At 72.7% G+C, this 42,705-nt stretch carries 36 protein-coding genes (1 of these 36 running past the window's edge); 20 read left to right on the top strand and 16 right to left on the bottom strand.

Features of this window, described 5'->3' with window-relative positions; genetic code table 11:
• The 3 genes in view from MXD59_RS11760 to era are tightly spaced (at most 1 nt apart) and all read left to right on the top strand, a layout consistent with a single transcriptional unit that may run on beyond the window.
• A protein-coding gene (locus MXD59_RS11760; protein WP_248824698.1) for a hemolysin family protein crosses the window boundary here: on the top strand, positions 1 to 108 show its 3' end. The gene continues 1,290 nt to the left of window position 1, outside the view; only the last 108 of its 1,398 coding nucleotides appear in the window; its start codon lies beyond the left edge, outside the window; its stop codon occupies positions 106 to 108.
• The gene (locus MXD59_RS11765; protein WP_248824699.1) at positions 105 to 533 is read left to right on the top strand and encodes a cytidine deaminase-like protein; all 429 of its coding nucleotides are present in this window, start codon (positions 105 to 107) and stop codon (positions 531 to 533) included. The genes MXD59_RS11760 and MXD59_RS11765 overlap by 4 nt, the downstream gene beginning before the upstream one ends.
• A 1-nt stretch (position 534) precedes the next feature.
• Positions 535 to 1,530, top strand: coding sequence for a GTPase Era (era, locus tag MXD59_RS11770; protein ID WP_248824700.1), 996 nt, complete (start codon positions 535 to 537; stop codon positions 1,528 to 1,530).
• A gap of 11 nt (positions 1,531 to 1,541) precedes the next feature.
• Here era and MXD59_RS11775 read toward each other — a convergent pair whose 3' ends face one another.
• Positions 1,542 to 2,225 (bottom strand): NUDIX domain-containing protein, encoded by a 684-nt coding sequence (locus MXD59_RS11775; protein WP_248824701.1) that lies wholly within the window; start codon positions 2,223 to 2,225, stop codon positions 1,542 to 1,544.
• A 247-nt stretch (positions 2,226 to 2,472) separates the two neighbouring features.
• Between MXD59_RS11775 and recO the strand changes: the two genes are divergently transcribed.
• The 7 genes from recO to MXD59_RS11810 all read left to right on the top strand — a co-directional run bounded on the left by recO (position 2,473) and on the right by MXD59_RS11810 (position 10,986).
• Positions 2,473 to 3,204 (top strand): DNA repair protein RecO, encoded by a 732-nt coding sequence (gene recO / locus MXD59_RS11780; protein ID WP_248824702.1) that lies wholly within the window; start codon positions 2,473 to 2,475, stop codon positions 3,202 to 3,204.
• Positions 3,205 to 3,325: 121 nt separating this feature from the next.
• The gene (locus MXD59_RS11785; protein ID WP_248824703.1) at positions 3,326 to 3,463 is read left to right on the top strand and encodes a hypothetical protein; all 138 of its coding nucleotides are present in this window, start codon (positions 3,326 to 3,328) and stop codon (positions 3,461 to 3,463) included.
• 3 nt (positions 3,464 to 3,466) lie between these two features.
• The gene (locus tag MXD59_RS11790) at positions 3,467 to 4,264 is read left to right on the top strand and encodes an isoprenyl transferase (RefSeq protein WP_248824704.1); all 798 of its coding nucleotides are present in this window, start codon (positions 3,467 to 3,469) and stop codon (positions 4,262 to 4,264) included.
• On the top strand, positions 4,257 to 4,787 hold the full coding sequence (locus MXD59_RS11795) for an antibiotic biosynthesis monooxygenase (protein WP_248824705.1): 531 nt from the start codon (positions 4,257 to 4,259) through the stop codon (positions 4,785 to 4,787). The genes MXD59_RS11790 and MXD59_RS11795 overlap by 8 nt, the downstream gene beginning before the upstream one ends.
• Positions 4,788 to 5,008: 221 nt before the next feature.
• The gene (locus MXD59_RS11800) at positions 5,009 to 8,020 is read left to right on the top strand and encodes a glycine--tRNA ligase (RefSeq protein WP_248824706.1); all 3,012 of its coding nucleotides are present in this window, start codon (positions 5,009 to 5,011) and stop codon (positions 8,018 to 8,020) included.
• Between the two features lie 137 nt (positions 8,021 to 8,157).
• Positions 8,158 to 8,862: a YdcF family protein gene (locus tag MXD59_RS11805; RefSeq protein ID WP_163547850.1), complete on the top strand. Its 705-nt coding sequence runs from the start codon at positions 8,158 to 8,160 to the stop codon at positions 8,860 to 8,862.
• Positions 8,863 to 9,111: 249 nt separating this feature from the next.
• Entirely contained in the window at positions 9,112 to 10,986 is a 1,875-nt protein-coding gene (locus tag MXD59_RS11810) for a transketolase (RefSeq protein WP_248810602.1), read from the top strand.
• A gap of 185 nt (positions 10,987 to 11,171) precedes the next feature.
• On the opposite strand, the gene MXD59_RS11815 is transcribed toward MXD59_RS11810, so the two are convergent.
• Both MXD59_RS11815 and MXD59_RS11820 read right to left on the bottom strand, forming a co-directional pair.
• Positions 11,172 to 11,711, bottom strand: coding sequence for a PH domain-containing protein (locus MXD59_RS11815; RefSeq protein WP_248810601.1), 540 nt, complete (start codon positions 11,709 to 11,711; stop codon positions 11,172 to 11,174).
• A 124-nt stretch (positions 11,712 to 11,835) separates the two neighbouring features.
• A complete protein-coding gene (locus MXD59_RS11820) occupies positions 11,836 to 11,991 on the bottom strand; it encodes a hypothetical protein (protein ID WP_248824707.1) in 156 nt (51 codons plus the stop codon).
• A 95-nt stretch (positions 11,992 to 12,086) separates the two neighbouring features.
• On the opposite strand from MXD59_RS11820, the gene MXD59_RS11825 reads away from it, so the two are divergent.
• The 5 genes from MXD59_RS11825 to MXD59_RS11845 all read left to right on the top strand — a co-directional run bounded on the left by MXD59_RS11825 (position 12,087) and on the right by MXD59_RS11845 (position 18,373).
• Positions 12,087 to 13,349 (top strand): deoxyguanosinetriphosphate triphosphohydrolase, encoded by a 1,263-nt coding sequence (locus tag MXD59_RS11825; protein ID WP_248824708.1) that lies wholly within the window; start codon positions 12,087 to 12,089, stop codon positions 13,347 to 13,349.
• Positions 13,350 to 13,500: 151 nt separating this feature from the next.
• On the top strand, positions 13,501 to 13,677 hold the full coding sequence (locus MXD59_RS11830) for a hypothetical protein (RefSeq protein WP_248824709.1): 177 nt from the start codon (positions 13,501 to 13,503) through the stop codon (positions 13,675 to 13,677).
• 203 nt (positions 13,678 to 13,880) lie between these two features.
• Entirely contained in the window at positions 13,881 to 15,926 is a 2,046-nt protein-coding gene (gene dnaG, locus MXD59_RS11835) for a DNA primase (RefSeq protein WP_248824710.1), read from the top strand.
• Positions 15,927 to 15,966: 40 nt separating this feature from the next.
• Positions 15,967 to 17,145 (top strand): RNA polymerase sigma factor, encoded by a 1,179-nt coding sequence (locus MXD59_RS11840; protein ID WP_101834813.1) that lies wholly within the window; start codon positions 15,967 to 15,969, stop codon positions 17,143 to 17,145.
• A 193-nt stretch (positions 17,146 to 17,338) separates the two neighbouring features.
• Positions 17,339 to 18,373 carry a class I SAM-dependent methyltransferase gene (locus tag MXD59_RS11845; protein ID WP_248824711.1) on the top strand — a complete coding sequence of 345 codons (1,035 nt, stop codon included), beginning with the start codon at positions 17,339 to 17,341 and terminating at the stop codon, positions 18,371 to 18,373.
• Positions 18,374 to 18,578: 205 nt separating this feature from the next.
• On the opposite strand, the gene MXD59_RS11850 is transcribed toward MXD59_RS11845, so the two are convergent.
• The 3 genes from MXD59_RS11850 to MXD59_RS11860 are packed head-to-tail and all read right to left on the bottom strand — an operon-like array spanning position 18,579 to position 22,360.
• Positions 18,579 to 19,658 carry a glycosyltransferase gene (locus tag MXD59_RS11850; protein ID WP_248824712.1) on the bottom strand — a complete coding sequence of 360 codons (1,080 nt, stop codon included), beginning with the start codon at positions 19,656 to 19,658 and terminating at the stop codon, positions 18,579 to 18,581.
• Positions 19,655 to 20,956, bottom strand: a complete 1,302-nt coding sequence (locus MXD59_RS11855) for a glycosyltransferase family 4 protein (protein ID WP_248824713.1) — start codon at positions 20,954 to 20,956, stop codon at positions 19,655 to 19,657. The genes MXD59_RS11850 and MXD59_RS11855 overlap by 4 nt, the downstream gene beginning before the upstream one ends.
• A gap of 15 nt (positions 20,957 to 20,971) precedes the next feature.
• Positions 20,972 to 22,360 (bottom strand): acyltransferase family protein, encoded by a 1,389-nt coding sequence (locus MXD59_RS11860; RefSeq protein ID WP_248824714.1) that lies wholly within the window; start codon positions 22,358 to 22,360, stop codon positions 20,972 to 20,974.
• A 164-nt stretch (positions 22,361 to 22,524) separates the two neighbouring features.
• Between MXD59_RS11860 and MXD59_RS11865 the strand changes: the two genes are divergently transcribed.
• Positions 22,525 to 23,376, top strand: a complete 852-nt coding sequence (locus MXD59_RS11865) for a class I SAM-dependent methyltransferase (protein ID WP_248824715.1) — start codon at positions 22,525 to 22,527, stop codon at positions 23,374 to 23,376.
• Positions 23,377 to 23,431: 55 nt separating this feature from the next.
• Here MXD59_RS11865 and MXD59_RS11870 read toward each other — a convergent pair whose 3' ends face one another.
• Positions 23,432 to 24,310: a glycosyltransferase family 2 protein gene (locus MXD59_RS11870; RefSeq protein WP_248824716.1), complete on the bottom strand. Its 879-nt coding sequence runs from the start codon at positions 24,308 to 24,310 to the stop codon at positions 23,432 to 23,434.
• A gap of 217 nt (positions 24,311 to 24,527) precedes the next feature.
• Here MXD59_RS11870 and MXD59_RS11875 point away from each other — a divergent pair, with 217 nt between their 5' ends.
• The 3 genes from MXD59_RS11875 to MXD59_RS11885 all read left to right on the top strand — a co-directional run bounded on the left by MXD59_RS11875 (position 24,528) and on the right by MXD59_RS11885 (position 28,198).
• Entirely contained in the window at positions 24,528 to 25,421 is an 894-nt protein-coding gene (locus MXD59_RS11875; protein WP_283096778.1) for a class E sortase, read from the top strand.
• Positions 25,422 to 25,442: 21 nt separating this feature from the next.
• Positions 25,443 to 25,601: a hypothetical protein gene (locus MXD59_RS11880; protein WP_248824717.1), complete on the top strand. Its 159-nt coding sequence runs from the start codon at positions 25,443 to 25,445 to the stop codon at positions 25,599 to 25,601.
• Positions 25,602 to 26,182: 581 nt separating this feature from the next.
• A complete protein-coding gene (locus tag MXD59_RS11885) occupies positions 26,183 to 28,198 on the top strand; it encodes an EAL domain-containing protein (RefSeq protein WP_248824718.1) in 2,016 nt (671 codons plus the stop codon).
• A gap of 36 nt (positions 28,199 to 28,234) precedes the next feature.
• On the opposite strand, the gene MXD59_RS11890 is transcribed toward MXD59_RS11885, so the two are convergent.
• The 9 genes from MXD59_RS11890 to MXD59_RS11930 all read right to left on the bottom strand — a co-directional run bounded on the left by MXD59_RS11890 (position 28,235) and on the right by MXD59_RS11930 (position 40,133).
• The gene (locus MXD59_RS11890) at positions 28,235 to 28,984 is read right to left on the bottom strand and encodes a Gfo/Idh/MocA family oxidoreductase (protein ID WP_248824732.1); all 750 of its coding nucleotides are present in this window, start codon (positions 28,982 to 28,984) and stop codon (positions 28,235 to 28,237) included.
• Between the two features lie 280 nt (positions 28,985 to 29,264).
• Positions 29,265 to 30,005 (bottom strand): hypothetical protein, encoded by a 741-nt coding sequence (locus tag MXD59_RS11895; RefSeq protein ID WP_248824733.1) that lies wholly within the window; start codon positions 30,003 to 30,005, stop codon positions 29,265 to 29,267.
• The gene (locus MXD59_RS11900) at positions 30,002 to 30,727 is read right to left on the bottom strand and encodes an arsenate reductase/protein-tyrosine-phosphatase family protein (protein WP_248824719.1); all 726 of its coding nucleotides are present in this window, start codon (positions 30,725 to 30,727) and stop codon (positions 30,002 to 30,004) included. The genes MXD59_RS11895 and MXD59_RS11900 overlap by 4 nt, the downstream gene beginning before the upstream one ends.
• Positions 30,724 to 33,195 (bottom strand): TylF/MycF/NovP-related O-methyltransferase, encoded by a 2,472-nt coding sequence (locus tag MXD59_RS27770; RefSeq protein ID WP_504858351.1) that lies wholly within the window; start codon positions 33,193 to 33,195, stop codon positions 30,724 to 30,726. The genes MXD59_RS11900 and MXD59_RS27770 overlap by 4 nt, the downstream gene beginning before the upstream one ends.
• Before the next feature lie 229 nt (positions 33,196 to 33,424).
• Positions 33,425 to 35,398, bottom strand: coding sequence for a heparinase II/III domain-containing protein (locus MXD59_RS11910; RefSeq protein ID WP_248824720.1), 1,974 nt, complete (start codon positions 35,396 to 35,398; stop codon positions 33,425 to 33,427).
• Positions 35,395 to 36,498, bottom strand: a complete 1,104-nt coding sequence (locus MXD59_RS11915; protein ID WP_248824721.1) for an NAD-dependent epimerase/dehydratase family protein — start codon at positions 36,496 to 36,498, stop codon at positions 35,395 to 35,397. Before MXD59_RS11915 ends, MXD59_RS11910 begins: the two co-directional genes overlap by 4 nt.
• On the bottom strand, positions 36,495 to 37,862 hold the full coding sequence (locus tag MXD59_RS11920; RefSeq protein ID WP_248824722.1) for a glycosyltransferase family 4 protein: 1,368 nt from the start codon (positions 37,860 to 37,862) through the stop codon (positions 36,495 to 36,497). Before MXD59_RS11920 ends, MXD59_RS11915 begins: the two co-directional genes overlap by 4 nt.
• Before the next feature lie 22 nt (positions 37,863 to 37,884).
• Positions 37,885 to 38,850, bottom strand: a complete 966-nt coding sequence (locus MXD59_RS11925; RefSeq protein WP_248824723.1) for an NAD-dependent epimerase/dehydratase family protein — start codon at positions 38,848 to 38,850, stop codon at positions 37,885 to 37,887.
• Positions 38,847 to 40,133 carry an MraY family glycosyltransferase gene (locus MXD59_RS11930; protein ID WP_248824724.1) on the bottom strand — a complete coding sequence of 429 codons (1,287 nt, stop codon included), beginning with the start codon at positions 40,131 to 40,133 and terminating at the stop codon, positions 38,847 to 38,849. Before MXD59_RS11930 ends, MXD59_RS11925 begins: the two co-directional genes overlap by 4 nt.
• A gap of 138 nt (positions 40,134 to 40,271) precedes the next feature.
• On the opposite strand from MXD59_RS11930, the gene MXD59_RS11935 reads away from it, so the two are divergent.
• Positions 40,272 to 42,593 (top strand): bi-domain-containing oxidoreductase, encoded by a 2,322-nt coding sequence (locus MXD59_RS11935; RefSeq protein ID WP_248824725.1) that lies wholly within the window; start codon positions 40,272 to 40,274, stop codon positions 42,591 to 42,593.
• Positions 42,594 to 42,705: the final 112 nt, after the last annotated feature.

Raw genomic sequence — 42,705 nt, forward strand, 5'->3', positions numbered from 1 at the left:
GGCACGATCGTCGTCGCCCGGCGACCCGCCCCGGCGCCCGGCGAGGCACCCGCCACCAACGGTTCGTCGAAGCAGAGCGCGGCAGAGCAGCGAAAGGTGATCTCGTGACGACCGATCCGTCCGTGTCCGGCCCGGTTGCGGCTGTCGGCGGGCCTGGCCCGGAGCTTGCCGCCGAGGACGCGAAACTGCTCGTGCTGGCTCGCTCCGCCCGCCTGCGCGCCTATGTCCCCGCCGGAGCCGTCCCCCAGGGCGCGGCGTTGCGGGACACCGACGGCCGCACCTACAACGCCGCCACCCTCGGCCTCGCCCGCCCGGAGCTCGCCATCTCGGCGTTGCGTGCGGCGATCGCCGCGGCCGTGTCCAGCGGTGCCCGGCGTTTCGAGGCCGCCGCCGTCGTCACCGGCGAGTCCACCGCCGACCTGGCGGCCGGCCCGAGCGCCGACGACCTGGCCACCCTGGCCGAGTTCGGCACCGGCGTTCCCGTGTTCGTGGCCGGACCCGACGGCATTCTGCGCGCAAGGACCACCAGCTGACATGGCCGCCTCCCGCTCCACCCGCTCATCGGGCGGTTCCCGGCCGCTGGCCGCCGCGTCGTCCAACCTGGTGCCAGTGGGCGAGAGCCCGCCCGGCTACCGGGCCGGGTTCGCCTGCTTCGTGGGCCGGCCCAACGCCGGCAAGTCCACGCTCACCAACGCTCTCGTCGGGTCCAAGGTGGCCATCACCAGCGGCCGGCCGCAGACCACCCGGCACGCCATCCGCGGCATCGTGCACCGCGACGACGCCCAGCTCATCCTCGTCGACACCCCCGGCCTGCACCGGCCGCGGACCCTGCTCGGCCAACGGCTCAACGACGTCGTGCGGGCCACGCTCTCCGAGGTGGATCTCGTCGGGTTCTGCATGCCCGCCGACGAGCCGCTGGGCCGCGGCGACCGGTTCATCGCCGAGGAACTGGCCCGGCTGCCCAAGCGCACCCCGATCATCGCGATCCTCACCAAGACCGACAAGGTCGCCGACCACGACCGGGTCGGCGCGCGCCTGCTGGAGGTCGCCAAACTCGGCGACTTCCATGACATCGTCCCCGTCAGCGCCGTGCGCTCCTTCCAGGTGGACGTGCTCGCCGACGTGCTCGTCTCGCACCTGCCCACCGGCCCCGCGCTCTACCCCGACGGTGAACTCACCGACGAGCCGGAGCAGGTCATGGTCGCCGAACTCGTCCGGGAAGCCGCGTTGGAGGGTGTTCGCGACGAGCTGCCGCACTCCCTGGCCGTCGTCGTCGAGGAGATGATTCCCCGCGAGGACCGCCCCGCCGATCGTCCGCTGCTGGACGTGCGGGTCCATGTCTTCGTGGAACGTCCCAGCCAGAAGGCGATCGTCATCGGCGCCGGCGGCTCCCGGCTCAAGGACGTCGGTTCCCGGGCCCGCTCGCAGATCGAGGCGCTGCTCGGCACCCCCGTCTTCCTCGACCTGCACGTCAAGGTGGCCAAGGACTGGCAACGCGACCCCCGCCAGCTGCGTCGTCTGGGCTTCTGACCCGACCGCCGTTACGCGTCACCTTGTCCCGTCCGGCGCCACCAGCCTCGTCGAGGCCGCTGTGGGCTCGTGCTGGTCGACGTGTCGGCGTCCTGCGGTGCCGCTGGTCCTGATCCGCCCCCTGGCGGAGCAGGGGCCTCTGGTGGCGCCGCGGGCTCGTCCGAAAGCGTGGTGGGGGCGGTCGGGGGAAGCGGTGCGGTCGGGGGAAGCGGGGCGGGTGGGGTGTGCAGGGCGGGGGCGGTGTCGTCGAGGGCGGCGAGGATGAGGGCCTGGCGGTTGGTGAGGATGAAGGTCTTGAGCTCGGAGGGTTGCAGGGCGTAGCGAGCCAGCTTCTTGCTGTACAGGTCGATGCGCTCAACGTCGTAACGGCCTTTGGCGGGGTTGGAGAACTCCTCCCCGGTGCGTAGCGAGAGGTCCATCGAGACCAGTCGGCAGACGAAGAAGTGGGACACGGCGAGACCACCGTTGCGGGGTGGGCTCATGAAGAACACCGGTTGGACGCGGTCGACGACCGCACCGAGCTCCTCGGCGAGCTCGCGGTGCAGAGCAGCCTCCACCGAGGCGTCCTCGGGGTCCACCCCGCCGCCCGGGGTTGACCAGTACGGCTTGCGCTTGGGCAGGGTCCGGCGGAACAGGATCAGCTGTCCGCTGTCGTCGATCAGAATCGCCCGCGCCGCCCGCCGCACCACCCGCACCCAGCCATCATCCGCAATGACCGGGGTGTCGTGCGGGGATGTCCCGGCTCGCCGCGGGGGCGGCCACGACGGGTGAGCCCGTCCATACCGGCAGTTCTCGGATGCGGGAGGGTCGGATACGGGCGGTCGCAGGGCGGGCCGGGCACCAGGCAACGGGGAGCCACCGGACGTCCTGTCGACGCGGGCGCGGAGACGTCGGGCTACCTCGCTTTACCCTGCCACCGGGGGCTCGTGCAACCATGGGCGGGTGCCGGTGTATCGCGATGAAGGGGTGGTGCTGCGTACGACCCCGCTCGCCGAGGCCGATCGCATCATCACAGTGCTGACCCGGCGCACCGGGCGGGTGCGGGCCGTGGCCAAGGGAGTGCGCAGGACATCCTCCCGCTTCGGCTCCCGCCTGGAGCCGGGGACGTACGTCGACCTGCTGCTGCACGAGGGGCGGGCGCTGGACACGGTCACCCAGGCCGACATCATCGCGCCCTACGGCACGACGATCGCCATCGACTACGCCCGGCACACAGCGGCCGCGGTGATGCTGGAGACCGCCGAACGGCTCACCAGTGAGGAGCGTCAACCGGCGCTGCGACTGTTCCTGCTGCTCGTCGGCGGCCTGCGCACGCTCGCGGCCGGGGAGCGCCCCCCGCCGCTGGTGCTGGACGCCTTCGTGCTGCGTGCGCTGGCGGTCTCCGGGTACGGGATGGCGCTCGACGACTGCGCCCGGTGCGGGGAGCCGGGTGAGCATCTGTCGCTGTCCGTCGCGGGCGGCGGAATGGTGTGTGCCCGGTGTCGTCCGCACGGCGCGGCGTCGGTGTCGGCCGGGGCGGTGGCGTTGCTGACCGATCTGCTGCGCGGCGAGTGGGACGGCGCACTGCGCAGCGACCTGCGGGCCCGGCGGGAGGCCGGTGGCATCGTCGCGGCCTACCTCCAGTGGCACCTCGAGCGAGGGCTGCGCGCGCTGCCGCATCTGGAACGGGCGTGAGGAGATGGCCGGGGTGGGGGGATGCGCTGCAGGGGAGCGAAGGCGGACATGGTGAGGTGTACGGCGACAACGGCGGCGACGGCGGTCAGCCGGAGGGCGCCGGCAGGGGGACGGTGTGGCGATGGCAGGTGACGGCGTGGCGGACAACGGCGTGGCGGACAGTGGCGTGGCGGACAGTGGCGTGACGGGCGACGGTGTGCGGGCCGCCGGTGTGACGGATGACGGCTCGGCGCTGCCCCGGCCGGATCTCGGGAGGTAGGCAGTGACTGTTCGAAATGATCTGGCGACTCGCTTTCGGGAGCCGCACCCGCACCCGTCCGGAGCCCGGCCCCCGACGCTGCCGGCGAATCTGATCCCCAAGCACGTGGGCATCGTGATGGACGGCAACGGCCGATGGGCGAAGGTGCGCGGGCTCGCCCGGACCAAGGGCCACGAGGCCGGCGAGGACGCGCTGTTCGACTGCGTCGAGGGCGCGATCGAACTCGGTGTCCGCTGGTTGTCGGTGTACGCGTTCTCGACGGAGAACTGGAAGCGCTCCCCGGAGGAGGTCGCCTTCCTGATGCGTTTCACCGACCGCGTGTTCGGCCGCCGCATCGACGACATGGACGCCCTCGGCGTTCGGGTCCGCTGGGCGGGACGGCGACCGCGGCTGTGGGGCAACGTGATTCGCCGCCTGGAGGCGTCCGAGGAACTCACCCGGGACAACGACCGGCTCACCCTGGTGATGTGCGTCAACTACGGCGGTCGTGCGGAGATCGCCGACGCGGCCGCCGCGATCGCCCGGGACGTCCGGGAGGGCCGGCTGCGCCCGGACCGGATCGACGAGGCCACGGTTGGCCGCTACCTGGACGAGCCCGACATGCCCGATCTGGACCTGGTCATCCGCACCTCCGGGGAGAAGCGTCTGAGCAACTTCCTGCTCTGGCAGGCCGCCTACGCCGAGCTCTCCTTCGTCGACACCCTGTGGCCCGATTTCGACCGTCGCCACCTGTGGTCCGCCTGCGAGGAGTTCGCCCGCCGGGACCGTCGCTACGGCGGTACCGTCGCCCATCGTGCCTGACCCCGCGCCTCCGGTGCTCGCGCAGATCGCCTTCCAGCTCCCCGCCGCCCCCGACCCGACGCTGGACGGGCCCGGATTGGGCGGGTCCGGGTCGGACGGGCCCGGGCTGGCCGAGTCGGTGCCGGATGTCGCGGGGGCTGGATTCGCCGTCTCGGCACGCGCGGCACTGGCAGCGCTGGCGCGGTGCGCCGGGTTTCGTAGCGGACGACTGGCCCGCGCCCTGGACGCACCCGGGACCTGGCTGCTCACCACCGAATGGGACGGCCCCGGCGCCTGGCGGAGGGCGCTGTCCTCGTTCGACGTGCGGTGCACGCTGACGCCCCTGCTCGTCCATGCCGTGGACGCCCCGGGCTCCTTCGAGGTGCTCGCCGAGGTCACGGTGCTCGCCGAGGTCACGGTGCCCGCCGAGGTCACGGTGCCCGGGGCGGCCGGACTCGAGCCGGGAAGGTCGTCGCGGGTCTACCGCTCCGACCGGGCCGCCGATGCCGACGTCGCGGCGCCCGGGCTCGGCCTCGACCGGTAGGCCTGGGCGGTCCTTCCTGGATCAGGGGGCCGGGGCGGCCAGAACCGCGATGTGGTCGCTGGGCACGGTGAGGACAGGAGAGTCCTCACGGCGTCGAAGTGTCGGTGCCGACCGGTAGCCTCAAGGCGATCGTGCACGGTCGGCACGCGCGGAGGGTCGCGCGGGGGTGAGGCCGTGCGCGCGTGGTGACCGTGCAGAGCCGAGGAGCCGAGGCCAGACCGATGTTGACCATGCAGGACGCTTTGCTGGCGCTGACCCGCTACTGGACCGACCGGGGCTGCATGATCATGCAGCCGTTCAACACCGAGGTCGGCGCCGGTACGCTCAACCCGGCGACGGTGCTGCGGGTACTTGGTCCCGAGCCGTGGCGGGTGGCGTATGTGGAGCCCTCGGTGCGTCCGGATGACTCACGCTACGGGCAGAACCCCAACCGGTTGCAGACGCACACCCAGTTCCAGGTGATCCTCAAGCCCGACCCCGGCAACGCCCAGGAGCTCTACCTGGGTAGCCTCGCGGCGATCGGGGTGGATACCGCCGCCCACGACGTCCGGTTCGTGGAGGACAACTGGGCGTCCCCGGCGCTTGGCGCGTGGGGCCTGGGCTGGGAGGTCTGGCTCGACGGGTTGGAGATCACCCAGTTCACCTACTTCCAGCAGGCCGGTGGGCAGAGTCTGGACGCGATCAGCGTCGAGATCACCTACGGCATGGAGCGCATCCTCATGGCACTGCAGGGGGTGCGTCACTTCAGTGAGCTCACGTATGCCCCGGGAGTGTCGTACGGGGAGGTGTTCGGCCAGTCGGAATACGAGATGTCGCGGTACTACCTCGACGACGCCGACATCGACACCGTCCGGCGGATGTACGCGGACTACGCCGGCGAGGCCCGCCGGCTGATCGACGCACGGCTTCCCGTGCCGGCGCACTCCTATGTCCTGAAGTGCTCGCACGCGTTCAACATCCTCGACTCCCGGGGGGCGGTGTCCACGACCGAGCGGGCGACCTCGTTCGCGCAGATGCGCGGGCTGTCCCGTGAGGTCGCGGCGCTGTGGCGGGAACGGCGCGAGGAACTCGGTCATCCGCTGGGCATCGCCGAGCCGCCGGCACCGGCCGTCGCGGCCACGGGGGGCGCGCCGGTGGTGGCACCCTCGACGCTGCTGTTCGAGATCGGCACCGAGGAGCTGCCGGCCGTCGAGGTGACCCGGACGATCGCGGCCGTGCGCGCGGGGCTGGTCGAGCGGCTGGCCGCGACCCGCCTCACCCATGGCGAGGTGCGGGTGACGGGCACCCCGCGGCGCATCGTCGCCGTCGTCGACGAGGTCGCCCCGCGCGAGCCCGACGTCGAACGCGTGGTGCGTGGGCCGCGGGCGTCGGCCGCCTACGACGCGGCCGGTGCTCCCACGAAGGCCGCCCTCGGTTTCGCCCGCGGCCAGGGCGCCGACGCGGCGGACCTGCGGACCGTCGACCATCGCGGGGTCGAGCACGTCGCGCTGGTGCGGACCGACACCGGCCGCGACGCCCTTGAGGTGCTGGCCGGGCTGCTCGGTGACGTGGTGGCGGGGCTGCGCGGCGAGCGCAACATGCGGTGGAACGACCCGGCCCTGTCGTTCAGCCGGCCGGTGCGCTGGCTGGTCGCGCTGCTCGGCGAGACGGTGGTGCCGGTGGCGGTGGCGAGCCTCGCCGCCGGGCGGACCACCCGCGGCCACCGGCGAGCGGGCTCCCCGCTGATCGAGGTGGGCCAGGCCGCCGGGTATCCCGAGCTGCTCGCGGCGCACGGCATCCTGCTCGACCCGGCGGAGCGCCGCGAGGTGATCGTCGAGCGGGCCGCGAAGCTCACCGCCAACCAGGGCGGGCACATCGACCCGGTCGCCGACGCCGGCACACTCGCGGAGGTGACGAACCTGGTGGAGTATCCGCGGCCACTGCTCGGCGCCTTCGAGGCCCGCTTCCTCGAGCTGCCCGCCGAGATCCTCACCACCGTCATGCGCAAGCACCAGCGTTACCTGCCGGTGCGGGACTCCTCCGGCCAGCTGCTGCCCGCGTTCGTCGCGGTACCCGACGGGCAGGTCGACGAGGCGCTGGTGCGCGCCGGCAACGAGGACGTGATCCGCGCGCGGTTCGCCGACGCCGCGTTCTTCTACGACGCCGACGTCACGGTCGGGCTGGAGACGTTCCGGGCGAATCTGGCCCGACTCACCTTCGAGCAGCGCCTCGGTTCGGTCGCCGACCGGGCCGACCGGATCGGCGCGCTCGCCCGCGCACTCGCCGACGAGATCGGCCTCGTCGACGACGAGCGGGTCACCCTCGACCGGGCCGCGGCCCTGGCCAAGTTCGACCTGGCCACCCAGATGGTGATCGAGCTGTCCAGCCTGGCCGGCACGATGGCCCGCGAGTACGCCCGGCGCGCCGGGGAGACCGAGGCGGTCGCCCTCGCCCTGTTCGAGATGGAACTGCCCCGACGCGCCGGCGATGAGCTGCCCGCGTCGACGCCCGGCGCCCTGCTGGCCCTCGCCGACCGGCTTGACCTGCTCGTCGGCCTGTTCGCCCTGGACGCGGCCCCCACCGGAAGCTCCGATCCGTTCGGGCTGCGCCGCGCTGCCCTCGGCGCGGCGGCGATCCTCGCCGGCCAGCCGCGCCTGGCCGGCCTCTCGGTGGCCGACCTGCTCGCCCGCGCCGCCCAGCGCACCCCCGTGCCGGTCAGCGCCGAAGCACTCCAGGCCGCCGAGGTGTTCGTCCGCGGGCGGTACGCCCAGCAGCTGCTCGACAGCGGTGTCGACCACCGGCTGGTGACGGCCGTCGGGCCGCTCACCGGCACGCCCGTGCGGGCCGCCGACACCCTGGCGACCCTGCGCACCCTGCTCGAACAGCCCGGTTTCGCGGTCCTCACCGCCGCGCTGCAACGAGTCCGCAGGATCGTCCCCGCCGGCACCCCCGCCACGGTCGATGCCGCCCGGCTCACCGAACCCGCCGCCGCCCGCCTGCTGGGCGCGGTCACCGACCTGGCCGCCCGCCTCACCACCGGCACCGCGCCAGCCGGTACCGCGCCCGGGGCTGTCCCGCTGGCCGAGCTCGTGGCGGCGGCCACGGCGGTGGAGCTGCCGGCGGCTGTCGACGGCTTCTTCGACGGGCTCATGGTGATGGATCCCGACCCGGCCGTGCGCGCGGCCCGGCTGGGGCTGCTCGCCCGCATCCGCGACCTCACCGCGGGCACCCTGGACTGGGAGGCACTCGGTTAGCCCAGCCCGAACGGACCGGTCCGTTGCGCCCGTCAACTGGCCCCTTCCGGCCAGTTGACGGCTGATGTGGCCGGTTTTGACGGGTTGCTGTGGGCGGGGCCGTCTGGGCGGGGACGGGAGGGGCTAACGTCCTGCGAGTGGGTCTGTCCGTTCCTGGCCGAGTCGTCCGACCATTTCGAGCTTTTCGTCCGTTCAGCGCGGACTGGTATCGCGTCCGCTGGTGGCGGTGGGCGATCCGGGTCGCGGCGACGCTGACCGTCGGGTCGGTCGTGCTGGCGGCGGTGACGGTCGTCCAGGTGTGGTGGGTCGGGCGGGAGGATCACCATCCCCGCTCGGACGCGCTGGTCGTGCTGGGGGCGTCCCAGTACGACGGACGTCCCTCCGCGGTGTTCGCCGCTCGCCTCGACCACGCCGCGGTGCTCTTTCGCGCCGGCGTCGCACCAGTGGTGATCACGATCGGTGGCAAGCAACCGGGCGACCGGTACACCGAGGCCGAGGCCGGCGCCGCGTATCTGCGTCGCCACGGCGTCCCGGCCGAAAAGGTGATCGTGATTCCCGAGGGATCGGACACACTCGGGTCACTGACGGCGGTCGCCGGTGTCATGAACGCCCGGCACCTGCGCTCCACGGTCATCGTCACCGATCCATGGCACAGCCTGCGTTCCCGCACGATGGCCCGCGATCTGGGCCTGGCCGCGCAGACCTCGCCGGTCACCAGCGGGCCGTCCGTTCATGGAATCGACACCAGGTTCCACTACATCGTGCGCGAGGGAATTGGTTACCGTTGGTACCAGCTGTTCCACCGCGCCTCGCCGCCGGAGGCCACGTCCAGCGCGGTGTGACCGGGCATCCGGGGCAGCTCGCGGTTGCGGAGCCCTCCGAGGTGGGGCTGCGGTTGGCGCTGACCGTTCGTCGATGTGACCTACCAGCGGCTCGTGCGGCCCCCTTCGGTGGTCAGCCGCGCTGGTACGGTTCGGATCGCCGGGCGGAAGGGTAGTGCGACGAACAGTAGTGGCGCAAGGCAGCAATGCGGGCCACGCGGCGTGTGACACCTGACGATCACCGTAGAGGATCACAATAAGGAGACTGGTGTGGCAACTCCCGTAACCGAGGGCGCGGTCGGTACGGCCGATCTGAAGACGGTCCGGGAACTCGCACAGCAGCTGCGGGTCGACTCGGTGCGCTCGAGCACCTCCGCCGGCTCCGGGCACCCCACCTCGTCGATGTCCGCGGCGGACGTGCTGGCCGTGCTGGTCGCCCGGCATCTGCGTTACGACTGGGACAACCCCGAGGATCCGGCCAACGACCACCTCATCTTCTCGAAGGGGCACGCGTCCCCGCTGCTCTACTCGGTCTACAAGGCCGTCGGCGTGGTCACCGACCATGAGCTGATGAACGGCTACCGCCGCTTCGGCGAGCGGTTGCAGGGCCACCCCACCCCGATCCTGCCCTGGGTCGACGTGGCCACGGGCTCGCTGGGCCAGGGCCTGCCCGACGCGGTCGGTGTCGCGATCGCCGGCAAGTACCTCGACAAGTCCCCCTACCGGGTCTGGGTGCTCTGTGGCGACAGCGAGATGGCCGAGGGGTCGATCTGGGAGGCGCTGGACAAGGCCGCCTACTACCAGCTGACGAACCTCGTCGCGATCGTGGACGTCAACCGGCTCGGCCAGCGCGGCCCGACCGAGATCGGCTGGGACCTCGACCGTTACGCCAAGCGGGTGGAGGCGTTCGGCGCCCGCGCCGTCGTCATCGACGGGCACGACATCGACGCGATCGACGCGGCCCTCGCCGACGCCGAGGACGCGAGCCGCCCGACGGTCATCCTCGCCCGCACCCGCAAGGGCGAGGGGTTCTCCGAGATCGCCGACAAGGAGAACTGGCACGGCAAGCCACTGCCAGCGGACATGGCGGCCCGCGCGATCGTCGAGCTCGGCGGAGAGCGTGACCTGCGGGTGCGCGGCCCGGTTCCGGGACCGGAGCTGCCCCGGCCGGTCCCCGTCCAGCGCCCCAGGATCACCCTGCCGACCTTCGAGCTCGGCACCAAGGTCGCCAGCCGCAAGGCCTACGGCCAGGCGCTGGCCGCCATCGGTGCGCGCACCGACGTGGTCGCGCTGGACGCCGAGGTCAGCAACTCCACCCACGCCGAGGACTTCGGCAAGGTCCACCCCGAGCGTTTCTTCGAGATGTTCATCGCCGAGCAGCAGCTCGTGGCGACAGCGGTGGGCCTGTCGGTGCGCGGGTACGTGGCGTTCGCGTCGACGTTCGCGGCCTTCTTCTCCCGCGCCTACGACTTCATCCGGATGGCGGCGATCTCCCAGGTCGACATCCGACTGGCCGGTAGCCACGCGGGCGTCGAGATCGGCGCGGACGGTCCGTCCCAGATGGCGCTGGAGGACCTGGCGATGCTGCGGGCCGTGCACGGCTCGACGGTGCTCTACCCCAGCGACGCCACGTCCACCGCGAAGCTGGTCGAGGTGATGGCCGATCTGTCCGGCATCAGCTACCTGCGTACGACCCGTGGGGCCTACCCCGTGCTCTACGGCCCGGACGAGCCGTTCGCGCCCGGTGGCTCGAAGGTGCTACGTCGTACGGATGCCGACACCGTTACACTCATCGGTGCCGGTGTGACCCTGCACGAATCGCTCGCGGCCGCCGACACACTGGCCGCCGAGGGTGTCAGCGCCCGGGTGATCGACCTCTACTCGGTCAAGCCGATCGATGCCGCCACGGTGCTCGAGGCGGCGCGGGCCACCGGTGGGCGCATCGTGATCACCGAGGACCACTACCCCGAGGGTGGTCTGGCGAGCGCGGTGCTCGCGGCGTTGGACGACAGCGGCCTCCCGCTGTCGGTGCGCCACCTCGCGGTGCGGTCGCTGCCCGGCTCGGGCACGCCTGTCGAACTGTTGGACGCCGCCGGCATCTCGGCGCCGCACATCGTCGACGCGGCGCGCGACCTGCTGCGCTGAGCCCGCGGGGCTGAGCGGCGGCCGCCGCCGAACGAGGCGGCCGTCCGCCGAGCGGTGACGGAACCGGAACGAAAAACGGGGCCGGGGGGATCGATCCCCCCGGCCCCGTTCGTTCTGCGGATGTGCTGCCACCGTCCGGCATGATCGCCGGCCCAGTCGCGGCCGCCGGCCCGCCTGCCGACGGCTCAGTCGTCGCCCGCGGGAGATGGCGCCCCACCGAAGGTCATGTCGACCAGCGTGAGGTAGAGCCGGTCCGGGCGCGGCAGGAACTTGATGTTCGACAGCGCCTGGTCCTGCCCGGCGGACTCAACCACGAACTCGCCGTAGCCGAGCAGCCGCCCCATGGGGTCGCGGTTGTAGGTCAGGTCCGTGATCTTGGACAGTGGCATCGTCTGGACTTTGCGGAAGAAGATCCCGGACACCTTGAGCAGGCGCTTGTCCGTGATCATCAGGTGGTCGAACTGCCAGTCCGCGAGCTTCCAGAGCATGCGCAGGATCATGAAGAGCGCGAAGTACCACAGCAGGATGGTGATGAAGCCCGCGTCGACGTCCTGCGCGGCGAACAGGACGTTCGCCACCAGAGCGAGCAGCACCGACCCCGCCGTCTGCAGGAAGACGGGGAGCAGGATCGCCCAGTGCTGGCGGACCATCATGACCAGGCGCTCCTGTGAGGCCAGGTACTTCGTGTCGCGCTGAGCCGGATCTGGCAGTTGGAGTCTCACCACGATCTCAGTGTCCCAGAGATCGTGGCTTGCTGGGCACCGATCCCACACCGAGACGCCGCGGCAGGCGTGAACTGCCTCGCGGTCCGGTCGGGGACCCCCGGTACGGCCGGGGGAGCCGCCGGGGTCACAGCGCGGTGTCGCTCACGAACTCGGAGACCCCGCTGGCCCATGACTGCAGCCATCCGAACACGCGGTCGATGATACTTGCGGCACTGTTCGGTGCAGTCACCACGAAGAAGATGAGGAATGCGATCGCGGCGTACTTGACGAGTTTGTCCACGGCGGGCCTCCGGGCCGATTTGGTGAGGGGTGCGCACAAAGTATCGTCGCAGCGATCCGTCGGAGTCCGCAGATCGGCCCGATACCCTCAGGATCGTGGTCGCAGAGTGGTATGGCTGGTTGGATACAGTCCGTCGGGTCGCGGAGCGCCCGAAGGCTACACCGCAGCCGCGTAGTCCCTTCGCCCGGGATCGTGCCCGGGTGCTCCACTCGAGCGCATTGCGCCGTCTGGCAGGGAAAACGCAGGTCGTGGGGCCGCTCGACGACGACTTCCCGCGGACCAGGCTGACCCACTCGCTGGAGACGGCCCAGGTCGGTCGGGAGCTCGCCGAGCAGCTCGGCGCGGACCCCGATCTCGTCGACACCGCCTGCCTGGCGCATGACCTGGGCCATCCCCCATTCGGGCATAATGGCGAGCTGGCGCTGGACATCGCGGCCGCGTCGTGTGGTGGCTTCGAGGGCAACGCGCAGAGCCTGCGCGAGCTGACGAGACTGGAAACCAAGATCGTCGACGAGGGCGGCCGCAGCGCCGGTCTCAATCTCACCCGGGCGAGCCTGGACGCGGCGACGAAGTACCCGTGGGTACGCGGCGCGGGGCCGGACCCGCGGACGCCGAAGTACGGTGCCTACTCCGACGACCTGGCGGTCCTGGACTGGCTTCGCGAGGGTGCGCCACCGGCCCGGCGCTGTGTCGAAGCACAGATCATGAACTGGGCCGACGATGTCGCCTACTCGGTGCACGACCTCGAGGACGGCGTCGTCGCCGGTCACATCGAGCTGGCCGCCCTGGATGATCCCGGCCATCGCGGGGAACTCGCCGCCGCGACCGCACAGCGTTTCCCGGAGGCCTCGGCGGCGGCCGTCGCGGTGGCCCTGGACACCCTGCGGGCGCAGCCGTGGTGGCCGCGCTCGGAGATCACCTCGACCCGCGGTCAGGCGGCGCTGCGGGCGATGACGAGCGAGCTCATCGGCCGGTTCTCCGGCGCGGCGGTGCGTGCGACCCGGGCGCGCCAGCCCGAGGGGCCCCTGACGCGGCACCGGGCGGATCTGGTCGTGGACGAGGCGACGATCGCCGAGTGCGCCGCGCTCAAGGGCGTCACCGCCTGGTACGTGATGGAGCGGCCCGGGGCGCGGGCCCGCCAGGCACGTCAGCGTGAACTGGTCGGCGAACTCGTCGACCTGCTGCACGCGGGCGCGCCCCGCACGCTTGACCCGGCGCTGCGGCCGGCCTTCGAGGACGCGGCGGACGACGCCGCCCGCCTACGCGTGATCATCGACCAGGTGGCGCGGCTGACCGACGCGAGCGCGGTGCGGCGCCACGCGGCGCTGCGTGGTCGACCCGAACGCCGCGGCCTGTGAAGGCGGGCCGGCCTGAGCGCGGAGTCCCCGTGATGCCGGGCGCGCTGTTCGCGCAACGCTTAGTAGGCGTCGCGCGTCCTGTCAAGTATGGGTTGTGAGCCGCGTCCAGCTGGCGGCGGGTGGCCGGCGATGACCGCTTCGCGGTGGTTGGATGAACGTTGTGCCCGACATGGCGAACAGGTGGGACCGGCGGGTCGCGGCCGCCGTACCCCGGGTGGGGGAGGTGCGTGCCCTCCCCGCACGGCGATCACCCGATCCGGTCACGCAGGCCGCCCGGTTGACTGCGGTGCTGGTCGGGGACGTCATCCACAACATTCCCGTGGCATGATCGGTACTGTCGCGCCTACGACACGTACCATCGCACCGGTAGGACCGATGTGTGGGGCGGCGCGCGATCGGTCGCCGTCCCCCGCCGGGGGCTCGCGATCCGTGTTCGGAAGATCGGTTCACTGGGTACAACTGGGCACAGGTCTGGTGGGTGGTCTGCCCCGGGCGGGGTTCCCCGCCCGGCAGGGACGAGGGGAGGCGCGGATGGCCGGACGCATCCGTGATGCCGATGTAGCCCTCGTCCGAGAGCGCTCGCCGATCGCGGACGTGGTTTCCGAGTACGTCCAACTGCGTCCGGCGGGCCGCAACGAGCTGGCTGGTCTGTGCCCGTTCCACGAGGAGAAGTCCCCCTCCTTCTACGTCAACGTCGCCACCGGGCTGTTCCACTGCTTCGGCTGCCAGCAGGGCGGCGACGTGTACTCCTTCGTCCGCGAGATCGACGGGCTGAGTTTTCGGGAGGCCGCCGAGCGGCTGGCCCGTCGGGCCGGGGTCACGTTGACCTACGAGGGCGGCGGTGTCACCGACCGCACCGTGTCCAGCCAGCGGCAGCGGCTGCTGGAGGCCCACCGGGTGGCCGCGGAGTTCTACGCGGAGCAGCTCGGCGCGCATCCCGCGGCCCGCGCCGGCCAGGAGTTCCTCACCGCCCGTGGGTTCGACGCGCAGGCCGCGCACCGCTTCGGGGTCGGCTACGCCCCCACCGGGTGGGACACGCTGACCCGCCACCTGCTGGCCCGCAGGTTCACCAGCGAGGATCTGGTGCTGGGCGGCCTGTCCAAACCGGGCTCCCGGGGCGGCCTGATCGATCGTTTCCACCACCGGCTGATGTGGCCGATCCGCGATCTGGCGGGTGATGTCGTGGGATTTGGCGGGCGGCTGCTCGAAGGTGGCAACACCTCGCACGCCGCCACGCCGAAGCAGGGCTCGGCCAACGCCGGCCCGAAGTATCTCAACACGCCCGAGACTCCGCTTTTTCGCAAGGGGAGCCTGCTGTACGGCGCGGAGATGGCCCGGCGCGACATCGCCCGGCGCTATCAGGTTGTGGTGGTGGAAGGCTACACCGATGTCATGGCCTGTCATATGGCCGGGGTCACGACGGCGGTGGCGACCTGTGGCACGGCGTTCGGCGCGGAGCATGTCGGGGTGGTCCGTCGCCTGCTGATGGACTCCGACGAGCGCCGCGGCGAGGTCGTCTTCACCTTCGACGGTGATGCCGCCGGCCAGAAGGCGGCGATGCGGGCCTTCGAGCACGAGGAGCGCTTCGCCACCCAGACGTTCGTGGCCGTCGAGCCCAGCGGGCTTGATCCGTGCGAGCTGTGGGTGCGCGGCGGTGACGCGGCGGTACGCGAACTGGTCGCCCGGCGGGTGCCGCTGGTGGAGTTCGCTCTGCGCGGCGTGATCGGGCGCTACGACCTCGACACCACCGAGGGTCGCCTCGCGGCGCTGGACGCCGCCGCCCCGCTGGTCGGTCGGATCAAGGACACCGGCCTGCGACATCGGTACGCGGTCAATCTCGACCGTTGGCTTGGCTTCCTCGACGAGCGGTTCGTCGCCTCCCGGGTCGCCGAGCACCGCGGACGCGCCACGGCCACGGATCGTGCCGGGGCTGGGGCGAACGGGGCGGGCGGGGCTCGGGTCGGCGCGATGGCCGGGGGCACGCGGGGCGAGATCGCCGCGGGTGCGTCGGGTGGCGCGCGCGGCGGGCGGAGTGGATCCGCCGCGGTCGCCTCCACCGTGGGCCCACGTCGGGCGGGTACGGTCGACTCCGCCGACCCTGCCGCCGTCGTGGAGCGGGAGGCACTCAAGCTCGCCATCCAGTACCCGGGGTTCGCAGCGGCGATGTTCGACCCGCTGCCTCCGGAGATGTTCACCGTTCCCGCGCATCGCGCCGTCCGTGAGCTCATCGCACGGCTTGGCGGGGTGTACGGGGGGCTGGCGAGAACCGGTGGCGTCGGCGCCTGGGTCGCCGAACTGTCGGCGGCGGCGACCGAGGAGGAACTACGGCGGGTCGTCACCGCCCTGGCCGTGGAGAGGTTGTTGTGGGACCGCGATGTTGATGATCGTTATGTCGACGAGCAGATGTCTCGCGTACAGGAGCTACATGTGACACGTCGGATCGCCGACCTGAAGTCGCGGGTGCAGCGGCTCAACGCGGCGACCGACACGGATGCCTTCAACCGTGCCTACGGTGAGCTGATCGCTTTGGAACAGCACAAGCGTCAACTCCGGGAACGGGGCGTAGGTGCCGCGTAACCTGGGTCGATCCCGAGAAGGAAGTGACGAGATTCCGCCCATGAGTCCTACCGTCCTACCCCGCGAAGCCCAGGTGGACGAGGTCAAGGACCTCATCACCCGGGGCAAGGAGATCGGTTTCCTCACCACCGAGGATGTCTCGGTCGCCATCCAGGCGGCGGAGCTCCCCCCGGAGCAGGCCGAGACGGTCCTGCAGGTGCTCAATGACGAGGGCATCGAGGTGCTGGAGGCGGGGGGAGAGAACCCCGACGAGGCCGACCTGCTCGCCCGGCGCCGCCGGGAGGAGGAGGAACTCGCGCTCAAGGCCCCGACCTCCGACCCGGTACGCATGTACCTCAAGGAGATCGGCAAGGTCCCGCTGCTCACCGCGGAGGAGGAGGTCGACCTCGCCAAGCGGATCGAGGCCGGTCTGTTCGCCTCCGAGAAGCTCGCGGTGGCGACCAAGAAGACCTCGCCGCAGATGCGTCGGGATCTCGAGGCCATCGAGCGCGACGGTCAGATCGCCAAGCGCAAGCTGGTCGAGGCGAACCTGCGCCTGGTGGTCTCGATCGCCAAGCGTTACGTCGGGCGCGGAATGCTGTTCCTGGACCTCATCCAGGAGGGCAACCTCGGTCTGATCCGGGCGGTCGAGAAGTTCGACTACACCAAGGGCTACAAGTTCTCGACCTACGCCACCTGGTGGATTCGGCAGGCGATCACGCGGGCCATCGCCGACCAGGCCCGCACCATCCGCATCCCGGTGCACATGGTCGAGACGATCAACAAGCTGATCCGCATCCAGCGCCAGCTGCTCCAGGACCTCGGCCGTGAGCCGAGCCCGGAGGAGATCGCCAAGGAGATGGATCTCACTCCGGACAAGGTCCGCGAGATCCTCAAGGTCTCCCAGGAGCCGGTCTCGCTGGAGACGCCCATCGGTGAGGAGGAGGACTCCCACCTCGGCGACTTCATCGAGGACTGCGACGCGGTCGTCCCCGTCGACGCGGCCAGCTTCATCCTGTTGCAGGAGCAGCTCGACTCGGTGCTGCACACCCTGTCCGACCGGGAGAAGAAGGTCATCCAGTTGCGGTTCGGCCTTACCGACGGTCACCCGCGCACCCTGGAGGAGGTCGGACGCGAGTTCGGCGTCACCCGGGAGCGGATCCGCCAGATCGAGTCCAAGACGCTGTCCAAGCTGCGTCATCCGTCGCGCTCCCAGAAGCTGCGCGACTACCTGGAATAGACCTTTCCGCCGGAGCGGAGCATCTCGGCCGGCGGGCCGAGCCGCGACGGTTGTTGACCGTGAGTGTTCGTATCAATACTCTTGGCGATAGTCGGGTTTGATGATCTTCGACGGCCGTGGTCGCCGTCGATGTTCGTCGGTCCGGTGCGCGGTGGCACGTCCGGTGCCGCCGGTGGCCGAGAGGACGGCGAGCATGCCCGGCAGTCCAGCCACGTTCGGTGGTCGGTTTCGCTCCCTGGTGGGCTATGCCCTCGCCACAGCCGGCACGCAGAACTTTCTGGGCGCCCGGTGGGTGCCGGTACTGCTGGCAACGACGCCAGCCCGGTACCGCCGAAGCATGGCCCTGCGGTTGCTCTCGCTCAGCCCGCACTACTTCCAGCCGGACGAGCATGACCGCGACGCCGCGGCCGAGCGCAACCGGCGCAGTCGCGTCATCCTCGCCCATGACCTGCTCGGTCGCTACCTGCTCCCGGACGACGACGTCCTCGACGTCGGGTGCGGCCCGGGCTATCTCGCGGCCGCCGTCGCCCCGCGGGTCCACGCCCTGACCGCGGTCGACGTCTCCCGCGGTGTGCTGGCCTGCGCGCGGGTGCTGAACCCGGCTCCCAACCTGGAGTACCTCGTCGCGGAGGACTTCCACCGCAGCGGACGCGACGTCGACGTCGTCTACTGCATCGCCGTCGTGCAGCACCTGACCGACGAGGTGGTCGCCGCGGCGCTGCGTGACTGGCACGGCGCCCTACGCCCCGGTGGACGTCTCCTGCTCCACGTGGTGATCGACGATCCGGCCTGGCGCACCGAGGCGCAGTGGCGCGCGGAGCGGAGCCTGGTCGGCCGGGTGCGCCTGCGGTTCGCCCTCAACTGCTTCGGACGGTCCGCCGACCAGGTGCGCCGGCTGATCACCGATGCCGGCTTCGGCGAACTGGAACTGATCCCGATGTCCACCCTGGTGGACGTCGACGACGACGTCACCGGCCAGCACCTCGTCGTCGCCCGTCGCCTCGACCTGACTCCGCCCCGGCCGTCCGCCGGGTCCGACAGGTCCGCCGACTTCGGCGCATACGACGAGTTCGGCGCATACGACGAGATCGGTGGGCCGGCCGCGGCTGGTACGACGGCTGGGGCCACGCCGCACCGGGGCCTCGCCGCAGCGGTCCCGGCGCAGTCCACCCCGCCCGGCCACTTTGACTCCCTCGAACGGCTGGACCTCGACCCGCTCGGCCACTAGGCGCTTCTCGTGGATCGCCGACCACACGTCGGCCCCTGGCCGCGCCGGTCCCCGGATCCACGCGGCTGACCCGCCGCCACGGATGTCACGGAACGTGGCCCTCATCCGAGGGGCGGCGCCCGTATCCGTGGGGCAGGCCAGCGGGCACGGATCAGCGGGGACGGGCCGGCGGGGGTGCTGTGGTCGGCGAGTCGGGAACGCGCGGTCAGTGGGCGGGGGGTAGGCCGAGGAGCTGGTCGAAGTAGCGGCCGCGGTCGAAGTGGCCGCGCTCGTCGGGCTTCAGGGTCGCCGAGCGTGACATCGCCTGGGCGGCGTGCAGGGCGGTGGCGATGTCCTCGGCGGACTCCCGCTGGTAGCCGACGAGGGCGGGGCCGGCGATCTCGCGGTTGTGGGCGCTGTCGCGGGCGATCACCGGCACGCCCATCATGCGGCCCTCGGCCATCGGATAGCCGAACGACTCCAGCTCCAGCGGAAAGAAGATGCCGTCGCAGCGGGCCATCATGGCGATGACGGCCTCGGCGGGATGCTCGCCGACCAGGCGTAGCCGGGGATGGTGGGCCACAGTCGGATCCTCGAGCTGATCGGCGCGACCGGTGACGCTCAGGGTGGCATCGATGCGGTGCGGGGGGCCGGCGAGGATGTCGAGTGCGGCGAGTCCGGCGCGTAGCCGTCCGGTCAGCAGTTTCTGCGGCAGGATCACGACCGGGCACAGGAAGTCGACCGGATCGCTGTCGCGTCCGCGCGCCCTGGTCGTCTCGGTCGCGCCCGCGGGGTCCTTCCACGCGGGGGTGGACGCCGGGTCGGGGGGTGTCACCGGGTTGAAGGCGACGATCAGCCGGTTGCGCACGGACGGAACGTAGGTGGCGACCCGCTCGGCCATGCTGGTCGACGGGACGAAGACGCGGTCGGCCCGGTGCAGCGCCGCCCAGACGATCGGCGCCTGGGCGTGCACCGCGGGGCTGATCCGGCGGCCGAGCTGGCGGATCTCCGCGCGGCGCAGGAAGTGCTGGGCGCCGTGGACGAGCACGTGCCGCTCCCGGCCGGCGGTCACGAACGAGACGTTGTTCAGCGCCAGCGACCGGTCGAACCGTACGCCGCGGGTCTGTTCCCGTTCGCGTCGCAACAGCCAGGTCGCGCCGAGGGACCGGTCGCGTCCGATGGTGTGGAGGCCGGGTAGCTCGCGGTCGCGCAGATAGAGGTCGAACTCGTTGAGCAGGCGTTTCGCGCCCCCGACCCGCGCACCGGCGCAGTCGACGAGCAGGGACGCCGCGCAGGGGGCGCTCATGGTGTGGACCTGGACCGGGGGAAGGCGGAACCGGGTCCCGACGGCGAGGGGCGGCCGGGGGAGGGGGGGACGCGGCTGGCCGACTGGGTGGGGCGGGCGGGCGGTGGGGTGGAGCGGGTGGGGGCGGTGGCCGGCCGGCCGGCGGGTTGGGTGGGCAGGTCCGGGGGCTCGGTGGGGGCGGCGGGGCGTCCGGTCAGGGCGGTGAAGACGAGTCGGGCGTAGTCGTCGGGGCGGGTGGCGGCCTCGGCCCACTCGGCGGCGCGCCGTCCGGTGCGGGCGAGGCGGGCCCGGTCGGCGAGCATGCCGCGCAGGATCTCGGTGAGGGCCGCCGCGGACTCGTCGACCGGGGTCTGGCCGGTGACACCGTCCTGGTAGGCGTCGTGGCTACCGCCGGAGGCGGGGCCGACGACCGCGCAGCCGGCGAGCTGCGCCTCCAGCAGGACGATGCCGTAACCCTCCCCGCTGGCCGGGCGGCCGCGGGTGGGGGTGTGGGTACGGGTGCAGAGCACGAACAGGTCCGCGGTCGCGTAGAGGCGGGCGAGTTCCTCGTCCGCGGGGGATTCGACGACCTCGGTGTCGGGATGCGCGGACACCAGCTCGTGCAGCGCGCCCGGCGCCGGACCCTGCCCGGCGAGCACGAGGCGCACCGGGCCGAGTTCGGCGCGGATGGTGGCGAGCGCCGCCAGCAGCACGGCGGCGCCCTTGCCGGACCAGTCGGCCAGCCGGAACACGCTGAGCATGGTGGGCACCGGCGGCAACGGTCGGCGCCGGCTCGATTCGCCGAGCAGCGTCGTGCGCCACGCCGGGGAGATCCCCGGCGGCAGGATCGGCGCCACCCCGACCGTGGACAGCGCACCCGCGCTGTACGAGCTGATCGTCACCGGATGCAGCAGCGGGTCGGCGCGCAGCAGGGCGCGGTCGGCGGCGCGCATGCTCCAGATGTCGGTGCCGTAGAACAGCACGGGGCCGAACCGGGCCCGGGTCAGGCGCAGCGCGGCCGCGCCGACCGGGATCAGGTTGGCGTGACCGACCACGACGCTGTCGGCGGTGCCGAAGCGTCGGGCTGTGCTCAGCGCCCGGCGGACGAACCGGGCCCGGTTGCCCGGGGTCGCCTCGACGCCCGGTTCGAGCATGTCAACCCTGGTCAGCTCGGCGCCGCCCGCGCGCAGGGTCTCCTCCACCGTCGTGAGGTAGCGCTCGATGCCGCCACCGAGCCCGCCGGAGAGGGTCAGGAGCAGGACGCGGGCGGCGCGGTCGGCATCCGGCGCTGGGGGAGAGATCCGTCGAAGTAGCTGCACGGAAGGTGATGCTAATCATTCCCCTGGTAGTCGTCCCGCGCGCCGTCCCGTGTCCGGTGAGCTCAACGTGGCTGAACTGGTGCCGATCGTGCTGATGGTTTTGCGGATGGCGCGCGTGCTGTGGGCGCCGGGTCGGGATCTGGGGCGGGGGGACTTGTGGCGCAGCGCCGGCGCTTCGACGAGGTACCAGCTGGCCGCGGCGAGCACCACCGTCACCACGACCGTCACCGGCAGGTACACGAGGATCCCCTGGCGGTGCAGCCCGTACACGGTGGCGAGCTGCTGGATGGGAAAGCCGTAGATGTACAGGCCGTAGGAGAGGTCCCGGCGGGTGCCCAGACGGTGGAGCGGCACCCGGATGCCCAGATAGGCGCACAGGTAGGCCAGGGGCATCGCCGAGATCAGCGGCATGTCCTGGACGAAGTGGGAACCGACGAACACCACCCCGGCGACGGCGGCGATTCGGCCCGAGACCGGGATGCGGTCGGCGTACAGGCACACGATCGAACCGGCGAGGAAGTTCAGTGCGAACCGGAACATGTCCGGGGACAGCCGGGCCGGCAGGATACCGGCGGGACCGAGGGCCTCGACCAGGGCGAGCCCCAGGGTGATCGCGCCGATCACCAGGACCGGTCGGCGGCGCAGCAGCCCGACCAGGGCGAGCGCGAGGATCCCGAGGTAGCACTGCACCTCCCACCACAGCGACCACATCGAGCCGTCCCAGGCCAGTGGCGCGGTGGAGCCGGGAGCGGGGAAGAAGGTGCCCGTCGGGGTGCCGCCGATGTCGTAGAAGCGCATCCGTACCAGCGCGTTGTCGGTGACGTAGTGCAGCGCGCCGTGCGGTCCGGTCAGTGGATAGCCGTGCAGGGTGCCATGGACGTGCAACCAGCCCAGCGGGGCGATCACGAACGCGACGAAGATCAGGCAGACCCAGAAGCCCGGCAGGATGCGCAGCGCCCGGTGCCGGATGAACCGACGCAGCGGTAGCCGCCGGGCGCTGTGTGTCACCAGCAGGCCGCTGATGGCGAAGAAGCCGTCGAGGGCCACCGCGTCGTACTCGTGCTTGCCCAGGGCCGGGGTGTGGTGACCGCTGAGCGCCAGTCCGTGCAGCAGCAGGACGACCCAGGCGAACATCAGCCGTTGCGCGGACAGGCAGTTCGGGCCGGTGAACACCCGGGCGAGGGTCTCGCCGCCGGTGCTGTCGCCGGGCGCGGTGCCGCTGGGATGGCTGGCGACGCTGGTGGACGCGGGTTGCGTGGCCTGGTCGGCCCGGCGGGGGCGGGGGATGAGCCGCGCCACGCCCGACGGGGCGCGCGGTGGCGCGGTGAGCGTGTCGGGTGATGGCGCGCGCGCCGGCTCGCCGTCGGCGTGGGGATTCCTGGGCGCTTCGATGCCCGGTTCCATGGGAGCTCCTTTGTGACTGGCATGAGCCCGGCAGCCGTTGCGGCGGTCGTGGTGTCGACTGCTTCAACCTGTCGGCGTCACGCTGGCGTTACTCTAAGTGCACATCCGCGTACGGCTGTGGGCTCGTGGCCGTGTGCCGCACCTACGGTGACAAGGAGTCGTCCATGGAGCTCGACCTGCGGTATCGCAACGGTGGCAATCCCGACCTGCTCGACCTCGTCGACATCCGACCGGGACGGGCCCTGGACTGTGGCTGCGGCGCCGGTGACAACGCCCGGCTGCTGCGAGAACGTGGCTGGCAGGTGACCGGCGTGACCAACGATCCGTCCGAGCGGGCCGCCGCGGGGCGTGAGTGCGACCGGATCGAACTCGCCGACCTCGCCGACGGCCTGCCCTTCGCCCCGGACGGCTCCTACGAACTCGTCGTGCTCTCGCACATCCTCGAGCACCTCGCCGACCCGACGCCGCTGGTGCGCGAGGCCCGGCGGGTGCTGGCGCCCGGCGGCCGGATTCTGGTCGCGCTGCCGAACGTGCTGCACTACCGGCAGCGGGCGAAGTTCCTGCTCGGACACTTCGAGTACACCGAGACCGGCCTGATGGACGCCACCCACCTGCGCTTTTTCACCGTGACCTCGGCCCGGCGCCTGCTGGTGTCCGGCGGACTGCGGATTCTGGCCGATGCCTCGACCGGTGGGCTGCCGTGGTGGCGCAGCCGGGAGTTCCTGCCCGAGGGCTGGGTGCGGGGCGCCGACCAGTTCGTCCTGCGCCAGATGCCGAACCTGTACGCCTGGCAGTCGCTGTTTCTGACCGCGCCGCTGCGCCCGCTGCCCGCCGCCCGTCCCGCGGACATCGGCACCCGGCCCGTCACGGCGCCCCGGCCACGGCGTAAAGCCGCACAGCCGGCTGTCCCCGCGCCCACTGTCACCGCGCCCGCCGCGCCCGCCGCTGTCTCGCCCACCGCGTCCGCGTCCGCCGCCGCCCCGACCCGGTCTCCGGTGGCGCGCGCGGGCGGTTGAGTCCGTCCAGCCGGATCGGTGTGACCCCGCCCTGCTCGGGACGGTCATGGCGGGGTCATGACCAGGCGGTCCATCGCGCGGCGCGGGGCTCGTCGGCGTGCGGTTCACCGAGCGGGGGAATCGGTCCAAGACCGTCCAGAAGACCATGGCGGACCAGCGCGGACGTGGCGAACCCACGTCCGCGGGCCAGATCCAGCAGCAGGGATCGGGGCAGCACGACCGTGGCGGCGGTCGCGGCGACCAGTGTGGTGCGCAGCCGCCATCCGCGCAGCCGGGTGAACCACAACCGGTTGCGCACGACGTAGTAGCCCCAGCCGCCACGCGAGATGGTCGTGCTTCCGGTGTGCCACGCGCGGGCGGGACTGAGCACCACGCTCCAGCCGGCGTCGCGCACGCGGTAGCAGAAGTCGACATCCTCGAAGCCCAGGAAGTACCGGCCGTCGAAGGGGATGCGCCGCAGCACGTCCATCTTGATGAACATCACCGCGCCGGTGACCCAGTCGGCCTCGCAGGGCCGATCCTGCGGCGGGCGACGGGCTCGCGGCGCCACCAGGACGGGACTCAGCCGAGCGGCGCCGGACTGCAGGCCGTCCCCGTTGACCAGGGTCGGGGCGACGACGCCGATGTTCGTGCCGCGCAGCAGGTGCAGACAGGCCGTGATCGTGGCCTCGTCGATCCGGATGTCGTTGTTCACCAGCAGGAACGCCTCGGCGCCCGGATGGTCGCGGCAGGCGAACGCGAAGCCCGCACCGAAGCCGAGATTGCGCGGGGGGATCAACCACGCGGACGCCGCGGGCAGGTCCGGTGGACGCGCGCTCTGGTCGTTGGCGACCACCACGACCTGCGCGATGGACGGACAGGCCTCGAGCCGCTCGGCGACGTCCACCGTGGGAGCGCTGGGACCCCAGTGGACGATGACGGCCACGGTTTTCATCGGGCCCCCTGGCTTGGTGCGCGGTGGGAACGGAGCGCACGGCAGTCGTGTTCTCGTGCGGATCGAAACAGAGAGTAACAGAATCGTCTCACCTCGTGAGGCAAGGTGGCGGTGTCGGCGTCTCCGGGTTCGCGCCACGACGCCCTTGTCCCAATGCTCACACAGAGTAGTCATCGAGTGGCATAGTCGGGCCGTGGCTGATGCGTCGTCGATCCCCATGGGTGCGGATGAGCAGGCGGCGGACGGCTCGATCGCCGGCCCCGCCGCTTCACCACCCGCACCTGGTGCCGGTGGTGAAGCTGGCGTCGCCGGCCCGCCGACGCAGCGCGCCGGTTCCCCCGCGGACGGCTGGCTGGCGGCAGGTGGCGGTCAGCCAGATCGTCGCGGTCACGGTCGCCGCGGTCGTGGTGGCGGGCGGCCGGTGTGGGTGGGGCGGCTCGGGCGGGGTCTGTCCGAGCTGCTGATGACCGCCGGGGTGCTGGTCGTCCTGTTCCTCGTCTACCAGTTGTGGGTCACGGACCTGTTCGCCGCCCGGACCCAGGACCGCCTGCACCATGAGCTCGAGCAGTCGTGGAGCCGCCCGGCGCCGCGGGTGCCCGTGCCGTCCGCGCCTCGGACGGCACCACCCCCACCGGCGGTGCCCCTCGGTGACGGTGTCGCGATTCTTCGGGTTCCGCGGCTTGGACGGGATTACGCGCCCGTCGTCGTGCAGGGCGTCTCGGCGCCGGACCTGCGTCGCGGACCTGGGCATATCCCGGGTACGGCGATGCCCGGTCAGGTCGGGAACTTCGTGGTCTCGGGGCATCGGACCACGTATGGAAAACCTTTTAATCGTCTGGATGAATTGAAGCCCGGTGACGCCATCGTCGTCGAGGTTCAGGATCGTTACTACACGTACCGAGTCTCTGGCTCCGAGGTTGTGACCCCAAATCGGGTAGATGTTACATATCCCGTGCCAAAGCATGCGGGAGAGGTTCCGACGAAGAGCCTCATCACCTTGACAACCTGTCATCCTGAATATTCGGCCAGTCATCGACTGATCGTGTACGGCGAGCTGGTGGACACCACCGCGAAGTCGGCAGGCCCGCCGCCGGCGCTGGCTGTCGGGTGAATGCGCGAGGAGGCGCTGACGATGTACGCCTGGCTGTACCGCCACCTCCCCGGCTCCGGTCGCGTGCGGCCGTTGGTAGCTGCACTGCTGCTGCTGGGCGTGGTGGCCCTGCTGATGTTTGTGGTCTTTCCTGCGGTGGAGGCGGTTCTGCCGAATGGTCAGGTAACTATGGGTAGTTGAGTGGGTCGTAAATTGCAACCAGTGGGCCGAGGTGGACGGGGGGCGACGGTCGCCCGCGCTTCCGATGATTCGGTGGAATGGACACGGCGTGGTCCCGCCGTCGGAGCGGGAAAGCCCTCGATGTTCCTTTGTGCTTTGGTCGACAGGGAGCCCATCTCGGCACCGCGGACCGTGGCGTGGTGGTCGGTCTGGGGGCGGCGGAAAGTCGGTCATCGGATATCCTGCGCCATGGGCGGCGTTACGCTCGCAAAGTGTGGGCATCGGTGCCTGCGGCATCGCGGCAGCCGCGCCTGATGGAGGCGGTGGTGTACAGGCCAGAGCCCCTGTGGTCGACGCGTGTGGTTGTGGGTCCGTGGCGGGATCGTCTTCGGGGGAATTCCATGAAATGGCGGTATCAGAATGGGCGCTGGTCAGCGGTCCACGTCGACGGCAGGCGTCGAGTGGCGCACCAGACGCGAACCTCCCGACACGCGGCCGCCCACACCGGGAGGGGCGGGCTGAGCGGTCGCGACCCGGCGGACCGCGACCCGGCAGGTTCAGGTCCGGACCCGGGTGGGCGTTCTCCTCGCGACGGGTGCGTCGTGGGCAAGGGGGCACCACAGGTACAGCGGTCTGTCACCGGGCCGGTCGACACCTGCAGGTCGGCGTTGGACGCCGGGCCGCAGGTGGTGACCGGGCCGGCCGGGGGTGCGGGCCTGGTGGACGATCCCGGGCCGGCTGGCGGAGCTGGCACGGATGGGGTGGCGGGCCGGATCGTCGGGGCCGGGCGGACGCCCGCGCAGGCGCGTGAACCCGGGCGGGCAGCGGTCGGGATAGCGACCGTTGTCGAGCGGGCCGGGCAGTTCGACCGGGTCGGGCAGTTCGACCGGGTCGGGCAGGTCGGGCGTCCGGGCCAGACCGGTTCCACCAGCCAGGTGATCCGCGCGATCGTGTTCGCGAGCGTCCTGTTCGCGGTGATCGTGCTCGTGTGCGGGGTGGAGGTCGGCCTTCGTTCGGCAGCGGCGCCTCCGGCCGGCACGTCGGATGCGGCGCGGGTCGCGTCCAGCGTGGTGTCGGCGTTGCTGGCGTCCCTGGCCACCTTTCTGCTGACCGCGGTCGCCTTCGGTCTCACCCGGCTGCGTGGCCGGGCGGCGAGCGGCGGTGGGGCCGGCTGGCGCGCACCGGGGCGCGACGAACTGACCGGGCTGCCTGACCGGCGGCATCTGCTCGACGTCGCCGGGCGCTGGCTTGGCGGGGGAGGGCACCGCTCCCGCGGGGTCGCCCCGGTCGGGCTGCTGCTGCTCGATCTGGACGGGATGCGGGATGTCAACCTGGCGCTCGGCCACGAGCAGGGCGATCGCCTGATCGCCACGGTCGGTCGCCGTCTGCGCGCCGCGCTGCCCGCGTCCACCCTGTTGGCGCGGATCGACGGGGACGGGTTCGCCGTCCTGCTCCGCGGGATCGACGCCGCCCGCTGCGAACGGGTCGCCGCGGACCTGCGGGCCGCCCTCGAACCACCGGTCATGCTGGCGGCCACGCCGGTCCGGCCGGACGCGAGCATCGGCATCGCCCGGTCCCCGCAGCACGGCCGCACCGTGCACGAACTGCTGCGGCACGCCGAGCAGGCGATGCACGCGCACAAACGGACCCGGGACGGCCAGCCCGGCGAGGCACCCGTCAACCGGGCGCGGCTGCTGCTGCGGGCCGAGGTGCGCCAGGCGTTCGACCGTGGCCAGATCGAGGTGACCTACCAGCCCAAGGCGGACCTGCGCAGCGGCCGCATCAGCGGGGTCGAGGCCCTGGTGCGTTGGCGTCATCCGGTCGACGGCCTGCGTGGGCCCGGGGCGTTCCTCACCGAGGTCGACCGGGCCGGGCTGATGCCGCGGCTCACCCGGTTCGTGCTCGACCAGGCCCTGGCCGACTGCGCGCGGTGGCGGGCGGGGGGGGCCTTCCTCACCGTCTCGGTGAACGTGCCCGCGTCCGTCATCGTCGAGACCTCGTTCGTCGATGTCGTGCGGATCGCGCTGGCCCGACACCGGCTGCCGTCCTCGGTGCTGGTCATCGAGCTCACCGAGGACACCCTGGTCGAGGCCCGGGACGCGGCGCGACGCACCCTGGTGGGGCTGCGCCGCCACGGGGTGCGGGTCAGCCTCGACGACTACGGCACCGGCTTCTGCTCGCTGACCTACCTGCGGGAACTGCCCGCGGACGAGGTGAAGCTCGACCGCACCTTCCTGCGGGATCTTGACGCCGATCCGGCGGCCGCGGAGATCGTGCGGTCCACCGTCCGGCTCGCCCACGCCCTGCGGATGCGCATCGTCGTCGAGGGGGTCGAGACGCAGCGCTCCTGGCAGACCCTCGCCGACTGGCAGTGCGACGAGGTGCAGGGCTTCTTCATCGCCGGTCCGATGGCCGGTGACCGGATCGTCATCTGGCTGGGGGAATGGGCCGCCCGGCTCTCCGCCCGGCCGCTTGCCACCGGGCCCGCGCTGAGCGCACCGCCGTCGGTGGCGGCCGCGGGCCCGGCGGGACGTGCGGCCGTCGGGCCGGCGACGACCGGGGCGACCCGGTGGGCCGCCGGCTACCGGGTCGCCCCGGTCGACCGCGCCGCATCCTGAGCCCAGCCGGGTTCTGAGCCCAGCCGGGTTCTGAGCTCAGCCGTGTCCGGTGTCGGAGGTCGCGGCGGTGTCGAGGCGCAGGGTGAGGTCGGCGGTCGCCCGGATCTCCCGGGCGGTGTCGCCGGGCGCGCCGGTGACCAGCCGGGTGCAGATGTCGCGGTACATCGCCGGGTAGGCGTCCAACCGGTTGACCCGGCGGCGGCGCAGCAGCCGGGAGCCCGCCTCGGCGGTGTAGCGGGCGCCGTCCACGATGGTGACGGTGACCCCGTTGGCCCGTAGCTCGGTGTGTTCGCGCAGCCCGTAGCGGCTCCCGCCGGCACTGGTCAGCACGAGGGACAACGCCGCGTCGTTGGCGAGTTCCACGTACACGGTGTAGGTGCCGCCGCGGGCGACCGACACCGTCTGACGGCGCACCGGGGCGAAGTCGTTGAGCCACAGGAAATGGTCGATCCAGTGGCAGCCGTTGCTCACCAGCCGGCTGCGGGAGGCCGGCCAGCGATACCAGTGCCGCGCCGGCAGCGGTTCCTCGAACACGACCGCGCTGTACAGCATCGGCTCGGTGGCGTCAGCGAGGCGCAGGTCGGCCCGTAGCCAGGCGTTCATCGGGGAGTACCGGCGCTGGAAGCAGGCGAACAGGCGGCCGCCGGCGTCCAGATGTTTCTCGAGTTCGTCCAGGTCGGCCTCGGTGGTGACAACCGGTTTCTCGACGACGGCGACCGCGCCGCGCCGCAGGGCGGCCAGGGCCAGCGGCGCGTGGGTGTGATGGAAGCCGGCGATCAGGTCCACATCGGTCGGCTCGTCCGGACAGGGCAGCGGTGAGGTGTCGAACGTGAACCGGTCGTTGCGCCGGGTACCGATCTGGACAGGGTCGACCTCGTGGATGCGGACCAGGTCCAGATGGTCGCGGACGTGCGGGACGACCTGGGTCTTCGCATAGTGACCGAGGCCGAACAGGGCGGCGGTGGGCCGGCGCCCCCCCCCCCGGGTGAACCCCCGGGTGTACCGCGGCCCCAGCCGGCGGGGGGGGCCGGGGGGGGCCGCGCGGGGGGGGGGGAACGACGTGGGTCTAGGATTTGTCCCGGGGGCCTAACCGGGGGGGGGGGGGCGGGCGCCCCCCGCCGGGTGTCACCGACCGGGTGTCCGGCGGCGCCTGCCGGCGGGGGGCGCGGGTGGCGACGGCGCTGGTGGCGCGAAGCAGCTGGTCGTCGCGGCGGGGACCCTGCCATTCGATGGCGAGCCAGTCGACCAGTCGGTCGACACTGGCCGGGTCGAGCGGCGCACCGGACGCCGGCGACCAGCCGATCAGCGCGTCGTCGACGTCCGGCGGGGAGGTGGCCGGTCGGGCCCGTCGCACCAGTGGCGCGTCCGGGGCCCGTCCGGCCCGCGGGCGGGTGCGCACCAGCCGCGGGTCGAGCACCACCCGTTCCATTCCGGCGGGATGGGCGGGCGCGACGAACGCGACCGTGGTCCCCACCGTCAGCGGATCCCCGCCGGGGGCGCTGGACGTGTCGCGGATGTCGGATGGGCCGGGGCTGTCGGGGGGCAGGATGACGCCGAGGCCGACCGCGACGTGACGATGGTTGCGGCCGCGTTCCTGGAGTCGGCTCAGGCCCTTGCGGGCGACGGCCTGCACGCCGAACTCGCGGGTGTAGGCGGCGAGTTCCCGCGGGCCGCCGGCACGCACGAAGTACTGGCCGTCCACCGGGAACAGGGTGATCCACAGCGTCGGTCGGATGCGCACGCCACCGGCGACCGTCGTCTCGTCGAGGTAGCCGTCCACCCAGCGGTCGGCGACGAGAATCCTCATCCGACCTCCGCGCCGTGCCGCGACACCCGCGATGCCCGGTCGCCGCCCTCGCCCTGACGCGGCACACGCCCGGCCGGCTCTGGCATCGGCCCGGTGCGCCACACCTGACAGGCCTGGGCGAGCAGCGACATCGGGCCGGTCAGCGCGTCGTCGATCATGCTGGCGCAGGCCTCGAAGCGGGGACGGCCCTCATCGATGGGGTCGGTCAGATCGTCGAGTTCGGCCGGCACGATCCGTCCGGTGGCCCGGGCCCGTAGGGCGGCGGCGACGAGTAGTTCCCCGGCTGGACGTACCGGCCCGATCGGCAGGTCGGCGAGTCGGACCGCCGAGGTCAGCCGGGCGAACTCGCGCAGCGTGAACGTGCGTCGCAGGGCCCGCGGACACTGCGTGACCACCGCCGAGCGGTGCTCCCGGGTCGCGCAGAGCACCAGGTCGCTGCGTTCGACCAGGTCGGGGGTGAGCCGTCGACTGTGGAAGCCGGTGGGGTCCAGGCCCCTGGCCCGCAGCAGTTCGACGGAGTGCCGGTGCATCGCGTCGCCGTCGCAGGCGTGCACCCCGGCGCTGGCGATCGCCAGCTGCTGGGAGACCCAGGCGGCCCCCGGGCTGCCCCGCCTGGCCGGGAAGTAGGCGGCGGCGAGATGCTGCGCCAGCGGCGAACGGCAGAGGTTGCCGGTGCAGACCATCAGGACGGTCCACGGACCGGTCCGCGCGGGTGCGCTCATGACCCGTGTGGGGCGGTCGGCCCCTGCGCGGCGGCTGGCTTCTGCGTGGCGACGGGTGCCTGTGCGGTGGTGGGTGCCTGTGCGGTGGTGGGTGCCTGTGCGGTGGTGGGTGTCTGGTGGGGGGCGGGGTCGCGGCGCCAGTAGACGCCCGTCCAGTCGACCGAGACGATCTGCTCGTCGATGCCGTGGGCGGCGCGGTAGTCGTCCACCGCGGCGCGGCAACCGGGCACGGCGCCGTAGTCGTCCACGATGCAGAAACCGCCCGGGGCGAGCTTCGGGTAGAGGGCGGTGAGCGCGTCGATGGTGCTCTCGTACATGTCGCCGTCCAGACGCAGCACCGCCAGCCGCTCGATGGGTGCGTGCGGCAGGGTGTCGCGGAACCAGCCCGGCAGGAACTGGACCTGGTCGTCGAGCAGACCGTACCGGCGGAAGTTGTCCCGTACCTGGTCGACGGAGACGGCGAGCGCGCTGTGCTCGTGATGGCGGTCGCCGGCGTCGGCGGCGTACCGCGGGTTGGGCACGGGCAGGCCGGCGAACGAGTCGGCGACCCACACCGTCCGATCGTCGACGCCGTAGGCGGCCAGCACGCCGCGCATCAGGATGCAGGCGCCGCCGCGCCACACCCCGGTCTCGATCAGGTCGCCCGGCACCTCGCCCCGGATCACCTGCTGGACGCATTCCTGGAGGTTGCGCATCCGCAGTTCGCCGGTCATGGTGTGCGCCAGCCGCGGCCAGTCCCGTCCGTCCCCGCGATGCTCCGGTGGTGTCCGGCGGACGATCTCCATGCCCTGGCGCTGGACGGCCCGGGCGACGAGCCGCCGGGCGTTGCCCCGCGGCTCCCACACGCTGCCGTCGCCGCCGTCCCACAGGGTGAAGGTCAGCGTGGAACGGAGCAGGTCAAGATAGCGTTCTGTGATCGCGGTCTGGTCCGCTCGGGTGGGGCTCTGCGTGGTCATCACTGCTCCTGGAAGGTCCGGTGCTCCTGGACGGGTGGGTTGTCGCGGTCGGCGCTGCCGCCCGCCGCGGGTACATGGTCCGGCTGCCACCGGCGCCATCGGTGCCATCGGTGCTGGCGGCGGGGGATCGGTGGAGGGTCGAGGGTCGGGGATGTGCACCGGGTCGGCGGCGGCCGCCCGGGTGAGCAGGCGTGCGCAGGCGACGTACAGCGCGGCGGCGGACGCGGTGTACGTCGCGCCGGAGACGACGGCGACGGTGCCGAGCCCCCCGTGGTGCAGCGCGAGCAGTAGTCCGGCCACCGTCGCGACGGCCACCGGTACCTGCACCGTCAGCACCGTGCGCGCCGTGCGAAAGCCGAGCAGCACGTGGATGAGCAGGTAGTCGACCGCCTGCGGGATGGCGGCGAGCACCAGGACGCGGGTGGCCGTCGTCGCCGGTGCGAAGTCGGCCCCGTAGACGAGCCGGATCGCCAGCGGTGCCACCAGCGCCACCGGGGTGGAGATCACGGTGGCGAGCCCGAGGGTGGCCAGCGTCGCCCGCCGCACCGTGCGGGCACGTTCCCACGGGTCGACGAGCGTCCGCAGCCGGCTGAACACGACCATCCCGGTGGCCTGGCAGATCGTGGCGCAGGCGGTGGCGAACGCGACCGCTACCCCGTAGAACGCGACCTCCCGGGCCGGCCGCAGGGTCGCCACCAGCAGCAGGTCAAGCTTGTAGATCAGCTGTGCGCCGACGACCGTGCCGTACGCCCCGAGCGCGCCCCGCAGGAACGCCCGCGACGGCAGCACCCCCCCACCCGGACGCCCGGGGGCCCGACGACCGGACGCACCGAGTGGACCGGACGGACCGGGGTGGCGCAGCACCTGGAGGTGGTAGACCAGCGGCGGCACCAGGGACGTCAACGCCATCGCGCAGAGCCACCACACGGGACTGTGCTGCCCGACCACCGCGTAGAGCACGAACACCGCGAGTGTTCCCGCCGCCGGGACCAGCCGTACGACCTGGAACTCGCCCCCCATCCGGCCGCGCCGCTGGGCCAGGCCCGCCGCGTTCGACCCGACCACGGTCGCCGCCGCGAACAGGCTCGCCCCGACCACCGCGAGCAGCCCGAACTGGAGATCATCACGCTGCCCGATTCCGCCGGCGGCGGCCACGCCGAACAGCGCCGCGCCGATGGCGGCCACCATCGCCGCGTGCGCGAGCAGCGGGGCCAGCAGCCCCTCGTCCGCGCCGTCGTCGGTGACCAGCGCCTGGGAGACCCCCAGGCTCAGCACCATCGCGAGCATGCTCGCCCAGGTCTGCAGGGTGAGCAGTTCCCCGCGTCCGGTCGGCCCGAGCACCCGGGCCGCCAACGCACCGGTGGCCGTGCCCAGCAGCAGTGTTCCCGCGTTGCCCGCCAGCACCGCGGCCGTCGCACGGGACAACCCGCCGCCGCCCACCGTGTCCACCGGTGCCGAGTGCGCCGCCGGCGCCGGCGGCGGGTCGGACGTCGGCACTGAGCTGGACGTCATCGGTGCGTCCGCCTCCCCGCAGACCGCCGGGCTCCCATCGACGTCCACAGCGTGTGCCGAAGGCCGCTCCGGGCAGCAATTCTTACCAAGAGTGTTCTTTACTCGACGCACTGTAGGCATGGCTGGCCGCTCCGTGGCGGCGCCGCGCCGCGCCGCACGTGCCGCCACCGGTGGGCTCCCGGGTACAGCGGACGGCCGCCCGCGTCGCGTGTGTGCGTGTGTGCGTGCGTCAGCGTCGGAGCGGGGCCGGGTGGGTGACCGGCTGGGCGAGGACGGAGACGCGGTGTCGATCGCCGAGGTCGGGGGTGCCGGGGCGCAGCGCCGTCAGGGACGTGCGCAGGGTGAGGGGAAGGGCGGCGTCGACGGTGAGCTCGGCGCTCAGCGCCGGCACGGTGCGCTCCCAGCCGAGGGCACGGGGGGTGGTGCGCAGCCGCCACTGGCCGGGGACATCGGTGTGCAGCATCAGGTTCCACCCGAGCGGGGTGACGAGCACCGGTCGCGACGGGAACGCCGATGCCTCTGCCGGGGGGTCCGGGGCGAGGGTGATGCCGGGGGCGAAGTGCAGACGCAGGGTGATGCGGTGCTGACCGGTTCCGCCGACGCGGTCGCGCAGGACGAGACCGTGCTGGTCAAGACGCCACAGGCGCTGGTGGTGCGGCGCGCCGGGCAGGTGCCGGTAACCGTCGTGACCGGCGGTGACGGTGGCCGCCGTCGGCGTGCGGTGCAGGGCGGCGGCGCTGGGATGGGCCCGGCGCCCGGCGCGGAAGGCACCCCAGACCTCGGTGGAGTCGGTGTCGTCCACGGTGATCGTGGAGTGGGCGGCGGTGCCGCGTTCGCGGTCGCGGCGAGGGCCGGGCGCGTAGGTGGAGGTTCCCGGGTCCACGAGGATCGGTTCGGCGTCGAGCCAGAGCAGAAAGGCCAGGGTGTCGGCGTGGGCGTGGGCCGGCAGGCTGTCGGGGCAGGGGAGCCCGACGTCGGCGAGCAGATGCCAGTCGCCGGCGGTGAGGACGGCGAGTCCGCTCTCGGCCAGCAGGACGGCCCGCGCCTCGCCCCGCGCCTCGATTCGGGTGGTGGCTCGGGTGGCAGGCGGGTTCGTGGTGGCGACCGGCGCGGTCACGGGAACCGGCCCGGACGGTGGTGCGCACGGCTGCGGTTCGGGGTGGGGGAACGGGGGGGTCAGCAGCCGGCGCAGGAGCGCGGCGGAGAGCGGGTAGCCGTCGTTGAGCAGCGGCACCGTGCCGTCCGGTCCGAGCACCGTGGACAGCCAGCCGCGCATCCGGGTGGCGGCGTCGGTCAGCTCGCGGGGTACCGGGCGGCCCACCGCGGCGAGCAGACCGGCGATGTCGTCGAGGTCGGCGAGGACCTGGCAGTGGTAGGCGGGTGCCCGCTCGAAGTGGCCGCCGTCGGCGAGGATCTGCCGGTCGATCTGGTGGACCAGGGCGGTCAGCCGGCGGCGTAGTCCGTGGCGGTCACCGGCCGCGATCTCGAGGGCGACCAGCGCCTTCAGGTTCTTCAGCAGATGGTTGCCACCGACGTCGGTCTCCTGATGCGTGCGCAGGTACGTGTGCAGGGTGCCAAGGTCGGCGCGCACCGTGGCGCGCGTCTGTGCCAGGAGACCCGCGGTGAGACCCGCGGTGAGATCGGCGCTGGGGTGGGGCGGTGCGGTGAGGATCGGGTGCAGGGCGCACAGGGTCCAGGCCCGCAGCGACGCCACGTAGGGCGACCACGCGACCGGGTGGCCGAGCGGGATCGCTTCTCGCCAGCCCAGGTAGAGCCGGGCGAACGTGGCGCGGCCATGGGCGCCGTCCCTGATCAGGGTCCACGCCCAGTCCCAGTAGTGCAGGTGGTAGCGCCACAGCAGGGGGGCGTCGGCCTGCTCCCAGTCCCACCCGCGGGCGCCCTGTCCACGGGCGTCCCGCCGGTCGGAGCGCACGAGATCACGGGTGTGGCCGAGCAGGGTGAGCTGGCCCCGGGCCAGCTGTGGGCAGGACGGTTCGGTCAGCGCGATCTGGCCGTCCAGGGGGAGATGGCTCGTGGGCCAGTAGCCGGGCGAGGGGCGGGCCTGGAGCAGGGCGGCGGCGAGGCGGGGAGCCTGACGCAGTCCGACGCGCTGGGCGCGTAGCCGGCCGCGGGCGACGACCTGGCCGGGACGCAGATGCGCGACGGTGCGCAGGTAGCGGCCGAACTCCGCCGGTGTGCTCACGAGGACGCCCCGGAGCGCCCCGGCGTCGATCGGTGTCCCTCGCCAGGCGCCTCCTGGCGCGGCGGCGGCGCCGCGGCGGTGACGGTGGTGAGGGCGCTGGCGGAGCCGGCGGCCGGGGCAGGTGCGGGGTGGGGGGTGGTCAGGCCCATCGCGGCGGCCTGGTCGGCGATGCCGGCCTCGAAGGGACGTGGCTGGTGGCCGAGGTCGCGGCGGGCGGGGCCGATGTCGTAGGCCTTGTCCTCGGCGAGCCGGGCGATCTGCTCCGCCTTCAGTCGTGGCCGGGCGGCGTGCCGTTCGTACCGCTGGGCGAGCAGCAGGGCTGGTCCCAGCGGCACCGACAGGGGATGGACGCGGCGTCCCAGCGCGGATCCGGCGGCGGTGACGATGTCACGCAGCGGCAGCGGCCATGGTCCGGCGACGTCGTAGGCCCGGCCGACGCAGCGCTGGGCGGTCACGGCGCGCAGCACCGTCGCGGCCAGATCGTCGACGTGCACCGGCTGGTGCAGGTGGGTGGCGCCGGGGACCGGCACCGGAATTGGCGGCAGCCCCACCCGCCAGGACCACCCCGACCGTCCGGACGACCCCGACCCCGCGGGTAGGGGAGGACGTCCGGGCTGGGGTGGGGCGGGCAGGTGGGCGAGCAGCGTGAGCAGGCGGGCCATGTTGCGGTCGTCCGCGCCGCCGTAGATCATGGTGGGACGGATGATCGTCCAGTCCAGGCCGCTGGCCTCGATCGCGCGTTCCGCGGCGAGGCGCACCCGTTTGGTCGGCGGTTCCAGCCGGGTGCGGATGCCGGTGGTGGAGACGAACACCGCGCGGTGCAGATGCCCGGCCGAGGTGGCGGCGAGGATCGCGCCGATGTGCCCGAAGCCGAGCGAGGCCAGGTTGACCAGCGCGGTGGCGTCGGCGGCGAGGAAGGCCGCCGCGAGCCCCGCCGGATCGTCCAGGTCACCGCGCAGGTCGGTGGCGCCGAGCTCGCGCAGCGTCCGGGCGGCCTGGTCGCCGCGTGCCAGCGCCCGCACGTCGTGGCCGGCGGCGACGGCGCGGGCGACGACCCGGCGGCCGAGGAACCCGCTGCCGCCGGTGATGAGGATTCTCATGCCGTCCCCTTCAGTCCACGTCGTGCGACGCCCCGCTCGCCGCCGAACGATGGGCGGGGCGTCGGCTGGCGCCGGGTGGGGACACCGGGCGTCCCCACCGCGCTGGGATCGGGCGGAAACAGCAGGTCACTGTAGGCGTGGGCGAGGGTGTCGCGGTTGAAGTGACGTTCGACGTAGCGGCGGCCGTCGCGGGCCATCCGGGCGCGTTGTTCGGGGTCGGCGGCCAGCCGGGTGATGGCGGCGGCCAGCGCCTCGGCATCCTCGGGTGCGACGACGACCTGGCCCGCGTCGAGCAGGATGCGGGCGGCCTCACCGCGCAGCGTGCCGATGACCGGTTTGCCGGCGGCGAGCAGCTCGAACATCTTCGACGGGATGAAGGTGTCGAACATCGGCACGTCCCGCAGCGGCACCACGCACAGGTCGGCGGCGGCGACATGGGCGGCGACCTCGGCGCGGGGCACCCCGTCATGCAGGGTGGTGTTGGTCAGGCCCAGCGCACGGACATGTTCGACGAGGCGGCGTTTGTCGGCGCCCTCACCGACGAAGGCGAACCGCACGGCGCGCGCGTCGGCGCGCGGCGACCCGGCCAGGCGGGCGGCGGCGTCGGCGATGGAGACCAGCCCGTGGGAGATGCCGTGCGCCCCGATGTACAGGACGAGCGGCTCGTCACCCGGTGCCCCCAGCCGCGCCCGCAGACCGGCGGGGACGGCCTCGGCCGGCCGGAACCGGTCCAGGTCGACGCCGTTGCGCACCACGTGCACCTTGGCGGCCGGGATGCCCCGGCGCACGATGTCGTCGCGAAATCCCTCGGTGACGGTGACGACGGTGTCGGCGGCCCGGTAGGCGGCGAGTTCGAGCCGTTCCAGCAGACCCAGCACCCGCCGGTTGGTGAGCACCCCCAGCTGTTCGAAGATCGCCGGCCACAGGTCGCGGACCTCGACGACGAGCCGGGCCCGGCGGCGCCGGGCGAGCAGCCACGCCGAGCCGAGGGGAAAGAACGTCGGTGAGGACACGACGATGACGTCGCACGGCCCGATGCGCCGGCCACCGAGCACGACACTGCTGACCATGAACGACAGATGGCCGAGTGTCTTGCGTGCCACCCCTTCGTTGGGGGTGGCGTAGAGCCAGGTGCGCAGCACCCGGTAGCCGTCCACCCGCTCGGTGCGCACGAGCGCGCCGCGGTACTCGGGGGGGATCATCCCGGTCGGATGGTTCGGCATGCCGGTCAGGACGGTGACCTCGAGCCCCTCGGCCGCCCAGGCGCGCGCGGTCTCGGACAGCCGGGCCTGGGGCGCGCCGATCTCGGGGGGAAAGTAGTGGGTGATGATCAGGACGCGGCGACGGCCGGGAGTGGGGGGCACCGTGATCGACCTCCAACAGGCGTCAGGGAACGTGCGAGGACAGGGGAAGCTCTGCGTGGCGGGTCGCGGCGGCCAGCTCGTGCCAGGCGGGACGGCCCAGGGGCAGCTCGAAGTCGCGGTGGCGCAGCCAGCCGGGGCGCTGCGCCTGACCGAGCAGCAGCAGGTCCGCGCGGCGGCACAGCGCGCCCAGCGGTGCCAGCCACTGCCCGGTCGGCGCGGTGGCGTCCAGCAGGCCGCGCACCAGCGCGGGTGGTGTGGTGTGCAGCCGGCGGCCCGGCGCGAACGTCTCGTAGAGCGAGCGCACGGTGTGCCCCTCGTACGGATGGGCGACGACGAACGGGGCGTGCTCGGCGGTGAGGATCGCCGCGATCACGGCGCCGACGTTGCCGATCAGGGCGACCGGCACCGGCTGGTCGCCGTCGCCGCAGGTCACCAGCGGATAGCGGCGGCAGAACGCGGCGAAGGCGGCGGTCATCCGACGCCCCGAGCCGTGCACCGAAGGCGGACGGTAGAGGGTGACGGCGACCCGTCCGCGCGCGGCGGCGTCGCGCAGCAGCTGTTCGCCGAGGGTCTTCGACCGTGCGTAGGGGGTCAGCGGCGCGTAGCGCAGCGACTCGTCGAGCACATGGGCACGTCCCTGCACCGCGGCCGTCGAGACGTGCACCAGCCGAGGCACCCCGGCCCGCGCGCAGGCGTCGGCGAGCAGCCGCGGCCAGGCGGCGTTGCCCCCGACCAGCATGGGTGTGCGGGCCGCCCCCGCGGTGGCTATGCCGGCCGCGTTCACGACCACCTCGACGTCGTCGAGTTCGCCGGCGAGCCGGGCGATCTGGTCCCGGGCGGGCGCCCAGGTGGGACGTTCCAGCGTCGCGGCGTCGACCCGCAGCCGCAGGGCCCGGCACGCCACCACCTCATGCCCGGCCTCCCGCAACGCCACCGTCGTGGCCGTCCCGATGAACCCGCCGGCGCCGAACACCGCGACCCGACTCATGACGCGCCACGCCCCGACGTCCGCCCCGCCGAGGTACTCGCCGCCGGACTCCCTGATGTGCCCCCCGAGGTGTTTCCCGACGTGGCCTCCGAGGTGTTTCCCGAGACGCTGGCCGAGACGCCGGCCGTGGTGTCGGTCGAGGGGCTGGGTGACGAGGACGGCGCCACACGCTGGGTGGGCAGCGTCGGCGACGGCGTCGCGGCCGACGGTGTGGCCGCCGGCGGCGTCGCGGTGCTCGAGGCGGCGCTTGAGGGTGTCGTGGGGGCGGTGCCGGTCGCGAGCACGACCCGATGGGGCAGGCGCAGGTAGCCGGTCAGGACCAGGGCGGCGGCCAGGTCGCCGGCGAGGCGTCCCGGCCAGGGCCCGAAGGACGCCAGTGACAGCGCGACGACGACCGTGCTCACCCCCGCCACCAGGCCGGTGACCTGCGGATGCGTCCAACCGGCGATGGTGAGGCGCTGATAGGCGTGACTGCGGTGCGCGGTGTGCCACGGTTCGCCCGCGCGGACCCGCCGCAGCAGCGTCACCGAGGTGTCGGCGAGATACAGCGCGCTCGGGGAGAGCGCCGCCTCCAGCGGGACGCCGACCAGCACCGCCTGCGTGGTCAGCATGGCGATGACGGCGCCCAGGGTGTAGCTGCCGACATCACCGAGGAAGATCCGGGCGCGGGGAAAGTTGTAGGGCAGGAAACCGAGGGCGGTGGCGGCGACGAGAATGCCACCGGCGCTGACGGCGGGGGCGTCCCGCAGAGCGCCGAGGGCGGCGAGGGTGCCGCCGGCGAGCGCGGCACTCATCCCCGAGATGCCGTTGATGCCGTCCATGAAGTTGAAGACATTGACGAAGCCGGTGATCCACAGGGGTGCGCAGACGGTGACGGCCAGCACCGCGGCCAGGCCCGGTGTCGGATCACCGAGCACCGCGGCGAGCACGGTCATCGCCGTGATGACGAACGCCGCCGCGACATGCAGCGCGAGCCGGCGCATCGCGGTGACGCCACCGACGTCCTCGGCCAGCCCGATCAGTCCGAACAGGGTCGTGGCCGCCGTGAACGGCAGCAGGTTCGGGCCGCCGTGCTCCGCCACCAGCACCGCGGTGAGCACCCCGGCGAACAGGCCGAGGACCACGGCCACTCCGCCGCCGCGCACCGTCGGCGCCCGGTGCGAGGAACGCGCCGTGACCTCGTCGATGGCGGCGAGTCGGCGCATCGCGGCGAGCACGACTGGGGTCGTCACCGCGGTGGCGCCGCACGCGGTGACGCATGCGGCGGCGAGCGCTGGCTGCATGCCGTTCCTCCGGCTCTGACACGTCGGTGGGCCTCCGAACGGCCTTCGTCGCTGAATGTAGTGCATCAACTACACTGCGCTGCACGATGACGGCCGCGAGTGTTCCGTCGCGGCGAGGCAGCCGGGAGGGTGCGCGCGATGAAACAGGTGGTGCAGGCGGCGTCCGGGGGGTCGGTACGGGTCGTCGACGTTCCTGTCCCGGTGATCGGCCCGACCGAGGTCCTGGTGGCCACGGCCGCGACGATCGTGTCCGCCGGTACGGAACGGGCGGTGACCGAACTGGCCCGCGCGGGCCTGGTGGCGAAGGCCCGGGCCCGTCCGGACCTGGTACGCAAGGTCGCGGCGAAGGCGCGCACCGACGGCCTCGGGTCGGCCGTGCGCACCGTCCGGGAGCGGCTGGGCAGCGACGTCCCGCTCGGGTACAGCGGCTGCGGGCAGGTGGTCGAGGTCGGCTCGGCGGTGGCGGGCATCCGTCCCGGCGACCTGGTGGCCACCGGCGGTGCGGGCCGGGCCAACCATGCCGAATACCAGTCGGTACCGGGCCTGCTGTGTGCCCGGGTACCGGATGAGGTCGAGCCCGCCGCCGCCGCCTTCGCCACGATCGCCGCCATCGCCCTGCACGGGCTGCGCCTGGCCGAGGTCGGGCCCGGCAGCCGCGTCGCCGTCGTCGGTCTGGGCCTGGTCGGCCAGCTCGCCGCCCGCCTGGCGCTGGCCAGCGGCTGCGATGTGGTGGGCATCGACCTGGCCGAACTCCCCCTGGCCACCGCGCGGGCGGCCGGGGTGTCGGCGCACGCCGAGGCCGGCGAGGCCACCACCGCCGCCGTGCTCGACTGGAGCCGCGGGCGCGGCGCGGACGCGGTGCTCGTCTGCGCCGCCGGCCGCTCGGCCAGGCCGGTGATGCGCGCGACCGCCATCGCCCGCGACCGGGCACCGCTGGTCGTCGTCGGAGACGTCGGCCTCGACCTCGCCCGCACCCCGTTCTACGAGAAGGAACTGACCCTGCGGTTCGCCCGCTCCTACGGGCCGGGCCGCTACGAACGCAGCTACGAGGAGTGGGGCGTCGACTATCCGGCCGGCCAGGTGCGCTGGACGGAGGGCCGCAACCAGGAGGCCGTCCTTGATCTGCTCGCCGCCGGCCGCCTCCAGGTCGACGACCTGGTCACCCACGCCTACCCGATCGACGAGGCCCCGGCGGCCTACCAGCTCGTCGCCGCTCGCACCGAGCCCTACCTCGCCATCCGCTTCGACTACCCGCCCCCGTCCACCCGGCCGAACGTGACGGCCGAGTCGGCCTCGTCGGCCGAGTCGGCCTCGTCGGCCGAGTCGGCCTCGTCGGTTCCCTCTGCCGGGTCGGCCACCTCAGCGGACTCCGGTGCGCCGTCCGGTCCCCGGGCGCGGGTGCGGATTCCGCGGCAGCGCGGGGCGCGCGTGACCGCGGCGCCCACGCGGCGGGGCAGCCGGGTGGGCTGGATCGGCGCGGGTGGCTTCTCCGGCTCGGTGCTGCTGCCGGCCTTCCGCGCCGCCGGGTTCGACCAGTTCGTCACGGTCGCCTCGGCCGGTGGACGCTCCGCCCGGGCGTTCGCCGACCGGCACGGGTTCGCCGGTGCGGTGGCCGGGGCCGACGCGGTCCTCGAGGACGACGACATCGACGTCGTGGTGATCGCCACCCCGCACGCGACCCACGCCGACCTGGCCGTGCGAGCCCTGGCCCGCGGCCGGCACGTGTGGTGCGAGAAGCCGCTGGCGCTCACCGTCGACGACCTCGACCGGGTGGAGCGGGCCGCGGCGCAGGGCGGCGGCGCACTGGTCGTCGGCTACAACCGACGGTTCTCCCCGGCGCTGGTCGCCGCGCGGGCCGCGCTCGAGCATCGGACGGGCCCGCTGAGCACCGTGTACCGGGTCGCCGCCGGACCTGTCCCGGACGGCCACTGGTACCACGACCGGGTCCAGGGTGGACGGTTGCTCGGCGAGGTGTGCCATTTCGTCGACGCCTGCGCGGCGCTCGCCGGCAGCCCCGTCGAGGCGGTCACGGCACTCGCCGGACGCGACGGCGAACTGCTGCTCGCCTCGGACCTCACCGTCTCCCTGCGACACGTCGACGGCTCCCTGTCGACGATCGCCTACAGCTGCGCGCGTCCCCGGGCGGCGCGCAAGGAGCAGGTCGAGGCGCTCGCCGGCGACCGTCACGTCCAGCTCGACGACTACCGCGAGCTGGTCGTCGACGGGCAGGCGCGGTGGCGCGGCGCCCAGGACAAGGGTCATCGCGAAGCCGCCGCGGCCTTCCTGCGGATGTGCCGTGGCGGCGACACCAGCCTCACCGCGGACCTGCTGGCCTCCAGCCGAGCCACCCTCGCCGCCGCCGACGCCCTGGGTGTCGACTCCGCCGTGGCCGTCGGCCCGGCCCACGGCATCGACCCGGCCCACGAGGTCGATCCGGCCCTCCCCGTGGCCCTGAGCTGAGCCCGACCCCCACGACCACCTCCCTGAAAGGACACTCGACGTGCCGCGTGCGCTGATTACCGGGATTACCGGGCAGGACGGGTTGTATCTGGGTGAGTTGTTGACCGCGAAG

The sequence above is a fragment of the Frankia umida genome, from assembly GCF_023242945.1.
Lineage (GTDB): Bacteria > Actinomycetota > Actinomycetes > Frankiales > Frankiaceae > Frankia > Frankia umida.

Coding starts and splice junctions, on each gene's coding strand:
- era (WP_248824700.1), top strand. CDS start 535: ATGGCCGCCTCCCGCTCCACCCGCTCATCGGGCGGTTCCCGGCCGCTG.
- MXD59_RS11785 (WP_248824703.1), top strand. CDS start 3,326: ATGGCAGGTGACGGCGTGGCGGACAACGGCGTGGCGGACAGTGGCGTG.
- MXD59_RS11800 (WP_248824706.1), top strand. CDS start 5,009: ATGTTGACCATGCAGGACGCTTTGCTGGCGCTGACCCGCTACTGGACC.
- MXD59_RS11830 (WP_248824709.1), top strand. CDS start 13,501: ATGAACGTTGTGCCCGACATGGCGAACAGGTGGGACCGGCGGGTCGCG.
- dnaG (WP_248824710.1), top strand. CDS start 13,881: ATGGCCGGACGCATCCGTGATGCCGATGTAGCCCTCGTCCGAGAGCGC.
- MXD59_RS11840 (WP_101834813.1), top strand. CDS start 15,967: ATGAGTCCTACCGTCCTACCCCGCGAAGCCCAGGTGGACGAGGTCAAG.
- MXD59_RS11845 (WP_248824711.1), top strand. CDS start 17,339: ATGCCCGGCAGTCCAGCCACGTTCGGTGGTCGGTTTCGCTCCCTGGTG.
- MXD59_RS11850 (WP_248824712.1), bottom strand. CDS start 19,658: ATGAGCGCCCCCTGCGCGGCGTCCCTGCTCGTCGACTGCGCCGGTGCG.
- MXD59_RS11860 (WP_248824714.1), bottom strand. CDS start 22,360: ATGGAACCGGGCATCGAAGCGCCCAGGAATCCCCACGCCGACGGCGAG.
- MXD59_RS11865 (WP_248824715.1), top strand. CDS start 22,525: ATGGAGCTCGACCTGCGGTATCGCAACGGTGGCAATCCCGACCTGCTC.
- MXD59_RS11870 (WP_248824716.1), bottom strand. CDS start 24,310: ATGAAAACCGTGGCCGTCATCGTCCACTGGGGTCCCAGCGCTCCCACG.
- MXD59_RS11875 (WP_283096778.1), top strand. CDS start 24,528: ATGGGTGCGGATGAGCAGGCGGCGGACGGCTCGATCGCCGGCCCCGCC.
- MXD59_RS11880 (WP_248824717.1), top strand. CDS start 25,443: ATGTACGCCTGGCTGTACCGCCACCTCCCCGGCTCCGGTCGCGTGCGG.
- MXD59_RS11895 (WP_248824733.1), bottom strand. CDS start 30,005: ATGAGGATTCTCGTCGCCGACCGCTGGGTGGACGGCTACCTCGACGAG.
- MXD59_RS11900 (WP_248824719.1), bottom strand. CDS start 30,727: ATGAGCGCACCCGCGCGGACCGGTCCGTGGACCGTCCTGATGGTCTGC.
- MXD59_RS27770 (WP_504858351.1), bottom strand. CDS start 33,195: ATGACGTCCAGCTCAGTGCCGACGTCCGACCCGCCGCCGGCGCCGGCG.
- MXD59_RS11915 (WP_248824721.1), bottom strand. CDS start 36,498: ATGAGAATCCTCATCACCGGCGGCAGCGGGTTCCTCGGCCGCCGGGTC.
- MXD59_RS11925 (WP_248824723.1), bottom strand. CDS start 38,850: ATGAGTCGGGTCGCGGTGTTCGGCGCCGGCGGGTTCATCGGGACGGCC.
- MXD59_RS11930 (WP_248824724.1), bottom strand. CDS start 40,133: ATGCAGCCAGCGCTCGCCGCCGCATGCGTCACCGCGTGCGGCGCCACC.
- MXD59_RS11935 (WP_248824725.1), top strand. CDS start 40,272: ATGAAACAGGTGGTGCAGGCGGCGTCCGGGGGGTCGGTACGGGTCGTC.